We start from the raw sequence: 57,671 nt of genomic DNA on the forward strand, positions 1-57,671 counted from the left end.
CGGGTCAGCGAGACCTGGCACGCCCCGGTGGTCCGGCCGGCCGTGCCGGCGGGCGCCGGAGCGCCGGTGCCCACGCGCACCGGCGACAGCCTGAACCTGCCGGTGGCCGAGTTCGTCGACGCCGACGGCCACTACGCCGCGGCCGGCTGGGGCGAGGAGCAGGACACCGTCGAGCGCCGGCTGAGCCGGGACGGGCAGCAGATCGCCGACCTCTCCGGCGGCTGGGCGCCGGTGGCGACCACCCCGGGCGCGGCCCGGTACCGGTTGGACGTCACCACACGGCGCGCCTCGGACGAGTGGCGGTGGGCCACGCGTACCGAGACGGCCTGGCAGTTCACCTCGGCCCGTCCGGACGGCGACGCGGCCCGGCCGCTGTCGCTGCTGCAGGTCGACTATCAGGTCCCCGCGGACCTGCGGGGCGAGGTGCCCGGCGGCCGGCCGCACCAGGTGGGGCTGACGCTGCGCCAGCCGGTCGGCGTACCGGCGCCGAGCGGGGTCGGGGTGCGGGTGGAGGTGTCGTTCGACGGCGGAAGCACCTGGCGGAGCGTGCCGGTGCGCGGCTCGGGCGCGCGGTTCACCGCGACGGTGCCGGCCGGGCGCGGCACGGTGTCGCTGCGGGTGCACGCCGGTGACCGGGCCGGCAGCACCGTCGACCAGACCGTGCTCGACGCGTACGGCCTGCGCTGAGCCGACGTCCGCGCGGGACCGAGCCTCCTCGCCCGCGCGGACGTCAACCCCGTCCGTCCGGGGTGCCCGCCTTCTACGGCGGTGGGCGCCCCGGACGGCGCCGCGGCCGCCGCTGCCGCCGGCACCGCACTCGGGAAGCGGGGCCGGCGGCGGCGCGGCCGGTGGCGGGGGGTGTCGGGCGGGTCAGAGCCAGCCGCGGCGGGCGGCCTGGTAGGCCAGACCCGGCCGGGTGTCGACCCCGGCCACGGCCATCAGGTCGGCGAGACGTCGCTGCACCGTGCGGCGGCTCACGCCGAGCTGCGAGGCGATGGACTTGTCCGGCACCCCGGCCACGAAGAGCGACAGCAGCCGGACCTCCTCGGCGTCCGGCCGGTACCCCCCGCCCGCCCGGTCCTCGATCGGCGCGGCGGACGAGCTCACCGGCGTCGCCATCAGCCAGTGGCTCTCGAAGAGGGCGACCAGCGCGTCCAGCAGCTGGCTGCGGCCGATGACCGCGGCGGTCGGTTCACCGCTGCCCCGCTCGGGCACCAGCGGGCACACCGCCGTCCGGCCGTCCACGATGGCCAGCCGGACCGGCAGCCGGTCGAGGACGCGGGCCTGTTCGCCGGCACGTACGCCCTGCTCGACGTCCGCGAGCGCGCCCGGTTCGAGGAGCATCTCGCGCTCGTAGATGGCCCGGTAGCGGACCCCGCGGGCCAGCGCGTCGAACTCCTCGACGTTCTCCTGGCCGGCCATGGCCAGGGGATTCGCCCGGCAGAACCAGAGCACCTCGGCCCGGGCGCCGTTCTGCAGGTCGCGCAGCCGCTCGCGCAGCGCCCGGGCGCCCGTGACGACCTCGACGAGGTGCCCGGCGTCGTGCCGGCGCATCCCGGCCCGGTACTCCTCGGTGAGCTGGGTGACCGCCGCGCGGGCCGACTCGAGCGCCTCCTGGCGGCGCAGCAGCGCCTCGCCGAGCGGGACGTCGGGCGCCAGCGGCCGCAGCGGCGCGTCGGGCTCCGGTCCGGGCGGCAGCACGAGTCCCTTGCCGCGCAGGGCTTCGAGCTGGGCCAGCAGGTCCGCCCGGGGGAGGCCCAACCGCTCGGTCAGCTCCCCGACCGTCGCCGTCGTGAGCTGCACGAGGCAGCGGTAGAGCCGCTCCTCGTCCGGGGTCAGGCCGATCACGTCCAGCACGGGGCAGAACTGTACGACCCCGCCACCGGCCCCGCGCCGGCTGGTCAAGTGTCGGAGGACGCGTCTACTGTCGGGTGCTGTGCTGGAAGAGCTGCGCATCACCGGACTGGGCGTCATCGAGGACACCACGCTGCCGCTGACCGGCGGGATGAACGTCATCACCGGCGAGACCGGTGCGGGCAAGACCATGGTGGTGACCGGCCTCGGCCTGCTCTTCGGCGGCCGGGCCGATGCCGGCCGGGTGCGGGCCGAGCCGGGCCGCGCCGTGGTGGAGGGCCGGCTGCGCCTGGACGGCCGGGTGGCCGAGACGGTGCACGCCCGGATCACCGACGCGGGCGGCGAGCCCGACGAGGACGGCTCACTGCTGCTGAGCCGCACCGTCACCGTCGAGGGCCGGTCCCGCGCACACCTGGGCGGCCGCAGCATGCCGGTGTCGATGCTGGGCGAGGTCGGCGAGCAGGTGGTGGCCGTGCACGGCCAGTCCGACCAGCTCCGCCTGCTGCGGCCGGCCGAGCAGCGGGCCGCGCTCGACCGGTTCGCCGGCCCGGAGCACGAGAAGCTGCTCGACGCGCTGCGCGAGGCGTACACCCGGTGGCGGGCGGTGGTCGACGACCTGGCCGACCGGCGGCGCAACGCCCGTGAGCGCAACCAGGAGGCCGACCTGCTGCGGCTCGGCCTCGACGAGATCACCCGGGTCGACCCGCAGCCCGGCGAGGACGACGAGCTGAAGGCGGAGGCGCAGCGCCTGGAGCACGCCGAGGGGCTGCGCACCGCGGCCCAGGTGGCGCAGCAGTGCGTGGCCGGCGGCGTGGAGGCGGCCGACGACAGCCCCGACGCCACCGCGCTGCTGGGCACCGCCCGGCGCACGCTGGAGGCGCAGGCCGGCACCGATCCGGCCCTGGGCGAGCTGGCCGCCCGGCTGGAGGAGGCCGCCACCCTGGTCACCGACGTCTCCGCGGAGCTGTCGACCTACCTCGCCGCCCTCGACGCCGACCCGGCCCGCCTGCAGACCGTCTACGAGCGCCGGGCCGCGCTGCGCGGCCTCACCCGGAAGTACGCCGACGACGTCGACGGCGTGATCGCCTGGGCCGAGCGCGCCCGCACCCGGCTGTCCGACCTGGACACCTCCGACGAGCTGCTGGACGAGCTGGACAAGGAGGCGGCCCGGCTCGCCGGCGAGGTGGCCGACCTGGCCGCCCGGGTCTCCACCTCCCGGCAGGAGGCCGCGGTCCGCTTCGCGGAGCAGGTCACCGTCGAGCTGGCCGGGCTGGCCATGCCGCACGCCCGCATCGACGTGGCCGTGCTGCCCAGGCCGGCCGGGCGGGCCGAGCCGAGCCTGCCGGTCAACGGGGTCGAGGCCGGCGTGGGGCCGGACGGGGCCGACGAGGTGGAGCTGCGCCTGCTGGCCCACCCGGGCGCGCCCGCGCTGCCGCTGCAGCGAGGCGCCTCCGGCGGCGAGCTGTCCCGCGTGATGCTCGCCATCGAGGTGGTCTTCGCCGGCTCCGGCGGGCCGCCCACGCTGGTCTTCGACGAGGTCGACGCCGGCGTCGGCGGGCGGGCCGCCGTGGAGATCGGCCGGCGGCTGGCCCGGCTGGCCCGCAGCCACCAGGTGCTGGTGGTCACCCACCTGCCCCAGGTCGCGGCGTTCGCCGACCGGCACCTCGTGGTGGCGAAGGACACCGGGGGAGCGGTCACCACGAGCGGCGTGCGGGTGGTGGAGGACACCGAGCGGGCCCGGGAGCTGGCGCGGATGCTCGCCGGTTTGCCGGACTCGGATCTGGGTATCGCCCATGCCGAGGAACTCCTGGCCGTGGCGGCCAAGGAAAGGCGCCCGTGATGCCGGGATTGTGAGCGCAAGCACACCGGCGTGCGCTCCGGTGTGCTTCCCTGGGTAGGCGGCCCTGCTCAGGCATGTCGCGACAGCAATACCTGCCTCACATGCCAGGATGGTCACGATGCGTCTACCCACGTTGCGCCGGAGCCGGAGCGCGGAACCGGGCTCGGTCCTCGGCACCGCGCGCCTCGACCGCCGGACGAAACGGCTGGTCGGCCGGCTGCGCCCCGGTGACATCGCGGTCATCGACCACGTCGACCTGGACCGGGTGGCGGCCGACTCGCTGGTCGCCGTCGGTGTCGCCGCCGTGCTCAACGCCAAGCCGTCGGTCTCCGGGCGCTACCCGAACCTCGGCCCCGAGGTGCTGATCGCGGCCGGCATCCCGCTCCTGGACGACCTCGGCGAGAGCGTCTTCGAGCAGATCCGCGAGGGCGACGTGGTGCGCATCGAGGGCAACACGGTGTTCGTCGGCGAGGAGCCGGTCGCGCACGGTGCCCTCCAGGACGCGGAGACCGTGGCCAAGTCGATGGCCGACGCCCGGGAGGGTCTGTCGGTGCAGTTGGAGGCGTTCGCCGCCAACACGATGGACTACCTCAAGCAGGAGCGCGACCTGCTGCTCGACGGCGTGGGCGTGCCGGAGATCCAGACCCGGATCCAGGGCCGGCACTGCCTCATCGTGGTCCGCGGCTACGACTACAAGGCCGACCTGGACGTGCTGCGCCCCTACATCCGGGAGTTCAAGCCGGTGCTGATCGGCGTGGACGGCGGCGCCGACGCGCTGGTCGAGGCCGGCTACACCCCCGACATGATCATCGGCGACATGGACTCGGTCACCGACGACGTGCTGCGCTGCGGCGCCGAGGTGATCGTGCACGCCTACCCGGACGGCCGGGCGCCCGGCCTGCCCCGGGTCGAGGGCCTCGGCGTGCCGGCGATCACCTTCCCGGCCGCGGCCACCAGCGAGGACCTGGCCATGCTGCTGGCCGACGAGAAGGGCGCCTCGCTGCTGGTGGCCGTCGGCACCCACGCCACCCTGGTGGAGTTCCTCGACAAGGGCCGGGGCGGCATGGCCTCGACCTTCCTGACCCGGCTCAAGGTGGGCGGCAAGCTGGTCGACGCCAAGGGCGTGAGCCGGCTCTACCGGCAGAGCATCTCCGGTTCCTCGCTGCTGCTGCTCATCCTCTCGGCGGTGGCCGCGATGGCCTCCGCGGTGGCGGTCTCCACAGTCGGGAAGGCGTATTTGGGTGTGGTGTCGGAGTGGTGGGACAATTTCGTGTTCCAGCTCGGCCAGATCTTCTAGCTCCCCGACGATCAAGAGGCTGCAAGCGTGATCAACTTCCGCTACCACGTCGTGTCCCTGACCGCGGTCTTCCTGGCCCTGGCCATCGGCCTGGTGGTCGGCACGGCCGCCCTCAACGGTCCGGTGGCCGATTCGCTCAAGGAGCGGGTCAACGGGCTCAGCAAGGACAACTCGCTGATGCGCCAGTCGGTCAACAGCCTCCAGAAGGAACTGGACATGGAGGAGGACTTCGCCGCCGAGATGGCGCAGGTCATCCTCCCCGGCAAGCTGACCGGCCGGCGCGTGCTGGTGCTCAGCCTGCCCAGCGGGCGCGACCACACCGAGGGTGTCGTGAAGATGCTCCAGCTCGCCGGGGCCAACGTCACGGCCCGCATCGACGTCCAGGACAAGTTCCTCAACCCGGACAGCAACAACAACCTGCTGGAGCTGGCCGTCACCGCCGCACGCCCGAACAGCGTGCCCACCGCCGGCCTGCCCGGCAACGGGCACGGCGTGGAGACCTCCAGCGCCCTGCTGGCCAGCGTGCTGCTGGACCGGCCGCAGGGCAGCCCGCCGGTGAGCGACGCGGACCGCCGGGCGGTCGTGCAGCAGTACGCCACGGCCGGCTACCTCACCCCGGAGGACAAGATCGGCGGCGCCGCGGAGGCGGTCGTGGTGGTCAGCGGCCAGCCCTACGTCGACAAGTTCTCGGCGGAGAAGGACGAGTCGGTGGTGAAGATCGCCGAGCAGTTCGACCGTATCGGCGCGATCGTGGTCGGCGGCATGGGCTCGGCCGGCGGCAACGTGGTCGCCGTGGTCCGGGGTGACCCGGTGCTGTCCCAGACGATCTCGACCGTCGACAACGCCAACACCGTGCAGGGCCAGCTGGTCACCAGCCTCGCCCTCGTGCAGCAGCTGACCGAGAAGAAGGCCGGCCAGTACGGCGTCGGCGACAACGCCGGCGGCCTGCTGCCTAAACTGCCCCAGTGACCGGTCCGTGCCGCGTCGCGCTCAACATCCGGATCGGAGGGTTCGCGTGAGACTGGGTCGGCTGCTGGCCGTCGGCGCGGGGGCGCTCGCCGCCCGCTACGTGCTTCGGGAGGTGCGCACGTCGCCGGGCGCGCCGGCGCTGGAGCGCACCAACTTCCGGGGCCGCACCGTGACCCTGGCCGCCGGTCCCGCCCTCGCGGTCGGCGCGGCCGCCGGGGGCGCCCTCGGCGCGGGCAGCGCCCCGGCCGGCGCGGCCGCCCTGCTCGCCGGTGTGGGCGCGGGTTCCGTGGGGCTCTACGACGACATCGTGGGCGCGCGTCCCGACCAGAAGGCCGCGAAGGGCTTCGCGGGGCACCTCGCGGCGCTGCGCGAGGGGCGGGTCACCGCCGGGCTGGTCAAGATCGCCGGCGTGGGCGCGGCCGGGCTCGGCGCTGCGGCACTGCTGGCCGCCGACCCGCGGGTCGCCGCGCACCCCTGCCGGCAGCGGGCCGGCGCCCTGGGCCGCGGGCTGGACGTGCTGCTCGGTGCCGGCGTGGTGGCCGGCACCGCCAACCTCGTCAACCTGCTCGACCTGCGCCCCGGCCGGGCCCTCAAGTCCGGTCTGCTGCTCGGCGCCCCGCTCACCGCCGGCCCGTACGGGGGCATCGCGGCGGGCGCGGTCGGTGCGGCCGCCGGGCTGGTCCGGGAGGACCTCGACGAGCGGGTCATGCTCGGCGACAGCGGCGCCAACGCGCTCGGCGCGCTGCTCGGCGTGAGCCTGGCCGCGCGGACCGGGCCGCTGGGCCGCGCCGGCGTGCTGGCCGTGCTCGCCGCCCTCACCGCCGCCAGCGAGAAGGTGAGCTTCACCCAGGTGATCCAGCGGACCCCGGGGCTGCGGCACCTCGACGAGCTGGGCCGGCTCGCCGACTGACGTGACGAAACCGGCACTCCTCGCCGGCGCCGGCCGCGTGGCCGGAGCGGCCGCCCTCATCGCCGTCCTCACCGTGGTCAGCCGGCTCGCCGGCTTCGGCCGCACCGCCGTGTTCACCTGGACGCTCGCCCCCACCGACCTCGGTGGCGCGTACGTGGTGGCGAACAACCTGCCGAACTTCATCTTCGAGATCGTCGCCGGCGGCGCGCTGGCCAGCCTGGTCGTACCGCTGCTGGCCGGCGCCGTCGACGCGGGCGACCGGCGGGCCGTGGCCGCCACCACCGGGGCCCTGCTCACCTGGGTGCTGGCCCTGCTGGTGCCCCTCGCGGTGCTGGTCGCGCTGCTCGCCGACCCGCTGGTCGCGCTGCAGGGGTCCGGCCTGAGCGAGGTGCAGCAGGAGACCGGGGCGCGGATGCTGCGGCTGTTCGCCCCCCAGCTGCCGCTCTACGGCGTCGGCATCGTGCTGACCGGAGTGCTCCAGGCACACCGGCGCTTCGCCTGGCCGGTGATCGCCCCGCTGCTGTCCAGCGTCACCGTCATCGCCGTCTACCTCGGCTTCACCGCCGCGGAGGGGCGGCTGGCGACCGTCGGGCGGGTGAGTGGGGGAGGCGAGCTGCTGCTGGCGGGCGGCACCACCCTCGGCGTCGTGGTGCTCTCGCTCTCGCTGCTCGTCCCGCTACGCGGGCTGCGGCTACCGCTGCGCCCGGGCTTCCGGTTCCCCGCCGACGCCCGGGCCCGCGTCGGCGGGCTGGCCGTCGCCGGGGTGGTCACCGTCGGCGCCCAGCAGGTCGCCCTGATGGTCGTGCTCAACCAGGTCTCCTACGGGTCGGCGGCCGACCCGGGCATCTACAACATCGCCCAGACGATCTACTTCCTGCCCTGGTCGGTGCTGGCGGTGCCGCTCGCGGTGGCCGCGTACCCGACGCTGGCCGCGGCTCGAGCGGCCGGCGACGAGCGGACCTACCGCACGACGCTGGCCCCGGCCGTGCGCGGGGTGGTGCTGTTCAGCCTGCTCGGCGCCGCCGCCCTGGTCGGCACGGCGATCCCGGTCGGGCACTTCTTCTTCACCGGCGAGGCGGCGCGCACCGCGGCGGCCGGTATCGCCGGCTTCGCCCCCGGGCTGGTCGGCTACGGCCTCTTCGCCGTGCTCACCCGCGCGCTCTACGCCCGCGGCGAGGCCCGGGCGGCCACGGTCGCCACCGCGGTGGGCTGGCTGACCGTGCCCGTCCTGGCGGTCCTGCTCGGGCACGCCCTGCCCGTGCAGCACCGCGTGCCGGCCGTGACCCTGGCCACCTCCGGTGGCATGCTCGTGCTCGGCGCGCTGCTCATCGCCGCCGTGGTCCGCTCCGCGGGCCGGGACGCCCTGGCCGGTGTCGGCCGGGCCGGAGCCGCCGGCCTGCTCGCCGCCGCGGTCGCCGGCCTCGGCGGCGCGGCCACCGCGCGGGGACTCGCCGGGCTCACCGACGGCACCCCGACGACAGCGGAGGCCCTCGGTCAGGGCATGCTGTCCGGGGTCGTGGTCGGCGCCCTGTTCCTCGCCGTCGCCTGGTCGGCCGACGCCCGCGACGTCCGGCCGCTGCTCGCGGCGGTGACCCGCCGGCTCGGCCGGCGACGCCCTCCCGGCGGGGGCGACGGCACGCGGGAGGACCACCGCCCCGGCGAGCGGGGCGACGGAAAGGAGACCGTTTCCTCATGACGGACGCCTCGTCGGCGCGGCGGTGGCCCGGCTCGGTGGCCCTGGTGCTCGCCTCCAGCACCGGTGGTGTGGGGCAGCACGTCCGCTCGATCGCCCGGGGCCTGACCGAAGCGGGAGCGTCCGTGCTGGTCTGCGGCCCGGCCGCCACCCAGGACCAGTTCGACTTCACCGGGGCGGGCGCGCGGTTCGCGCCCGTGGAGATCCCGGCCAGCCCCACCCCGGCTGACGCGCGGGCCGTCGCCGCGTTGCGCCGGGCTCTCGCGGATCCGCCGGTCGACGTGGTGCACGCGCACGGGCTGCGCGCCGGCCTGGTCGCCGTGCTCGCCCGGCCGGCCGCCCCGCTCGTGGTCACCTGGCACAACGCCGTGCTGGCCGGCGGGCTGCGCGGCGGGCTGTCCCGGCTCGCCGAGCGGATCGTGGCCCGGAACGTGCGGGTCGCCCTGGGCGCCTCCGCCGACCTGGTCGACCGGGCCGCCGCGCTCGGCGCCGCCGACGCCCGCCTCGCCCCGGTCGCGGCGCCGGCGCTGCCGGCGCCGCGCCGCCGCCGCGCCGCCGTCCGCGCCGAGTTCGGGGTCACCGCCGACCGGCCGCTGATCGTCTCGGTGGGCCGGCTGCACCCGCAGAAGCGGTACGACATCCTCGTCGACGCGGCCGCCCGGTGGCGTACCCGGCGGCCTGCGCCGCTGGTCGTGATCGCCGGCAGCGGGCCCGCGTACCTGCAACTGGCCGCGCGCATCTCGGCCGCCCGGGCGCCGGTGACCCTGCTCGGGCACCGCACCGACGTGGCCGACCTGCTGGCCGCCGCCGACCTCGCCGTGGTGACCAGCGACTGGGAGGCCCGCCAGCTCTTCGCGCAGGAGGCGCTGGGTGCCGGCGTACCGCTGGTGGCGACCGCCGTCGGTGGCCTGCCGGACCTGGTCGGCGACGCGGCGGTGCTGGTACCGGCCGGCGACGTGGACGCCGTCGACGCGGCGGTGCGCGACCTGCTCGACGACGAGGCACGCCGGGCCGACCTGGCCCGCCGGGCCGCGGCCCGGGCCGCGACCTGGCCGACCGAGGCGGACACCACGGGCGCCCTGGTCGACCTCTACGCCGAACTGACGCCCGAGCACTCGACGGGGACCCGGTGATGCTGCGCAGACTGACCCCGGTGCTGCTGACCCTGGTCGTGGTGGCGCTCGGCATCACCGCGCTGGCCGCCCGCCCGGACAACGGCGGGCCGGAGCGCAGCGCCGACTTCGTGGTGCTGGCCGGGTCGGCCGGGCTGCGCTGGGACGACGTCGACCCGCAGACCACCCCCACGCTGTGGCGGATGGCCGAGCAGGGCTCGATCGGCTCGCTCTCGGTGCGCTCCGCGCACCGGCCCACCTGCCCGGTCGACGGCTGGCTCACCCTGGGCGCCGGCAACTTCGCCGCCTGGAACGGCAGCCGGGCGGGGGGCTGCCCGGCCACCGGGGTGAGCGTCGAGCAACCCGACGGCATCGGCGCGAACCTGCCGGACCAGGAGAGCGTGGTCGCGTACAACCAGGACCGCCTCTCCTGGGGCGCCACGCCGGGCGCGCTGTCCGAGTCGGTGCGGTGCACGGCCGCCGTCGGCCCGGGCGCCGCGGTGGCCGCCGCCCGCCCGTTCGGCCGGGTCGACCGGTACGCGCCCGTGCTCCCCGCCGACCCGGCGAAGCTGCTCGGCTCCTGCGTCCTGAGCATCGTCGACCTGGGCAGCGTCGACGGCGAGGACCCGGCCAACCGGGCCGCCCAGGCCCGCCAGGTGGACGCCCAGCTCGCCCGGGTACTCGCCGCGCGGCCGCCCCGCTCGCTGGTCCTGCTGGCCGGGGTCTCGGACACCGACGCCCGGTCCCGCCTGCACGTCGCGGTGGCCGACGGCCCCGGCTGGGACCGGGGCTGGCTGACCTCGCCGAGCACCGCCCGCGAGGGCTACCTGCAACTGGTCGACCTGGCGCCCACCGCGCTGGCCGCGCTGGGCCGCCCGATGCCCGAGCGGCTGTTCCTCGGCCGTCCCGCGGTGTCCGTCGACGGCCGCCCCGGCGACCTGCGCGCGGCGATCGACGCGCCCGCCGACGCGGATCGCGAGGCCGCCGCCCAGCGCCGGGTCGCCGGCTGGTTCTTCACCCTGCTCGCCGCCGCCCAGGTGGCGCTCGCCGTGGCGGTGCTGCCGCTGCTGCGCCGCGCCCGCCGGCACGCCGGCCCGCACGGGCCCGAGCCGGTCTCCCGGCGGGTGGTGGCGGTGGTGGAACTGCTGCTGATCGGCGCCGCGCTCGCCGTGCCGGCCGCCCTGCTCGCCGACGCCGTGCCCTGGTGGCGGGGGGAGCACGCGGGCTTCTGGTTCGCCACGGTGACCGCCCTGCTGACCGTCGGCGGCACCGCCGCGGTCCGGCTCACCCCCGGTCACGAACGCACCCTCGGGCCGCTCGGCGCGGTGGCCGCCCTGGCGACCCTGGTCGTCGGCGTGGACGTGCTCACCGGCTCCCGTCTGCAGCTCAACGGCGTGGTCGGCTACTCGGCCCTGGAGGGCGGCCGGTACGCGGGCCTGGGCACCGTGGGGCTGGGCGTGTTCATCGCCGGCTCCCTGCTCTGCGGCGGCTGGCTGGCCCAGCGGGTCCGCCGGTCCCTGCGGCCGATGGTGATGGTCGCGGTCGGCGGGGCGGCCGTCGTCATCGTGGGCAGCCCCTACCTGGGGGCCGACTCGATCGGCGCGATCGCGCTCACCGCCGGGGTGAGCGTCGCCGCCGCCATCTGCACCGGCGGCTGGCTGACCGTGAGCCGGCTGGCCTGGGCCACCATGGCCGGGCTGGCGGTCACCATCGGCTTCGCCGTGGTGGACGCGGGCCGGCCCGAGGCCGAGCGGGGCAGCCTGGGGCGGTTCCTCGCCGCGCTCGGCGACGGCACCGGCGGCCTGACCGTGCACCGGTCCAGCACGGCCAACTTCCAGACCCTCGTGAACAGCCCGCTCACCGTGCTGGCCCTGGCCGGCGCGGCGCTGGTCTGGTTCGCCCTGCTCCAGCCCTGGGGCGGCCTCATGCGGCTGTTCGGCATCTACCCGGCGATCCGGGCGGCGATGGCCGGCACCGGGGTCGCCGCCGGCCTGGGCGGCGTCCTGGGCGGCGCGGCGCTGGACGTGGCCGGGGCCGCGGGGGCGCTCGTGGTCCCCATGGCGGCCCTGGCGGCCCTGCGGGTGCTCGACCACTCCACCGACCGCACCCAGCCCGGCAGCGGCCGTCCCGGGGACGAGGGCGGGGCCGCCCCGCCCGGCGGGCCGCGGGGGCCCAGCGGCGGGCGCGCGGCCGAGGTCTCCGCCACCGGCGGCGCGGCCGGCCCGGACCCCGCCCCGGCCGTCGCCGCCGAGGGCGCCCCGGCCGAGCACGACCGGGGTACGCGGGCGCCGGACGCCGCCGCCGACCGGGCGCCCCGGGTGCCGGCCCAGCCCGGCCCGGCATCGACCGAGGTGCCCGCCGGCTGAGGCGAACCACGCGTCACGTGCGCCGACGGCGGGTGCGACGCCGCTGCGGGCCGGGGAGGTGTTACCGTGGAATCCCGTGGATCGCGTGATCACTTGGCTGATCGGCACGGCGGTTCGCACGACCGCTACGGACGACACGGGAGCAGGCCTTGGCCCCTTCAGCACGGACGACCAGGCACATTTTCGTCACCGGGGGCGTCGCCTCCTCGCTGGGTAAGGGCCTCACCGCCTCCAGCCTCGGCAACCTGCTCAGCGCGCGCGGGCTGCGCGTGGTGATGCAGAAGCTCGACCCGTACCTCAACGTCGACCCCGGGACGATGAACCCGTTCCAGCACGGCGAGGTCTTCGTCACCGAGGACGGCGCCGAGACCGACCTCGACGTCGGCCACTACGAGCGGTTCCTCGACCGGGACCTGTCCGGCAAGGCGAACGTCACCACCGGGCAGATCTACTCGGCGGTGATCGCCAAGGAGCGGCGCGGCGAATACCTGGGCGACACGGTCCAGGTCATCCCGCACATCACCAACGAGATCAAGGCGCGGATCCTCGGCATGGCCGACCCGGACGCCGACGGCCAGGTCCCCGACGTGGTGATCACCGAGGTCGGCGGCACGGTCGGCGACATCGAGTCGCTGCCCTTCCTGGAGGCGATCCGCCAGGTCCGCCACGACCTGGGCCGCGACAACTGCTTCTACCTGCACGTCTCGCTGGTGCCCTACCTGGCGCCGTCCGGCGAGCTGAAGACCAAGCCGACCCAGCACTCGGTGGCGCAGCTGCGCAGCATCGGCATCCAGCCCGACGCCCTCGTGCTGCGCTGCGACCGGGACATCCCGGACAAGGTCAAGGAGAAGCTCTCGCTGTACTGCGACGTCGACCGGGAGGCCGTCACGGCCGCCCCGGACGCGCCGAGCATCTACGACATCCCCAAGGTGCTGCACCGCGAGGGCCTCGACGCGTACGTGGTGCGCCGGCTCGGCCTCTCCTTCCGCGACGTGGACTGGACCCGCTGGGACGACCTGCTCGACCGGGTGCACCAGCCGCGCCACACCGTGACCGTGGCGCTGGTCGGCAAGTACGTCGACCTGCCCGACGCGTACCTGTCGGTGAGCGAGGCGATCCGGGCCGCCGGCTTCGGCCACCGGGCCCGCGTGCAGCTGCGCTGGGTGCCCAGCGACGACTGCGTCACCCCGGCCGGCGCGGCGGCGGCCCTGGCCGGCGTCGACGGCATCGTGATCCCCGGCGGCTTCGGCGTCCGCGGCATCGAGGGCAAGATCGGCACCGCCCGGTACGCCCGGGAGAACGGCATCCCGCTGCTCGGCCTCTGCCTCGGCCTCCAGTGCATGACCATCGAGGTCGCGCGCCACCTAGCGGGCCTCGACGGGGCGAACTCGCTGGAGTTCGACGAGGAGGCCACCCACCCGGTCATCGCCACCATGGCCGACCAGGAGGACATCGTCGCCGGCAAGGGCGACCTGGGCGGCACCATGCGGCTCGGCGCGTACCCGGCGAAGCTGGCCGAGGGCTCGCTGGTCGCCGAGGCGTACGGCAGCACCGAGGTCAGCGAGCGGCACCGCCACCGGTACGAGGTGAACAACGCCTACCGCGACCAGCTCACCAAGTCCGGCCTCACCATCTCCGGCACCTCGCCCGACGGCCGGCTGGTCGAGTTCGTCGAGCTGGAGCGGAACCTGCACCCGTTCTTCGTGGCCACCCAGGCGCACCCCGAGCTGAAGAGCCGGCCGACCCGGCCGCACCCGCTGTTCGCCGCGTTCGTGAAGGCCGCCGTGGCGTACTCCGAGTCCGACCAGCTCCCGGTCGACCTGGACGCCCCGGCGGAGGCCGCGGCGAAGAAGGCCGGCCGCAACGGCGGCGCCGCCACGTCGGCCAAGGCGGCGTCCGCGTCGTGAGCGAGCGGAGCGAGCGAACCATTCGGCTCAGCAGCGCGGCGCTTCGCGGCGCCGCCGAGCGAAGCGAGGGGGCGTCGTGAGCGCCGTGGAGCACCGGTACGAGGTGACGGAGCACCGGGAGATCTGGTCGGGCCGGATCTTCTCGGTGGTCAGCGACGACGTCACCATGCCCGGCGGGGGCACCGGCACCCGCGACTACGTGACGCACGTCGGCGCGGTGGCCGTGCTGGCCCTCGACGACGCCGGCCAGGTGGTGCTCATCCGGCAGTACCGGCACCCGGTGGGCCGGCACCTGTGGGAGCTGCCCGCCGGGCTCATGGATGTCCGGGGCGAGGACCTGGCCACCGCGGCGGCCCGTGAGCTGGCCGAGGAGGCCGACCTCACCGCCGGCCGCATCGACGTCCTGGTCGACCTGCACAGCTCGCCCGGCTTCAGCAACGAGGTGGTCCGGGTGTTCCTGGCCCGCGACCTCGCCGAGGTGCCCGCCGCGCAGCGTCACGAGCGGCGCGACGAGGAGGCCGACCTCCAGGTGGTCCGGGTGGACCTCGACGAGGCGGTCCGGATGGTGCTGGCCGGCGAGATCAGCAACGCCTCCTGCGTGGCCGGGCTGCTCGCCGCGGCCCGCGCCCGGGAGACCGGCTTCGCCGAGCTGCGCCGCCCGGAGGCGCCGCTGCCCCGCTGAGCAGGGTCGGACGACGAAGGGGCCGCGCGGTGCGAACACCGCGCGGCCCCTTTCGCTGTGTCTGCGCTCAGTCGCGCAGGGGACGTCCCTGGGCGTCGGTGCCACCGTTGACCAGGATCAGGATGCCGTCGATGAAGCCCCAGATGCCGCCGATGAAGCAGGTGAAGAGGCTGACGAGCAGCTGGGCCACCGCGATCTTGGTGTGGCCCGTGTAGAACCGGCCGGCGCCGAAGCTGCCGAGCAGAATGCCCAGGATGCCCGCGACGACCTTGCTCTTGTCCGAGACGCCCTGCGGGTACTGCTGGTAAGGAGGAGTGGTCATGAGCGGACACCATAGTGATCCACTGCCGTCCTGTCCGCACCGCCGCCCCGACGGTGGAAGGATATTTACCGAACATTGTCCTGACGGCTGAGGCGGTCTCCACCGCCCAGCCCGGTCCATGCCTGACACACCGTCAGCACGACCGGGCACCGGATGTCACTGTGTTGGCCTCCGTGGGGTTCCCACGCGCCTAGACTGCCGCCGGGCGGGACCGGTGGACCGCGTCGGCAAAGGGGCCGCCGCGGCGCCGAGCAGTCGGGGGTGAGCTTCCCCGGAGGAAGGTGTCTGCATCGTGAAGGTCGGAATCCCACGCGAGGTCAAGAACCACGAGTACCGCGTGGCGATCACGCCCGCGGGCGTCAACGAGTTCACCCGCCACGGCCACGAGGTCTTCGTCGAGTCCGGCGCGGGCGTCGGCTCCAGCATCACCGACGACGAGTTCGCCGCCGCCGGCGCCAAGATCCTGGCCACCGCCGACGAGGTCTGGGACACCGCCGAGCTGGTGCTCAAGGTGAAGGAGCCGATCGCCGAGGAGTACCACCGGATGCGCGAGGGGCAGGTGCTCTTCACCTACCTGCACCTGGCCGCCTCGAAGGAGTGCACCGACGCGCTGGTCGACCGGAAGGTCACCGGCATCGCCTACGAGACCGTCGAGCTGCCCGACCGCTCGCTGCCGCTGCTCGCCCCGATGTCCGAGGTGGCCGGCCGGCTCGCCCCGCAGGTCGGCGCCTTCTACATGATGCGCACCGGCGGGGGCCGGGGCGTGCTGCCCGGCGGCGTCTCCGGCGTGTACGCGGCCAAGACCGTCGTCATCGGCGCCGGTGTCTCCGGCCTGAACGCCGCCGCCATCGCGCTGGGCCTGCAGTCCGAGGTGCTGCTGCTGGACAAGAACGTCGCCCGGCTGCGCCAGGCCGACGCCATCTACCGGGGCCACCTGCAGACCGTCGCCTCCAACGCCTACGAGATCGAGCGGGCCGTGCTCGACGCCGACCTGGTCATCGGCGCGGTGCTGGTGCCCGGCGCGAAGGCCCCGAAGCTCATCTCCAACGAGCTGGTCTCCCGGATGAAGCCGGGCAGCGTGCTCGTCGACATCGCCATCGACCAGGGCGGCTGCTTCGAGGACTCGCGCCCCACCACGCACGCCGACCCGGTGTACAAGGTCCACGACTCGATCTTCTACTGCGTGGCGAACATGCCGGGCGCGGTGCCGAACACCAGCACCTACGCGCTGACCAACGTCACCCTGCCGTACGCCCTCGAACTGGCCAACCAGGGCTGGCAGCAGGCGCTGCGCAACGACCCAGCGCTCGCTCTCGGCCTGAACACCCACGCCGGCCAGGTCGTCTACGGCCCGGTCGCCGAGGCGCACGGCATGGACGTGCTGCCGCTGGCCGAGGTGCTGGGCTGAGGTACGACAGCCCGAGGGAGCACAGCCTGACGGCCTCTGCGGCCAGGGCCGGTGCGGGCGTCGAGCCCGCGCCGGCCCTGCGCCGTGCCGTCCGGGGCTACCTGGACCATCTCACCGTCGAGCGGGGACTGTCCGCGAACACCCTCGCCTCCTACCGCCGGGACCTGGACCGTTATCTGTCCACGCTGGCCGCCGCCGGGGTGACCGACCTGGCCGCCGTCGGCGCCGCCGGCATCGAGGCGCACCTGGCCCGGCTGCGCGGCGGCGACGCCGAGCACCCGCCGCTCGCCGTCTCGTCCGTCGCCCGCGCGGCCAGCGCCGTGCGCGGCCTGCACCGCTTCGCGCTGCGCGAGGGGATGACCGGCGCCGACCCCGGCCGCGACGTCCGCCCGCCCGCCCCGCCGCGCCGGCTGCCCCGGGCGCTGCCGGTCGACGCCGTGGTGCGGCTGCTGGAGACCGCCGGCCCGGTCACCGCCACGGGCGACGCCGCGCCCCGCGCGCTGCGCGACCGGGCGCTGCTGGAGTTCCTGTACGGCACCGGCGCGCGCATCTCCGAGGCGATCGGGTCCGCCGTGGACGACCTCGACCTCGACGCCGGAACCGTGCTGCTGCGCGGCAAGGGCGGCAAGACCCGGCTCGTGCCGGTCGGCGGGTACGCGGCCGAGGCGCTGCGCGCCTGGCTGGTGCGGGGCCGCCCGGCGCTGCTGGCCACCGGCCGGGGCACCCCGGCGCTCTTCGTGAACGCCCGCGGCGGCCCGCTCACCCGCCAGGGCGCCTGGACCGTGCTGCGCGCCGCGGCCGACCGGGCCGGCCTGCCGGTCGACGGGCCCGACGCCGTCTCCCCGCACACCCTGCGCCACTCGTACGCCACCCACCTGCTCGACGGCGGCGCCGACGTGCGGGTGGTGCAGGAACTGCTCGGCCACGCCTCGGTGACCACCACCCAGGTGTACACGTTGGTCACCGTGGAACGGCTCCGTGAGGTCTACGCGACCGCCCACCCGCGTGCTCACGGGTGAGCGCGAGGAGTGAGCCGGGGTTGCGAGCCCCGCAGTCGCGAACGAAACAGCGTCCCGGCCAGCACCGGCTCCGACACGCCGACCCGCTACCGAACGCGCTGCTGGCGCGTGGCGTACAGTCGGCTTCGGCGCGGGCCTTGCGGGGACGACGGACCCGGGGGGTGCGCAGCGGCGCCGCGAGGGACGTCGGACGGCTCCGACGCCGGGTGGTCGTCGGGAGGGGGCAACGAGGACATGGCAGGAAACGGTGACCGTGCCGAGACCTGGACGTCGGAGCTCCGTGAGCAGCAGGCGACGCTGGGCGCCGACCTCGGCCCCGCCGACCCGGCCGCGTACACCATGCGCAAGCCGATCCCGGAGCCGATGCCGACCGACCGGCACGGCCCCGCGCGGATCATCGCGATGGCCAACCAGAAGGGTGGCGTCGGCAAGACCACGACCACCATCAACCTGGGCGCCGCGCTCGCCGAGTACGGCCGCAAGGTGCTGCTGGTCGACTTCGACCCGCAGGGCGCCCTCTCCGTGGGCCTCGGCGTCAACCCGCACAACCTCGATCTGTCGGTCTACAACCTGCTCATGCAGGACGACGTCACCGCCGAGGACGTGCTGATCAAGACCGACGTGGCCGGGCTGCACCTGCTGCCCGCCAACATCGACCTCTCCGCCGCCGAGATCCAGCTGGTCAACGAGGTCGCGCGGGAGATGGCCCTGGCCCGGGTGCTCCGCACGATCCGCAAGGAGTACGACTTCATCCTGATCGACTGCCAGCCCTCGCTGGGCCTGCTGGCGATCAACGCGCTGACCGTGGCGCACGGCGTGCTCATCCCGCTGGAGTGCGAGTTCTTCAGCCTGCGCGGTGTCGCGCTGCTGCTGGACACCATCGACAAGGTGCGCGAGCGACTCAACTTCGACCTGGAGCTCGAAGGCATCCTCGCCACCATGTACGACAGCCGCACCACCCACTGCCGCCAGGTGCTCCAGCGGGTGGTCGAGGCGTTCGGCGACAAGGTCTACCAGACGGTCATCACCAAGACGGTCAAGTTCCCCGAGTCGACGGTGGCCGGCGCGCCGATCACCACCCTCGACCCGGCCTCCTCGGGCGCGCGCAACTACCGCCAGCTCGCCCGCGAGGTGATCGCCGCCCAGGCGGAGCGGTAGGCCGTACGCCGGGTGTCCGGGTCGTGGACTACGGTTTGCCGGTGACCGCACCGCCCCTCGACCCGCCGCACGGCGCCGCCGACCCGGTGGCCGCCGCCGAGCTGGCCGCCGAGGTCGACGGTGTGGTGCCGGCCGACCCGGCCACCGTCGAGGAGACCAGCGGCTTCACCGTCCGGCTGGACAACTTCACCGGCCCGTTCGACCTGCTGCTCCAGCTCATCAGCAAGCACAAGCTCGACGTCACCGAGGTGGCCCTGCACAAGGTCACCGACGAGTTCATCGCCTACCTGCGCGCCATGGGCGACCAGTGGGACCTGGACGAGACGAGCGAGTTCCTGCTGGTCGCGGCCACGCTGCTCGACCTGAAGGCGGCCCGGCTGCTGCCCGCCGCCGAGGTGGAGGACGAGGAGGACCTGGCCCTCCTGGAGGCCCGGGACCTGCTGTTCGCCCGGCTGTTGCAGTACAAGGCGTACAAGGAGGCGGCGGCGCACATCGCCGAGCTGGAGTCGGTGGGCGGGCGGCGCTATCCGCGGGCGGTCACGCTCGAACCCCGGTACGCCGAGGCGCTGCCCGACCTGGTGCTCGGCATCGGCCCGGAACGGCTGCTCAAGCTGGCGCTCAGGGCCATGACCCCGAAGCCGGTGCCGGAGGTGTCCATCGCGCACGTGCACATGGTCCGGGTCAGCGTCCGGGAGCACGCCGAGATCATCTCCGAGCGGCTGCGCCGCGCCGGCACCGCCAGCTTCTCGCTGCTCTGCGCCGACTGTGAGATGACCCTCGAGGTGGTGGCCCGGTTCCTGGCGCTGCTGGAGCTCTACCGGCAGGGCCTCGTCGCCTTCGTCCAGGAGCAGGCGCTGGAGGAGCTGACGGTCCGCTGGACCGGCTCCGCCGACGCCGGCGCCGAGCTGACCATCGACGAGTACGCCGGCTCCCCGGAGCCCGCCGCCCCGCCGGCGGACGCCCCCTCCGCCCCGGCGGACGACGCCGCGCCGACACAGTCCGCGGCGGCGGACGACGCCGCGCCGACACAGGAGTGACCCGATGAGCGACGAGGAACGCCGCGACTCGCTGGCCGACCAGGCAGCAGCCTGGGTCCCCCCGTGGGAGCGGCCGACCCCGCCGAAGCCCGCCACGAGCGGGACGCTCGGCGAGCCCGAGCCGCCCGCGACACCGGCTGAGCCGGCTACTTCGGCGTCCGCCGAGCCGGAGCCGTCGGCCGAGCCGGAGCTGTCGGCCGAGCCGGAGCTGTCGGCCGAGCCGGAGCCCGTACCCGCGCCTCGGACGCCCGTGCCGCCGCCCGCCGGCGCCGCGGTCGAGATCTTGGACACCTACCGTTCGCCTCGAACGGAAACTGTCCAAGATCCGGCGGGGGAGAGCGCGTCGGAGCCGGAGGCGGCGTCGGGAGCGGGCGAGTCGGCCCCGGGCGCCGAGGACAGGATTCACCCCGACGGGCGCACCGGCCCCGACGCCGGACCCGGCGAGCCTGCGGGGGAGGGCGGCGTACCCGGGAAGCGGGGACGGCGGCGACCGGCGCCGGAGCCGGAGCCCGCGCCCGTGCTGGACGACGCCGAGCTGCGCGGCGCGCTGGAGGCCATCCTGCTGGTGGTGGACCAGCCGGTCAGCGAGCTGACCCTGGCCCAGGTGCTCGAGCAGTCCCCGGAGCGGATCGGCCCGATGCTCGACGAGATCGCGGCCGGCTACACGGCCGCGGGGCACGGCTTCGAGCTGCGCCGGGCCGCGGGTGGCTGGCGTCTCTACACCCGCCCGGAATACGCGACCTACGTCGAGCGGTTCGTACTGGAGGGCCAGAGCGTCCGGCTGACCCAGGCCGCGCTGGAGACCCTCGCGGTGATCGCCTACAAGCAGCCGGTGACCCGGTCGCGGATCTCCGCCATCCGGGGCGTCAACTGCGACGGGGTGATCCGTACGCTGGTGTCCCGGGGCCTGGTCGAGGAGTGCGGCACCGAAGCGGACAGCGGTGCGTTCCTCTACCGGACCACCACGATGTTCCTGGAGAAGCTGGGGTTGAACTCGGTGGACGACCTGCCGCCCCTGGCCCCCTTCCTCCCCGACGACGTAGAAGAGCTTGCCGATGCGACGCGATGACCGTGCCCCGAAGCCCGACGCCCCCGTGTACGAGGGTGCCGAGCGCCTCCAGAAGGTGCTCGCCGCCGCGGGGGTGGGATCGCGGCGCGCCTGTGAGGACCTGATCTTCCGGCGCCGGGTCACCGTCAACGGCCGCGTGGCCCAGCTCGGCGACAAGGCGGACCCGGCGCGCGACGTGATCCACGTGGACGGGGAGCGGCTCCAGGCCGACGTCCGCCTGGTCTACGTGGCGATGAACAAGCCGCGCGGGGTGGTCACCACCATGGCCGACGAGAAGGGCCGCACCGAGCTCGCCGACTTCATCGGCGCGCGGCTGGAGCAGCGGGTCTACCACGTCGGGCGGCTCGACGCCGACAGCGAGGGCCTGCTCCTGCTCACCAACGACGGCACCCTCGCCCACAAGCTCATGCACCCGTCGTACGAGGTGCTCAAGACCTACCTCGCCGAGGTGGCCGGGCCGATCCCGCGCAACCTGGGCAAGCGGCTGACGGCCGGCGTCGAGCTGGAGGACGGGCCGGTGAAGGTCGACTCCTTCAAGGTGGTGGGCACCCTGGGCAAGACCGCCCAGGTGGAGCTGACCCTGCACGAGGGGCGCAAGCACATCGTCCGGCGCCTGATGGCCGAGATGGGACACCCGGTGTCCCGGCTGGTGCGTACCTCGATCGGTCCGATCAAGCTCGGCGACCTGCGCACCGGGCGGCTGCGCCGGCTGACCAACGCGGAGGTCGCCGCCCTGTTCAAGGCCGTGGGTGACTGACCCCGACGATCGGGGTACGGCTCCCGGTAGGCTTCGACGCGGCCCGCGGCCGCCTTCGGCGGCACGACGCGCGGCCGACCCGCGCGGCGCGGGATGATTGACGAGGAAACACAACCGCTCAACGGCGCCGAAAGATCACGGCGACCCGCGAGGTACGGGCTGAGGAGGACAACGGTGGAGCAAAACGTACGGGCCGGGCGCTGCGTGGTCGCTGTGGACGGGCCGTCCGGTTCGGGCAAGTCCACCGTGTCGCGGCGGCTCGCGGTCAGCATCGGCGCCCGCTACCTCGACACCGGCGCCATGTACCGGGCGCTCACCTGGGCGGTCCTGCGCTCGGGCGTCGACCTGACCGACACCGAGTCGGTGGCCAAGGTCGCCGGCGAGGTCGACCTGCGCATCGGCACCGACCCCGAGGGGTACGGCGTGACCGCCGACGGCGTCGACGTGGCCAAGGAGATCCGCGGCCCCGAGGTGACCGGGGCGGTGTCCGCCGTGGCCGCCGTGGGCGCCGTCCGCGAACTGCTGGTCACCCGGCAGCGCCAGGTGATCGCCGAGGCCGGCCGGATCGTGGTCGAGGGCCGCGACATCGGCTCGGTGGTGGCGCCCGACGCCGACCTGAAGGTCTACCTGACCGCCTCCGAGGCGGCCCGCGCCCAGCGGCGCAGCGCCGAGGACGCCGCCGACGTCGCGGCGACCGCCGCCGACCTGGCCCGCCGGGACAAGCTGGACTCGACCCGCAAGGTCAACCCGCTCCAGCAGGCCGCCGACGCGGTCGTGCTGGACACCACCGAGCTCGGCATCGACGAGGTCGTCGCCCGCCTGCGCGCGCTGCTCAGCGAGCGGGGTGTGGCATGAGCGAGGATTTCGGGGGCTGGGTCGAGCTGCGCGAGCCGGAGGCCGAGCCCGGTGAGCCGACCGGCCCGCAGCCGGTGGTGGCCGTGGTCGGCCGCCCCAATGTGGGTAAGTCGACGCTGGTCAACCGCATCATCGGCCGCCGGCAGGCGGTCGTCGAGGACATCCCCGGGGTGACCCGGGACCGGGTGCCGTACGACGCGCAGTGGAACGGCCGGGAGTTCACCGTGGTGGACACCGGCGGCTGGGAGCCGGACGCCAAGGACCGGGCCGCGGCCATCGCCGCCCAGGCCGAGACGGCCGTCGTCACGGCCGACGTGGTGCTCTTCGTGGTCGACGCCATGGTCGGCTCGACCGATGTGGACGAGGCCGCGGTGAAGATGCTGCGGCGCAGCGCCAAGCCGGTGATCCTGGTGGCCAACAAGGCCGACAACACCGCCATCGAGATGGAGTCGACCGCGCTGTGGTCGCTGGGCCTCGGCGAGCCGTTCCCGGTCTCCGCGCTGCACGGCCGCGGCTCCGGCGACCTGCTCGACGCCATCATGGCGGCGCTGCCCGAGGCGCCGAAGATCGTGGAGAACCGTCCGCGCGGCCCGCGCCGCGTCGCCCTGGTCGGTCGCCCCAACGTCGGCAAGTCCAGCCTGCTGAACCGCTTCTCCGGTGAGGAGCGGGCGGTGGTCGACGCGGTCGCCGGCACCACCGTCGACCCGGTGGACAGCCTCGTCGAGATCGGTGGGGAGACCTGGCAGCTGGTCGACACCGCGGGCCTGCGCAAGCGGGTGGGCAAGGCCAGCGGCACCGAGTACTACGCGAGCCTGCGTACCGCCTCGGCCATCGAGGCGGCCGAGGTGGCCGTGGTGCTGCTCGACTCCAGCGAGGTCATCAGCGAGCAGGACCAGCGCGTCCTCACCATGGTGGTGGAGGCCGGCCGAGCCCTGGTCATCGCGTTCAACAAGTGGGACCTGGTCGACGCCGACCGCCGCTACTACCTGGACAAGGAGATCGACCGGGAGCTGCGCCGCATCCCCTGGGCGATCCGGCTGAACCTGTCCGCGAAGACCGGCCGGGCCGTCGACAAGCTGGCCCCGGCACTGCGCAAGGCCCTGGCGAGCTGGGAGACCCGCATCCCGACCGCCCAGCTCAACCAGTGGCTCACGGCGCTGGTCCAGGCCACCCCGCACCCGGTACGCGGCGGCCGCGCCCCGCGCGTCCTGTTCGCCACCCAGGCCGGCGTGGCACCGCCGCGCTTCGTGCTCTTCACCACGGGCCCGCTCGATGCCGGCTACCAGCGGTTCGTGGAGCGCAAGCTCCGCGAGGAGTTCGGCTTCGAGGGCACCCCGATCGACATCTCGGTCCGGCCGCGCAAGAAGCTCGGGCCGGGCGGCCGGGGCAAGGCCCACGGCTGACCCATGTCGCCGAGAAGCCGCCGGGGAGTCTCCTCCCCGGCGGCTTCTTTCCTAGGACGCTCTAGGGGGAGTGGCGGGCGGCACCGGGTGGGGCCTGTGCGTGGGTGAGAGGATCTTGCGCTAAGCTGTACCGGCTGCCGCGGGGAACACCGCGCGGGGGCATCGGGACGTGGCGCAGTTTGGTAGCGCACTTGACTGGGGGTCAAGGGGTCGTCGGTTCGAATCCGGCCGTCCCGACGCAGGTCAAAGGCCATCTGGAATCTTCCAGGTGGCCTTTTCTGATCTTGTACAGCAGCGAAGTACAGCAACGGCTCATTGATCGAGGCTCTGACCGAGCTTCCGCAGGGACTCTCGCGTCGCCTTCGATGAGACCTGACTGTAGATCTCCATCGTGATCGAGAAGTCGGCGTGTCTCAGGATCGCCATGGCGACCCGGGGGTGCACGTCCAGGTCGACCAGCAGGGAACCGCAGGTGCGCCGCGCGTCGTGGACGGTGATCTTCGGGACGGCGGCGCGGGCGATGCGGCTGTCGTAGGAGCGGTTGAAGTTCCGCGGCTCGACCGGCAGTCCGTAGCGGGTCGTGAAGATCATGCCGGTGTCGTGCCACGCCTCGCCCGCCTTCTCTCTGGCGGCCTCCTGTTGCCGGTAGCGGTGCCACAGCGCGGTGACGCAGATGGCCGGCAGCGGTAGGGGAGCGTCCGACTCCTCGGTCCTGGTGGCCCGGTGCAGGAGCTGCCCCCGTACTCGTTGGAGCTGCTTGTCGATGACGAGGCTGATGTAGGGAAGCGGCGAAGGTCGGGCTCGTATGAGTTCAGGATCCGTTCCGCTTCGTCGACCAAGCCTGGCGATTCAGGGTCAGCCTCGTACTCGTTAAGCAGTTCGGTTAGCCAGGTAGTCGGGGTTGCGCACCCAGAAGTCCAACTTCTGCAGCCGCACCTGTGTGCGGACGAGCCGACGGCACCGGGCGGGGCATCAGAGTCGCCGTCGAGGGGTTCCGCCGAGGCGTCGAGCAGGAAGAGCAGGCGCGGCATCCTGCCAAAGACTCGCCCGCCGGACCGTCAACCCATCCACAGTGTAAGCCAACCCGATCAAGCCCGCCTGTGTCTAGATCGCGACGTGATGTGAGCGGCGATTCGGCTCTGGCGGTGGTCTAGGGATGAGAGGTGGCAGGATTCCCCGACCAGGCGGTCTCGGGAGTGAGGCCAGATGATCGAGCGGCTCACTGCGCATGCCTAACGGATGCGCGGACCGATCAGTCGCCCCAGCTATGGGCGTAGCTGTGGGCGCTTGCCTCGTCCCACCATAGGCTTGACGAATCCGTCCCAGGTGATGCTTGACGCTTGGTTCAGAGGTTGCCGTTCGGCTGATTCCCGCCGTGTCGACCGGGCAACTCGGCCAGGAGGCGTTGGTACTCCGCGTGGCTGCCGATGGCGGCCCGGTGATCGGGGTGGCGGACGTAGTGATGGATCGCGGCGGCGAGAAACCGGGGATCGACGTTGTCGGTACGCAGCGCGTGGCGGCGCCAGGGAATGCCGCGCCGTCGTACCAACTGGGGTTCGGCGTAGGCCAGCCACAGTGCCGCGGCCCGTTCGGCAGGCAGGGTCGTCTGGGCGACCGGTAGTGCCTCCCACGGCACAGTGAGCGAGCCGAGAATCCAGCTCTGTTGTACGCCGTGAGGACGCAGCTGTACCCCGTAGCCTCGCCAAGCCTCAGCAAGCAGCAGGGCGATGAGCAGCGGCCAGGAGATGTCGAGGATCGAGTCGGGTGTCCACGGATTGTCTTGCTTGCTGGAGGGAATCAGTGCGCCGACCTCAGCCGAGGCGGGCAGGAGGAAGCACGCGGCCAGGCATGCCCTCCATGCGGGAGCGGGCGTGCCGAAGGCTGGTATCTGGGGTTGCACCTCGAAGTAGGCCGGACGGTTCTGCAAGCTGAGGAGCCCCAGGACCAGGAGCACCAGGGCAAGGACGACCAGCGGAAGGAACAGGAGCTGTGCCAGGGAGGGGGCGAACGCGGTGGCCGCCGCATTCCCGACCGCCAGGAGCACGCTGAGTATCAAGACGCCGTGCTGGTGGCGCACCGTTGCAGCGCTAACCTTGCCGATCATTCTCGTGACCTTACGGGCAGATATCAAACAACCCGTTGGCCGATCGGCCGACACTGAACAACTGAACCGCTGATCATGTCAAGCATCTGGTGGGACGCGAGTGTCAAGGATGTCCTGTGACACGACACGCAGCTATGGGCGTTGTGCCTGGTCTCGCATGATGGTTGACGCGGCGGGTTCACCTGATGGTTGACATGATCACGACGATCCGACCAGCAGCGGCGCATCCTGGGGTAGCTGGGGACGCGTCCGCTCGTAGCTGCTACGCGGGTGTTGTCAGTCTCCGCCCTAGCGACTAGACCAACTCCAGGATGACACCGTCTTTGGACTGGTGACCGCCTGGGCCGTGGTCGCGGATGATCTCAACGATCTCGTCGAACAGGGGCTGGCCCTCGCCGCGGCGCGCCCTGCCGAGCCTGAGCTCGATGTATGCGCGGTTCGAGGGATGGCAGGTGAGGAGAAGCTGCTCCAGCCGTTGGGCTGTCGCCTGATAGCCGAGCGCAGCCCGAGACGATTCAGAGTTAAGCCACCGGAGCACCCAGCCGTTCTCGGGCGTTCCGAACCCCCCTCGGAGTATGTCGTTGAAGGCATCCAGGTTTCCCCGCCAGGTGTAGTTGCAGAGCAGCCGCGAGAACTCGCGGCCAAAGCCATCGAAGTCAGAGAAGGTCGCTCCGTCGATGATCAGCACGGGAAGCTCATCGCTCTTGTTGGTCATGGTCGAAGTATGGGCGAGCTACGCAGCTATCGCGATCATGTAAAGCCTCATCCGAGGCCGCCGTGTCAACCATCAACCAGAGTCGGACACAGCTATGGGCGCTGGCGTGTGAGGACTTTCTGTACGAGATCAAGGCGGCCGGCTTCGCAGGCCGCGCGCGCCGCCGAACCTGGGCCGGGCCTTCGGCCCGCCGCGTTGCCTCTGGCCTTCGGCCGCCGGCACGCGGTGATAGCCCGCCGGCGGCGCGACATACGAAGAAGCCCCGGGCCGGCATGATCGATGGCAGTTCCGGGACTTCGGTTTGGTCGAGACACAGGCAGTGCCTCCGGCGGGGAGCTCGGGCGCTCTGGGATGGTGACGCCACCCCGACAACCTTCATCCGGGGCAGGCCCCACCTGATCCACAGTGTGCGGACGAAGGCCGACGGGATGGCTTGGGGCGCAGCCGGGGGAGGAGCAAGGCGGGGCCGCGTGGGTGACTAACCGGGTGACGACCGCGACGGACGGCAGCGGACAGAGCCGAACGACGGTGGACGATGTAGCGAGGTCAGGCCGGGAACCGCCCAGGTGAAGCGAGCCTGATCATTCCTTCACACCGAAGGCGTCCAGTGGCTCCACCTCGGTCCCGACCGACGGTCGGATGGACTGGCTTATCTCGGCATCATCATGCCACCGAAGACCTTCACGACCGTCATGCCGTCAGCAGAGCCGAAAGTCGGTGTGTCCTCGATCGGGACGTACGCGGCGGCCCCAGGCTTCAGGTCCTGCCGTCCGTTCTCCTCGCTGTCCACCCAGCCGGAACCTGAGAGAACGGTGAAGCTCTGGTCGTCGTAGGAGGGCCCAAGTGTGACCTGCGAACCGGGTGCGAATGTCCACACCGAAACGCTCACACCAATGGGAAGATCTGCGACTTCGGTAACGATCACCTCGCCGGTTGCACGATGGTGCGCGCGCGATTGCTGTCCGCCATACCAGACCCGAGCCACGCGGCCATCCTATCCAGCGATGCACAGATGTCGGTCGGCGCTGCTGCCAGGTTCGCTGCACGGCGCCCTCGGGCTATAGGTGGGGAAGATCATCCGGCCCAACTGCAGCCCAATCGAGAGCCACCAGGGGCGACAGGCGTTGGCAGACGTTGGCAACGCCCGCCCTGGTCACGGTCTCGATCCGTCCGTTTGGTGGTGACCTCTCGTTGCGGCGGGTCTATGGGGTTCAAATCGCCTCAGCTCCACCAGTAACGCCGTTGGTCAGTGCAAGCGCCGGCGCGCGAGGTGAAGCAGTTGAACCGTGCCATGCTTGCTGGCCCGGGGGTTTAGGTGGTCTGAGGTGTGATGGCTGGCGTTCGCGTCGGCCACTTTGGGGCAATGATTACCCGCCCTTGATTGGGTATCGTGCTCGAATGATCTTTGAGCGGGGGCAGACGATCGTCCGTCGGCACCTGTACCCGGACGGCCGGGTCGGCTCGGTGCTGTGCGGGCGGGTGGTCAGCGACGACGACCGCGGGCTGGCGCTGTGGGTCGACGTGGGCTCACAGGCCATGCGCCGGGTTGACGCCGCCGGCCGGCCGACCCGGCAACTGTCACTGCTCACCGAGCTGCAGATGACCACGGTGCACAGCCTGAGCACGTGGCAGCCCTTCCGGACGCTGATGCTGATGCCGCCCGGTGCGGCCCATTCGATCTGGTGGAGCTGGCGGACCGACGGCGACTTCGACGGCTGGTATGTCAACCTGGAGCGCCCGATCACCCGGTGGGCCGGCGGGGTCGACGTCTACGACCAGGAGCTCGACCTGCTCGTCTATCCGGATGGTAGGTGGTCGTGGAAGGACGAGGACGCGTTCGCCGAGTACACCGGCCACCCGGCGTTCTGGGATGAGGCCGAGGCCGCCGGAGTCCGGGCCGAGGGCGAACGGTTGCTTGCCTTGGCCCGTGCGGCGGCCGCACCCTTCGACGGCCGGTGGATGGACTTCCAGCCGGATCCGGCGTGGCGGCCGACGGTGATGCCGCACTGGTGGGAGTTGCCGGCGGACGCGACCTGCTGGGGTCCCGAGTACTTCCAGCCCTGAAAGCTGCGATTCTCGAAGATCAACTAGTGCAACGCCAGTACAACTTGAGTGCCGCAGGAGCTGTGGAACGTCGAGACGCGGTGACGGGTCCGGCGGAGGTCGGAGCGCCGACGGATCCTGCATAACACCGCGATCAACCAATGGCTCTGACCGCCCACGAACACAGCCTCATGGTCCGTGCTCCGCTATTCGGAGTCCGAGCGGCGCAGCGTCAGCGACTGGAACCGGTGGCCGCGGCCGGTGTCGACGGAGTGGAAGTCCACGACGTCGAACCATGTGGTGGCGAAGCCGAGCAACTGCTCGTCAGTGCGCCATGAGAAGAAGCGAGGGGGCACGTGATCGTCATCGTCCATGGGGCCTTCGGCGCTCTCGTTACCGCCGTACACGCCGAGGAAGAAGAGCCCGCCGGGGCGTAGGACCGCCCGGATCGCCGCCAGGACTGCGGGCAGGTCGTGGTTGGGCACGTGCAGCAGGCAGTTCATCGCGAACACCGCGTCGAACGAGCTGGCCGGGAAGTTCAGGTGCAGGAAGTCCATGACGTGGGCCTCGATGCCCTTGGCCCGGCAGTGCTCGACCATCACCGGCGAGAGGTCAGCCGCGACGACGGCGAAGTCGTCCTGCTGGAAGTAGGCGCTGTCCTGCCCGGTGCCGGCTCCGATCTCCAGCAGCCGCGCGCCCGGCGACAGTCGGTCACGGAACGCCCGCCGTTCCGCCAGCTTCCACGGCTCCTTGATGAGCCCGTCACGCAAGCCCGCCTCCGCGTCGTACGCCTCACGCAGCGGACCGAGCACCTCGTCGTATCGCACGGTCATGTCGATCATTATCAACGGGCCGGACCGGTCGCGTGCCCCGCCGCGATCGCCCCCGGCGCTTCTTTCGCAGGACTCGCCTCGACAAGTCCTATGAAACGCGCCCTAGGGGCTCAAATCCCTTCAGCTCCACCAGTAACGCGGTCGAGCAACTGGAGCGCCGCCGACGGGCGGGCGAGGCGTGGGTACAGCAGCGATGTACAGCAACCGATGACACCAAGCCGAACCCCGGTGACCACCATCAGACCGTCGACCAGCGGTGCGAACCGAACGGGAACCTACTGCCGATCTCTGGGGGTTAAGGTGTCGTCGGTTCGAATCCGGCCGTCCCGACGCAGGTCAGAGGCCATTCGGGATTTCCCGGATGGCCCTTTCTGATTGGGCACGGCGAGTGACGAAGTACGGCGCGGTGAGGTCCGGGGCTGCTCCGCTCGCCGTCGGATGGCAAGCTCGTACGTCATGATCGCTGATGTCGCTGAGGACCACCTGCACGCCCTGCGAAATCCGGATCGCGTGGAGGTTCGCCCGTGAGGGCGGTCATCGTCGCGGCGGCGGTCGCGTTCGTCATCTCCCTGCTCGGCACGCCGGTGGCGATTCGCGTCTTCACCGCGCTCAAGGCCGGCCAGCCGATCCGATCCCTCGGGCTCGCCAGCAACCAGGGCAAGAAGGGCACGCCCGCGATGGGCGGCGTCGTCTTCATCGTGGCGACCGTCCTCGCCTACGTCGCCGGGCATCTCGCCCTGCCCACGCTGCCCGACCGGCAGATCGCGCAGGAGGGGCCCACCATGACGGCCCTGGTGCTGCTCGGGCTGTTCGTCTTCTGCGGCGCGGTCGGCTTCTTCGACGACTTCCTCAAGGTGCGCCGGCGCAACTCCGACGGACTGTCCGCCAAGGGCAAGCTGCTCGGCCAGGCGATCGTCGGCGTCGGGTTCGGCATCGCCGCGCTCTACGAGCCGAGCACCAACGGCCAGACCGTGGCCAGCGAGCACATCTCGCTCATCCGCGACATCAGCTGGCTGGACGTCGGCAAGGTCGGCGCGGTGATGGTCTTCGTCTTCGTGATCATGGCGATGTCGAACGGCGTGAACCTCACCGACGGCCTCGACGGCCTGGCCACCGGCGCGTCCATCCTGGTGCTCGGCGCGTACGCGCTGATCGGCTTCTGGCAGTACCGGCACTGGTGCGCCGACGACGCGTACGCCCGCGCGAACGACTACTGCTACCAGGTCCGGGATCCCCTGGAGATCGCCATGATCGCGGCGGCGGCGGCCGCCGCCTGCGTGGGCTTCCTGTGGTGGAACACGTCCCCGGCGCGGATCTTCATGGGCGACGTGGGTTCGCTCGGGCTCGGCGGCCTGATCGGCGGGCTGGCGGTGGCAACCCGCACCACGCTGCTGTCGGTCGTGATCGGCGGCCTCTTCGTCCTCATCACGACGACCTGGGTGATCCAGATCGTCTCGTTCCGGACCACCGGCAGACGGGTCTTCCGGATGGTGCCGTTGCACCACCACTTCGAGTTGGCCGGATGGAGCGAGGTCAACATCGTGGTCCGGTTCTGGATCGTGGCCGGCGTCTGCGTGGCGATCGGACTGGGCGTGTTCTACTCGGATTTCCTGGCGGTCGTCGGATAGCGCCGGCCGCGGCCGAGCGGACGGCACCGGCCGATCCTCAGATCATCCTCAAGAATTCCCGCTCCGCCGGCCACTGGCGGCACGGCTGGCGTGTGCTGTCGCCACCGTGTCATCCCCCCTGTTCTGGAGCTTCTATGAGAGACAGACGGACGACGACCCTCTCCGTCCTGCTCGCCGCGACCCTCACGGCGACCGTTGCGCCCGCACCCCACGCGTCCGCGGCCGGCCCCGGCGCCGAGCGCTTCCAGCCGGGCGTCACCTACGACCTGTCGGTGACCGACGCCGAGCGCGACGCGATCCACGCGGAAGTCGAGGCGTTGGCCGGACGCGTCGGCAGCGCGCGGGCGGGTGACGGCACCTACGACCCGCTCACCCTGGTCGGGGCGATGCTGGACGGGTCGAGCTACGACTCCATCTCCCGGGGCGGCACGGCCGCGACGGCGTACCCCTTCCCGGTCAGCAACACCGAAGCCAACCAGCACGAGTACGACCGCAAGGTCGCCAAGCTCGCCTGGGTGGTCAAGCTGGCCACCGACCTGGGTTTCCCGGTGGTCGTCCAGCGCCAGCCCGACAAGTACGTCTACGCGGAGATCGGTGACCCGGACGCCCCGGAGATGGTCATGGCGTTGAGTCACCTCGACTCGCCGACGGCCTCCGTCTCGCCGGCCCAGCTCGCGCGCTGGCGGGACGCCGACGGCAACCTCGGCACTCCTGGCGCGTACCACTCGCCGTACGTCAAGGACGGCTGGGTCTACGGGGCGGGCATCCAGGACGACAGCGGCCCGACGCTGGCGACGCTGCTCGCGGCCAAGGCGCTGCTTCAGGCGGGGTTGCCCCTCGACCGGCGTATCCGCATCGTCATGGGCATCTACGAGGACGGCGGTCCCGGCACGCCCTCGACGACGAACACCGCCACCTTCCAGTCCATCCCGTACAACTCGAACCCGAGCTTCTACGACAACTGGGCCTACAAGAACCTTAACCGCGAGGAAATCCCGATCGCGGCCTACACCTCCGACTCGCGGTTCCCGGTCATCGTCGGCAACTCGGGATCGGTGACCCCGTCGGTGTCCATGAGCCTGTCCGCGGACAGCGCCAAAGCCTTCCGGCTGACCGCTGCCACCGCCGGTGTCACCCTGCGCGAAGGCGACCCGACGCTCAAGGACATCGCCTACGGCAGCACCACCCAGATCGCCTCGCGGGCCATCTTCACCCTCGACGTGGCGGGCGCCGGCTCCGCCGATCGCGACCGATTCGTGTCGGCGATCACCGCTGCCGCGACCACGAAGGGCTGGCTCCCGGCCGCTCCCCGCACCACGCCCAAGGTGCAGACCACGATCACCGGCGACTCGCTGACGCTGGAGATCAACACCGACGTGGCGATGGAGATGCCGACCCCGCAGTACGGCAGGAATGCCGTCGTGTGGGGTATGTTCCTGCTCTCCCAGGGACTCGGCGCCCTGGGCGGCACGGCCGCCGACATGCAGTTGAAGAAGGCCGCCGACGGCATCGCCGACCTGTTCTTCCGCGACGGTGTCGAGGGCGAGGCCTACATCGGCAAGTACATGGGCATCCCGGCGAACCTGCTGCGCAACCCGAGCAACGGCACGCCGAACCTGACCTTCGCCCTCATGGGCGGCATCAATTCGGAGACGCCGACGAGCTTCTACACGGACGCCTCCGGCAGCCTCAGCATGCCGATGTACGTGCGCAGCATGCACGTGACCGCGGCCGACTCCGGCCAGGCGACAGCGGCGGTCACGGCCGCCTTCCAGGCGAAGGGCTTCACCATCGGCAACCTCGGCTCGCCGGTCGGGGCCGGGTTGTACGTCACGCACGACAACCCGCTGACGGCTCTCCAGTTCGGGAGCTACCAGGCCTCGATCAACCGCAACCCGGAGGAGTTCGCGGACCCGTATGCCCTCCGGGACATCGTCTACCCGCAGGGCACGACCGGTGGCACGCTGGCCAGCAGCTTCCGCAACAAGATGACCGCCTTCGGCGCCGTCATCCCGGGTAACGAGCGCTGGTGGCACACGGCCAACGAGCGGATGAAGGTCGACTCGGCGGTGCAGATGACCAAGATCATGGCCGATGGCATGCTGGAGATGGCCCGGTACTCCGGGCCGGCCGGTGCGAAGTTCATGTGGGCGGACATGCCGGGGCTGAACGCCGACCGGGCGGACCTCGACCTGCTCGACGTCACGATCGGGACCTACAAGGACGCGTCGGCCGCGGTCGGCACGAGCCAGTTGGGCAACCAGGCCCTGCTCGGCGCCACCTCCTTCAACATCCCGATGTGGAACGGGCGCGGCAACTCGACCCCGACGGCGTCGGCCTTCGAACTGGGTCACGCCCCGGGAGGGGTCTACCTGCCCCTGACCGACCCCGAGTACCAGACCAGCACGTACGTGGCGCCGATGCGCCTCGAGTTCAAGGTGGAGCGCCCCGGCCACATGTCGGACGCGGCCTGGGCGACGTTCGTCGCCGGGGGCTACGGCGCCTTCCAGTTCAACATCCTCGTCGGCGACAAGGTCGTGCCGCTGGCCGTTCCGGCGGGGCAGAGTACGGACAAGTACTTCTCCTCGCGCATGTCGGCCAACAACCCCGACGCCATCTACCTGTCGGTCAACCTCGCGATCACCGACGCGCCGTACACCGGGGTGCAGGCCAGGCTCGCGGATTCCAAGACGGACCTGTACAAGGTCAACCCGGCGTACCTGGCCTCGAACCCGGATCCGTTCCCCGGGCGCGGGGCCGTCGAACAGCGGGGCTTCTTCGTCTTCGGTGACGGTCAGAAGGACGCGGAGTTCTCCTCGCCGGACGCGGTCTACGTGACGGTCGACAACGCGGTCGTCGACGCGAAGCCGTCGGCCGTGGTGAAGAAGCTGAAGGGCGACACGAACGAGCTGACCATCACGGTCCAGCAGACCCGTGTCGACGGCAGCGAGGCTCCGGTGACGGCCACGTTCACCATCGACAACAACGCGGCCGGCACCTACACCGTCGGCGACTACAAGGTGTACGTCGACACCAAGGGCAACACCCAGGTGCGGTCGATCTCCATCGTGTGACGCACATCGACACGGAGTGGGGCCACTGCCATCGGCAGTGGCCCCACTCCGTTGTATGCGAGTCAGGCTGGGGTCAGCCGTCGGACTCCGCCGGCGGGATGAAGGCGCCGGGGACGTTCTCCGGCGCGAAGATCTGGTCCTCGCCGGGGTACGGCTTCTTCCAGTCGTGCGCCTGGTACCAGGTGAAGTGGTTCATCTGCGCGGGATTGGCGTAGTCGGGTTTGGCGTCCGGGCCGGTCAGCCGCTGGTGCGACTTCCACTCGTCCCACTGCGCCGCCAGTTGCTGCTTGTCCGCCGGCACCGTCGCCGCCGGTGCGGCCGCGGCGAGGGGATTCTGCGGCGCGGGGGTGTCCAGACCGCAGGCCGGCGGGGTGGCCAGCCCCGCGGTCAGCGAGGTCCGGTTGGGCACCGCGGTGAACGGCGTGAGGTCCGGCTTCCCGGTGAAGGCCTGGCGCATCGGGCTGGCCGCGCTGTCCTTCTGGTTCATCGGGCGGATCCCGAGGATCTGCTCGATGGTCCGGATCATCGTGATCTGGGAGTAGTAGTGGTTGTCCACGACGCCGTGCCGGGCCCAGGGGCTGATGATCTGGATCGGGGCGCGGTGGCCGTCGACGTGGTCCAGGCCGGCCTGGGAGTCGTCCTCGACCACGAAGATCGCGGAGTCCTTCCAGTAGCGGCTGTGCGAGATCGTGTCGACGATCCTGCCGACGGCCAGGTCGTTGTCCGCGACCTGGGCGGCCGCGTTCGGCGGGCCACCGGTGTGGTCGCTGGAGAGCCAGAACATGTTCAAGTTCGCCGGCCCGTTCTTCTGGAAGTCACGGTTCCAGATCTCGTACCGGTAGATGTCCGGCACGCCCAGGTCGTACTTCGGGAAGCCGGGCACGGACACGCTGTTGAGGGACGGGATCGGGGAGGACGAGGCCAGGCGGTAGGCGGTGTCCTGCCCCGTCGCCGCCATGTTCCTGCTGTCGCAGTAGAGGTTCTGCCAGGTGGCGTCGGCCGGCTTGGTCAGGAACTGGTGGAACTCGCCGAAGTTCCGGACGGTCCTGCCGGCCGCCTGCGCGCCGGTCCAGATGAAGCCGGTCCGCTGGTGGCCGAGGGCGTCGTCCTCGGTGTCGTAGCTGCGGATGTACTCACCGGCCGTGGACTCGGTGTACTCCGGGTTGTCGGCCTGCATCAGCCAGTTGTGACCCTCGGCCGAGTTCGTACCGATGTCGTAGGTGTTGTCGTAGAGCCCGAACTGCTTCGCCAGCGCGTGCTGGTTCGGCGTCACGTTCTCGCCGAACTGTGCCAACGACGGGTCGCCGTTGCCCCGCGGGTCGTCACCGAAGACCTGGTCGTAGGTCCGGTTCTCCTTAACGATCAGGAAGACGTGCTTGATCGTCGAGGGGTCGCCGAGCCGCTGCGGCACGGGCACCGGCTTCGCCCTGTTGCCCTGCGCCAGCTTGACCGAGCCACCGGTCCAGCCGTTCTGGCTGAAGACCTTGCCGGTCTCGGACCTGATGACCTTGTCGTCGGGCAGTGCGAACCGCTGCAGGCTCGACGTGGTGTCGTGGGTGCCGTGCCCGGCGCTGGTGGTCGGGCGGCGGGCGTCGATGCCGCGGGTGTTGGCGATCAGCACGTCGTTGCCGACGCTGGTGATCTCCGCGGGGAAGTAGTCCGTCGGGAGCAGGCCGACGTAGCTGACCGGCTCCAGCGGGGTCGTGTACCGGTAGACGGCGACGGCGTTGGCCCGACCGAGCGTCACCAGCAGGTGGCCGTCGTCGGTGAGCGTCACGGCGTTGGGCTGGTAGCCCACGGTCGCCTCCGGCCACGGCCGGGTGGCGATGGTCTGGACGACCCTGTCGCGCGCGGTGTCGATGACCGACACGTCGTCGCTGTTGGTGTTGGTGACGAACACCGCGCCGTTCCTGGCGTACAGGGCGGTCGGGTGCAGGCCGACGTCGATGCTCGCGACGGCCGCGGCCGGGTTCGCCAGGTCGATGACGCTGACCGTGCCGGTGGTGGTGGAAGCGGTCACCTGGTCGGCCGGCACCTGCGTGTTGTACGAGTTGATGGTGGGCTCACCGGGCTTCGCCGGACGCCCGCCCTCGTTGCTGACGTAGAGCTTGCCGCCGACCAGGACCAGGTCGCGCGGGGCGTTGCCCACGGCCCAGCTCTGCCTGACGGCCCCGGTCGCCGTGTCGATGGCGACCACCCGGTTCTGGCCGTTGACCGCCGAGTACACGGTGGAGCCGTCGGGCGAGAACACCGCCTCACTCGCCAGCGCCCGCCGGGGCCCGTCCTGGGGGATCCGGATGAACGCCGGGTTGGCGAGGGTGCCGTCCGGGTTCACCGTGAAGGTGCGGTAGCCGTCGGCCTGGCCCAGCCACAGCCGGGTGCCGTCGGGAGAGTACGTGGGGCCTTCCTGGCCCACGTCGTTGCCGCTGATACGCAGGTCCGCCGCCGCGTTGTTGCCGACGAGCTGCTGCACGCGGTGGTTCTTCAGGTCCACGACGGCGAGAGCCATGCCACCGTCGGTGACCGAGGCCGCCAGGTGCGTGCCGTCCGGGCTGACCGAGGACGACATGATCTTGCCGTTGTTGAGGACCAGGCGCTCGCCGATGGGGCTGAGATACTGGTCGTCGGAGATGACCAGGCCCTTGTCGGTCAGCTGGCCGACCTGGTCGGTGCCGAACTGGTGGGTCTGGGCGAAACTGATGCCGGTGCCGGCGGCGACGACGACGGCGGTGGTCCCGGCCGTCACGAGGGGGAGCCGGCGGCCGATGCGTCGACGGAGAAGGCCGGACACGCCCTTCTCGACACGCCGACGGCGGCGTGTTACCTGCATGAAGTCATCCCTTCGTGGTGTGGAGCAGTTCGACGGTGCCGTCGAACTGCCAGAGCGGGTTCGGTGCGTCCCCGGTGGGGGTGCGTACCAGGAAGTAGCCGTTCACTTCCTTCGGTCCGTCGCCGTCGGCCACGAACCGCCCGTCGGGGGTGACGTCGAGCTGGTAGATGGCCGTTCCCGCGGCCTCGACGTCGGGGAGATGCCAGGAGACGACGCAGCGCCAGTCGTTGCCCGGTCCTTCGGCGGTGAGCTTGCCGCCGCCCTTGTTGCACGTCGCCGTGGCCTTGAGCTGCGCTTCGGTGACGTCGGGGCGGTTGAGCTGCTCGGTCTGCATGCGGTAAAGGTGCGCGAACGCCGTGGCGACCGCGCGCTCCACCCTGTCCTGCTCGATACCGGAGCCGCTGGCCGGCGTCACCACGGCGACGACCCCCACGGTGGCGGCGAGCAACCCCGCCAGCGGCAGGACCCCGACGGAGAAGGCCCGGCGTCCGGAGCCGTCGGAGGTCAGGTTGGTGAAGTCGCGCCGCAGGAACAGCAGGTAGGCCAGCGCCGTCGCGGTCACGGCCCACAGCAGGCTGACCACGACGCCGACCAGAAGCGGACCGAGCTGCGCCGGACCGGTGAACAGTCCGTTCCAGGCGATGAAGCCGTAGCCGGGCAGGGCGAGGCGTACGGCCACCGGCAGCGGCAGCATCTGGGCCAGCTGCATGGCGAGCGCGACGAGCGCCGGCAGCAGCAGCCCCATCGGGGACCGCCCCAGCGCCACGGACCCGAGCAGCCCGACAGCGGCCAGCGCCAGGGTCGGGGCGAGTACGCAGATCCAGGCGAGCAGGACCTTCGCGGCGGCATCGCCCGGCGTGAGCAGGTGGCCGTCGAGGCCGACCAGCGGCTGGTTGCCGACCGCCAGGACGCCGCCCACCGCGCTGGAGCAGGCCAGCCCGGCCACGAGCAGCAGGATGACGGTGAGGCTGGACAGTGCCTTCGCGGCGAAGATCCGGCGCGGCGACCGGACGGCCACCAGCAGGTGCCGCCAGGTGCCGAGCCGGTCCTCGGAGGCGAACACGTCGCCGGCCACCACCGACGTCAGCAGCGGGAGCGCCCAGGTGCCCGCGAAACCGAGCGTCACCAACGGTCCGGCCCACCCGGTGGCGTGCATCCAGCGACCGAAGAGGGTGTCGACCGGCAGGGAGCTCTGCTGGCTCACCGCGGCGACGAACAGCGCCGGCGCGATCCAGCAGGCGAGGACCAGCAGCCGGATCCGCCACTGCGACACCAGCTTGACGAGCTCGAAGCGGTAGCCGCGCGCCACGGAGACGCGGCGGGCGCCGACGGTGGCGCGGTCGGCGACGGTCGCCGTCATCGGTCGGTCTCCTGCGGTTCGATGAGGGCGAGGAACGCGGCCTCGAGCGGCGACACGACGGGCGCCAGCTCGCGTACCGCGATGCCGGCGTTGATCAGCCGCGCCACCAGTTCGTCGAGGGCCGGCACCAGCGCGCGGACGACGAGCACCTGGGCGTCCCGCGCTCCGGCGTCGTCGTCGACGTGGATCCCGGCCGTGTCGGTGGCCAGCCGGCAGGCGGCCTGCGGGTCGGAGGTGCGCAGCCGGTAGTCCAGTTCACGGTTCTCGGCGGCCAGCTTGCCGAGCGGGCCGGAGAAGACGACCCGCCCGGTGGCGAGGATCGTGACCTCGGAGCACAGTGCCTCGAGGTCGTCCATGCGGTGGCTCGACAGCACCACGCTGGTGCCCTCCGCGGCGAGCCGGGTGAGGACACGGTGCACGTGCCTGGTGCCGGCCGGATCGAGCCCGTTGGCGGGTTCGTCGAGCACGAGCAGCCGGGGCCTGGCGAGCAGGGCCGCGGCGAGTCCGAGCCGCTGGCGCATGCCGAGCGAGAAGCCGTTCGCCCGGTCGTCGGCGACGTCGGTGAGCCCGACCTGGTCGAGTGCGTCGTCGATCCCCGAGGTCCGCGCGTCGTCGCCGTGGAGAGCGGCCAGCGCGGCGAGGTTCTGCCGGGCGGTGAGCGAGGGGTAGAGGCCGGGCCCGTCCACGAAGCCGGCGACACCCTCGGGTGCGGCGAGTGCGCGGGCGACCGGCGTACCCAGGATCTCGAGGCGGCCGCTGTCGGCTGCGGCGAGGCCCAGCAGGAGGCCCAGCAGGGTGGTCTTACCGGCGCCGTTGGGCCCGACCAGGCCGTGGATCTGTCCCTGCGGCACATCCAGGTGGATGCCGTCGAGTGCCACGACGTTGCCGAAACACTTGGTGAGCCCGGCGGCCCGGATTGCGAGAGGTGCGTCCATGAGCCCCTTCCTTCGTTGCCTCAAGCAACGTAGGGGCGGCAGCCGACGCAGGCAGGGACAGCCGGCTGAACGTTCATGGAACAGGAGGCGGCCGGCATCGATGCCCCGCCTCAGTACAACGACGGGCCTTTATGGATGATCACCCAGAGGTCGCCGGGCGGTGCCGGACGAAGACCACCGTCGGGATCACCATGGCGAGCAGGACGACACCGCCGACGAGCCAGCCGAGGTGGAGGGCGTCGGTGAAGGCCCGGGGTACGGCCAGGGTGAGCGTGTGCGCCAGCGGGGCCGGGAGCTGACCTGTGCCGCCGCCGTGCGTGGCTCCCGCGACGACCGTCTGGGCCGTGTCGGACGGCACTCCGGCTGTCGCGAGCTGCTCGTGCAGGTACGCCGGGAAGCGGGTCGTCGCGAGGGTGCCGAGGACGCTCGGGCCGAGCACGCTGCCCAGCTGGCGGAACATGTTGACCGAGCCGGCGGCCATGCCGGCCTGCCGCGGTGGCACGCTGTTGACGGCGGCGGCGGTCGACGGCGCCACCAGCAGCGCCGAGCCGACGCCGGCGACGAACAGCCCTGGCCACATCGCCCCGTACCCGCTGGACGGGCCCACCATCAGCAGCGCGAGGGCCCCGGTGCCCATGAGGACGAGCCCCGCGGTGAGCACGGGGGCGATGCCCAACCGGCGGGCCAGGCGCCCGGCGAAGGCGGTGACGACGATGTACGGAATGAACATGGGCAGCAGCTTCACCCCGGTCTCCAGAGCGCTGGCGTGGGCGATCCGTTCCAGGTAGAGGACGCTGAGCAGCGAGATGCCGACGAAGCCGAACATGGTGACGGCGCCGACGGTCATGACGGTGGCGAACGAGGCGCTCTTGAACAGCCGCAGTTCCAGCATGGGGTCGTGGTGGCGGAGTTCGAGCCGGATGAACGCCACCAGTGAGACGGCGAAGACCACGTAGGCCACGATGATCGGAGGCCGGGCGTAGCCGCCGGCGCCGCCCTGGATGATCGCGTAGGTCGCCGACGCGGTCGCGATGGTGCCCAGCAGCACGCCGACGGGGTCGAGTCGCCGGGTCGGGTGCCTGCTCTCCGCCACGAACAGCGGGGCGAGCACGAGAGCGAGCGCCCCGAGGACGAGGTTGGTGAGATAGACCGCGTGCCAGGACGTCTGGTCGAGGAGCGCGCCCGCCACCAGCGGTCCGATCGCCAGCCCGAGGCCGGCGCAGCTGGCCCAGACGCTGATGGCGCCGGCCCGCTCGTGGTGGTCGGTGAAGGCGTGACTCACGATCGACAGGCTCGACGGCAACACGGCCGCGGCGCCGACGCCCATCACGGCCTGGGCCGCGATGAGCGAACCCTCGTTGGCCGCGGCGAAGGCCAGCGCGCTGCCGAGCGTGAAGAGGGCGACGCCGTAGCAGAAGATCCGCCGCCGCCCGAGCAGGTCGCTCAGCGTGCCGGCGGCGAGGACCAGGCTCACCACGGCGAGGCTGAAGGCGCTGCTCACCCAGACCAGGGTGCTGGCGGACATGTGCAGGTCGTCCTGGATCGGCGGGAGCGCCGAGATGGTCGACGACACGTTGACGAAGGTCATCATCACGCCCAGGCAGACGACGAGGAGGGCGAACCATCGTCGCCTCGCCCCGGTCGCGGGCGCCCGGTGTGGCCCTGTCGCGGTGCTAGGCTGGCTAGTGGAAGGCATAGTCAGGACGGTAGCACCCCTGGCTATGCGATTGCCTAGCCAGATGGGTGTGGTAGCCATGACACAGGCAGCCGGGCCGGCCGGGTCGGACACCGACGCCGTCATCAGCCTGACCGGCCGCTTCGCCGATCGGGACGCGTGGCAGGCCGAAGGCTGGTGCCGCATCGAGCACGCGCTGGAGCTGATCGGGACCCGGTCGGCGATGATCCTCATGCGCGAGATCTACTACGGCGGCCGACGCTTCGACGACCTGGCCCGGCGTACCGGCCTGACCGAGGCGGTGGCGGCCAAGCGGCTCAAGCAACTGGTCGCCGACGGTCTGCTGCAGCGGCGGCCGTACCAGGACCCGGGTAAGCGGACCAGATACGAGTACGTCCTCACCGATCTGGGCCGGGACCTCTTTCCCGTGCTCGTCGCCCTCATCCAGTGGGGGGAGCGGCTCGGCCGGCCGGGCGGCGTCGAACTCGTGCACGTCGGGTGCGGAAGCCCGCTCGGTGTCGTGGTGAGCTGTGCGAAAGGGCACGAGGTGGCACTACCCGACACGGCCGCCCGGTTGGTGGCGGACGGAGACGGCGCCTCCGCTAGTTGATCAGTCTTCGAAGCCCTTCTCGCTCAGGATCCTGTTGATGCGGGCGCGAGGCCGGTCCCGAGCTCAGCGACCATCGTGTCCGCGTCCTCGAACGACTCGACCGTGCGGAACCCTTCGGCGGCGTACAGCCGCGCGGCGAAGTTCGCCCGCTCCACGCTCAGCGACACCGTCGGGACGCCATGTTCCCGCGCGGCGTCCAGCGCAGCGCGCAGGAGCGCCCGGCCCACACCGCGGCCTCGCCACGTCTCCACCACGCCGATGGTCAGCTCCGGCACGTCGTCGCTCACGTACCCGTAACCCGGATCAGCGGCGGTCAGGTAGCGGCACCAGGCCGCGCCGACCGGCCGGTCGGCCGCGTCCACCGCGACCAGGCCGAAGTCGTCCGGCCGCGGCCAGCCGGTGACATAGTGAGCCAGCTCGGGGTTCGCCAGGATCTGCTCGCGCGACCAGTTGCGCTCGGGCAGCCAGTTCACCGCCTCCACGAGCATGTCAGCCAGGAAATCGGAATCAGCCGAGGTGGCTGCGCGGATGCCGAAGTCGGTCACCGCCGAAGCCTCGCACAGAGGCCGGCGCCGGCGCGGACCTGACGTACCGTCGCCGTCGCCATCGCGCCGGCCCTCCACGTCCGGTGGAGCCGGTCCGGTGTGGCCCGGCTCCGTGCCGATCAGTACGGGCGGAGCGACGTGAAGAATTGCGTCAGTTCGCCGGCGAGCAGTTCCGGTTCCTCCAGCGGCATGAAGTGCCCGCCCCTACCCGGTTCGCTCCAGTGCCGGATGTCGGTGCAGGCGCGTTCGGCGATCTCGCGGGGGAAGTTGGCACAGGAGGGTTCGGTGCTCACCGTGAACGCCGCGGGCACGGTGATGTCCGGTCGTGGGCTGTTGTGGTCGAAGTCGACGTACTGGCGGAACGAGGAACCGATGGCGCCGCTGGTCCAGTACAGGGTGATGATCGTCAGCAGCGTGTCCCGGTCGAACCGGCTCTCCAGGTCCCCGTGGTTGTCGCTCCAGTCCCGGTACTTGTCGACGAGCCAGGCGGCCAGCCCGGCCGGCGAGTCGGCCAGCGCCGCGGCGATGGTGTCCGGCCGGGTCCCCATGATGGCGCTGTAACCGCCGTCGGTCTCGTCGTACGCTGCCTCGGCATCGAGATACGCCTGCTCGGCCGGCGACAGCGGACGGGAGTCGAAGCTGGCCGGGAACGGCGGATGGATCATGTGGATGCCCGCCACCTGATCGGGATACAGCGCGCCGAGCCAACCGGTGACCACACCGCCGACATCGCCGCCGAAGGCCCCGTAACGCCGGTAGCCGAGGACGTCGGTCATCAACGCGTGCAGCGTCTGTGCCATCGCGGCGCGGGTGAGCGGACCCTTCGGCAGCTCCGAGTAGAGGAAGCCGGGCAGCGAGGGCACCACCACGTCGAAGGCATCGGCGGGCTCGCCCCCGTACTTCGTGGGGTCGGTCAGACGGTCGACCAGCGGCAGCATCTCCACGAAGCTGCTGGGCCAGCCGTGACTCAGAATCAGCGGCAGCGGTGCGGGCGCGCCTTCCGGACGCACCCCGGGCACGCGAAGGAAGTGCACGCGGCGGCCGCCGATCCGGGCCTGGTAGTGCGGCAGCGCGTTGAGTTCGGCCTCGCGGGCACGCCAGTCGAACGTGTCGGCCCAGTAGGACACCAGATGCCGCAGGTAGTCGGGGTCGGTGCCGGTCCGCCACGGCTGATCGCCGCTGCGGTCCGTGAAACGGGTACGGGCCAGGCGGGCCCGCAGGTCGTCGAGTACCTCGTCGGATACGTCGATGCGGAACGGGGAGAAGAGCATTGTTCCTCCGGTCAGGAGGGCGCTCCCCGGCGCGAGGTCAGCGGACAGGGATGGCGGGGTGGAGCGCCCGGATGTGACATTGGGTGTACATCGGGCTCACCTCCCCTCGTCGCTGACGCGGCTGATCGTACACGGGTGTGCTTCCTGCTCCTCGTCCTCCAGGCTGCCACAGGGCGCGACGACCGGGCATCGTCGGGCGAGATCATCTTGCCGTCGACCGGCGTGGTCGAGTGGCGACGTGGTACGAGTGCTCGGTGGGTTCTCCTGGTCGCCGTCCGCTGGGCCTCGGCGCGTCCCGGCGTGACCGTCATCGCGGGCAGGTGAAGGTGGTCGCCGGCAAACTCTGGCGGCGAGGATCCGGGGCGGGTCGCCTGCGGCTGCGGCAACTGGAGGCCGCTTCGGTGATCTCGGTGCAGGCGGGTCTTGCCGCCGCGCTGGCCTGGCGGATCGGACACGACGTGCTGGGCAACCCGGCACCCGTCTTCGCTCCGTCCGCCGCGGTCGGCACGATCGTCGCCGCGCTCGGCCAGCGCGCCCACCGGACGATCGAACTGCTGCTCGGGGTCGGTCTCGGCATCGCCATCACCGATTTCCTGCTGGGTGTGCTCGGCACCGGTTTCTGGCAGACCGGAATCGTCGTCGGCGGCGCCATCCTCACGACCCTCGTGCTGTTCGGACGCGGCGGAGCGGCCGTCGGGCAGGCCGGCGGCACCGCCGTGCTGCTGGCCACCCTGGCGCCGGCGCAGAAGGACCTCGAATGGCCGCGGATCGTCGAGGCCACCGTCGGTGGCGTGGTGGGCCTTCTGGTGGTGGCACTGCTGCTGCCGCTGAACCCGATGCGGATCCTCGACCGTGACGCCGCTCCGATCTTCGCCGGTCTCGCCCGCGAGCTCCGGGAGGTGGCCGCAGCGCTGACCGACCGCGACCGGGAGCGGGCCGTGCACGCCCTGACCGCACTCCGCAGCATGGGGCCGGACCTGGAGCGGTTGCACGAGGCGCTCAGCGGCGCCGAGGAGGTGGTCGGTCTGGCCCCGGCGCGATGGCTGCGCAGGAAGGACGTGGAGCGCTTCGCGGGAGCCACGCGACTCCTGGAACGCATCATCGAACACAGCCGCGGCGTCGCCCGCCGGTCGGCGATGGTGCTGCAGTACCAGGAGCCGGTCCCGACGGAACTGGCGACCAGTGTCGGACGGCTCGCCGACGCGGTCGAACTGCTGCGCGGCGAACATCGCGCCGGGCGCCCCACCGAGAAGACCCGACGCGCGGTGTACGACGCGGTGCACGAGGCCGGACGAGCCCGCGGGCGTGGCGTCGGCGAGTTCGGGGAGGCGGTGGTCACCCAGCTACGCACCGCCGCGAGCGATCTCCTGCGCGCCACCGGCTGCGACGCCACCTCAGCGAACGACCAGGTACGACAGGCGGCACAACTGGGCGCGAAATCGGTTCAGGCACGGGACGAGCCGCGGTGATCGGGGACCGGGGCGATCGGGTCGGCTACGGCCTGGCCCGCCGCTCGTGCCGCCCGTCGGCGCCAGGGCGCGGCCAGGAGCAGGACGGCCAGGGCGCCGACGGCGCCGGGACCGAGGATGGCCACCCACGACACCGACCGCGCTGGTGCGGCGTGCTCGTGCTGCCCGGCCTTGACCTGGGCCACGGGACGGTCGGTCTTCTTCTTCTCGTCGGGGGTGACCAGGCGGCCGACCGACGCGCCGGGGGAGAGGGCGAACCCCCAGTTCAGCAGCGCCGCGGCCTCGCCCAGGCTGCCCAGTGGCGCGGTCTCCGCGCCGAGCAGGGTCACGGCGAGCCGCCGGCCGTCCCGCTCGGCCACCCCCACGTACGTCTGGCGGGCCAGGTCGGTGAAGCCCGTCTTCCCACCCAGCGTGCCGGGATAGTGGTCCAGCAGCGTGTTGTCGTGGGTGATGGAGAAGCCCGGCCGTCCCGGCTCCGCCGGAATGTCCGCCACCCGGGTGGCCACGTACCGCCGGAAGTCCGGGCGGGCGTAGGTGGCCCGCGCGATGAGCGCCAGGTCGTACGCGCTGGTGTACTGGCCGGGTCCGTCCAGGCCGGACGGTGTCGCCGCATGGGTCTGGTTCGCGCCCAGCCGGTGCGCCTCGTCGTTCATCGCCTGCACGCCGCCCGGCCGGCCGGCGGTGCCGCCGCCGACGCGGGCCAGCACGTTGGCCGCGTCGTTGCCCGACCTGAGGAGGAGCCCCAGCCAGAGGCTCTCGATCGAGTACCTGCCGCCCGGCACCAGCCCCATCACCGAACTGGCCGGATCGAGATCCTGCAGGTCCGCGCGGGTCACCTCGACCACCTGGGCCGGGTCGAGGCGGGGCATCAGGGCCGCGGCCAGCAGCATCTTCTGCACGCTGGCCGGTGTGCGGCGTTCGTGCGGTCCGCAGCCACCCAGCACCGCGCCGCTGTCGAGGTCCGCCACGAGCCACGAGGTGGCGGTCACCGCCGGTGCCGCCGGCGCACCGGCCGGGATGGACAGCCCCGGCGTCGCCAGCGACTCGCCGCCGACGGCCAGGTCGGCGGGACCGACCGGCGGCGGGGACGGCACGGGCGGTGGGGCGACCGGCGGCTTCACGGCCGGGCAGGGGACGTACGGCGCGGCGGCCCGCGCCGGTGCGGCGGGCACCAGGGCCGGCGTCGTCATGAGGGCGCTGAGCGCCACTGCGGCGATACGAAAGATGGCCACGTCAAAGGACCGTAATCGCCCGCCGTGCGGGTACGGCCCGGTTGTAAAAAGTGGTCCGGGGAGGGCCGGAAATTCCGGCCTCGGCCTCGCCGGTGCTTTCCTGCTGGCCTCGTGCCGTTTCGTGCGGCTCGGCCCGTCCGGTAAGCGCCGCCGGGGCGGTTGGCGTTCGTCTCCCATTTCCGTCGAAACGGTTCCGAAGAGTTCTCGCCCGCCGGTTCGTGCCGTCCGGGGCCACAGAGCCGGTGGTGCAGCCTTTCGGCCCGGTCAGGCGGATCCCGCCAGACCGTGCACGCCGACGAGGCCGGGCACCGCGACGCGGCCGAGTTCCCGGCCGGTGACGGGATCGTGCCAGCTCACCGAGTCCCGCTGGCCCACGTAGAGGCGGTCGCCGTCGCGCCCGGCCACGAGGCCGGAGACCGGCTCGCGTACCGGAAAGTCGAGCGTGCCGGTCAGGCGGGTGAGGTCCAGCGTCCGGACCGTCGTGCCGGCGGCGAGGAAGAGGCGGTCGGGGCCGGCGGCGGCGTGAGCGGCGCCCGCGCCGCGGGCCAGCGGGACCGTCCGGCGGACGGCCAGTTCCTCGGTGGAGATGTCCGCGACGGTGCCGGACGCCACGTCGGCGACGAGGAGGCGGCCTCCGTCGGGGCTGATCGCCATGGCGTGGCCCGGTGCGGCCGCCTCACCGAACGGATGCGGCAGGTCGACGCAGTACGCCCAGCGCTCCAACAGGTTCAAGGTGTGCACGAACGCGTGCGCGTTGCCGGGCCGGCCGCTGACGAGGTCCCGGGTGTGCCGGTGGCCGGGCTGGTGGGTGTAGAGCGTGTAGAGCACGGTGCGGTTCGGGGCGAGCACCGCCTGGCGCCCGTCGCCGCGCATCTCCTCCTCGGCGCCGGGCGGGACGGGCGACTTGTCGCGGGTGGACAGTGGGCCGGGCCGTCCGGTGGCGAGGTCGACGACCCGCACGCGGTAGCGGTCCGGCGCGGCCGCCGGAAGCCACTCGAGGACGAACAGTCCGGTGCGGTCCGCGGTGAACGCCTCCGGGACGACGTTGCCCGGCAGGTCCAGCCGCTGGCGCAGCCCACCGACGTCGGCGACCAGCACGGGTGTCCGCGTCCGCCCGGGTGGCCGCCCGCCGTTCGCGGTCGCTCCGGTCGTGGTGAGCGCCACCCCGGTGCCCTCGGCGGAGACCACCTGGGGCACCCAGCGTCCGGGCAGCACCGTCTTCGCCGAGGTGTCCCCGGTGGTGGTGTCGATCCGCCAGCAGGTGGTGTCGGGGCCCTCGGGGGCGGTCGCGAAGATCCACGCGCCGTCGGAGCTGGCGACCGCCCGGGGGATCGTCCGCCGGTCGGTCCCGCGCAGCAGGGCCGGTCCCGCGTCGACCTGGACGAGCAACGGATCGGGTACGCCGGCGGCCGGGGCCGAGGCCCGGCCGCGGGCCGGCTCGCAGCCGGCCAGTGCGGCGGCGCCGGCACCGGCGAGCAGGGTCAGGACGGTACGGCGGGAGATGGTGGCGGTCATGCCGAGGTGACACCCTCGAAGCCGCCGAGGTTCCGTGCCGCGACGGTGGAACCCGCGCGCCGCGGCCGGTGTCATGAGGGTGATCGAAGCGGAGGTCTCCACTGGACGACGACGAGCTTGTCACCCGCGCCCGGGCCGGTGACCTGGAGGGGTACGAACTCCTGGTCGCCCGGCACACCGCGTCCGCGTACCGGACGGCGGTGCTGCTGGGCGCCGGGTCGGACGCGGAGGACGTCGTCCAGGAGGCGTTCGTGAAGGGGTTCCGCAACCTGGCCCGCTACCGCGGCGAGTCGTCCTTCCGGTCGTGGCTGCTGGCGATCGTCGCCAACGAGACCCGCAACCTGCACCGGTCCCGCAGCCGCCGGGACGGGCTGGTCCTGCGGGCCACGGCGGCGGACCCCGGTGCGGCGGTCGGCGAGGACGTCGCGGTCGGCGGGGTGCTCGCCGCGGAACGCCGGGCCGCGCTGGTGGCGGCGCTGCGCCGGCTTCCGGTGAAGGACCGCGAGGTGATCGTGTGCCGGTTCCTTCTCGACCTGACCGAGGAGGAGACGGTGACGACGCTCGGCTGGCCCCGGGGCACGGTGAAGTCACGGACGTACCGGGCCCTGGCCAAGCTGCGCGGGCTGCTCGACCGCGAGGAGGTGCGCCGTGGCTGACCTCGAGAGCGAGTTGCGGGACCTCGCGGCCTGGCTGGAGACGCCCGAGGCCCCCGACGTGACCGCCCGGGTGCGCGCCCGGCTCGCCACCCCGGTACGGCGGCGGCGCCGCTGGCGCTGGTGGCTCGCCGCGGCCCTGGCCGCCCTGCTCGTCGCCCTGCTGCCGCCGGGGCGCGCCGCCATCGCCGACGCCGTGACGGGACTGCTGCGCTTCTCCGGGATCGTCATCGACACCGGCTCGGCGCCACCGGCGCCCACCGGGGTGCCGTCACCGCTGCCGGCGCAGCGGCCCGCCACCCTCGCCGAGGCGCAGCGGCATCTGCGCTTCCCCATCCGGGTGCCGGTCGAGCTCGGCGACCCGGAGCAGGTGCTGGTCGCCGACCCGGACGGCGCCGGCGCGTACCGGGTGGTGACGCTGCTCTACCGCGGTGGCGCGCTGCGCCTCGACGCCTTCGACGGGCATCTCGATCCGGTGTTCCACAAGCAGATCGGTGGGCCGGGTGTCGAGTGGGTGGAGGTCGACGGCGACTTCGCGGTCTGGATCGGCGGCCCGCACGAGCTGGCGTACGTCGACCGCACCGGCACGGTGCGCGTCGAGACCGCGCGCCTCGCCGCGGCCACCCTGATCTGGGAGGACGCCGGCGTCAGCTACCGGCTGGAGGGCGATCTCACCCGGGACGAGGCGATCCGGACGGCCGCCTCCCTCGACTAGGGGCCCCCGGGGAACGGCGGTCATCCGAGGGAACCCGCGCCGCCCAGCCGGTGTCGTGAGGACAGGGGTGCCGCCCACCGGCACCGACGACGTCCGGAGGTGCGGGATGGGTTCCTGGGGCAGACCCCTGTTGGCGGCGGTGGTCCTGCTGGCCGGCTGCACCACCGCGGGCCGGTCCGCCACGCCCGCCACCCCGGCGGCGAGCGCACCCACCGCCTGCGCGGCCCGGGTCGAGGAGGGCCGGCTGCCGGACTGGGCCGACGCCGGGTTCAGCGGGGACGCCCGCGCGCCGCACGTGTTCGGTGCGAAGGGCGAGATCGTCGCCGTGCTGTTCGGCCAGCCGCTGACGGTCGGGCGGGGGGAGGGACCGGCCAACAAGATTCTCTGGGTCGCCCGGCCGGCGGCGACGCCGTCGCCCGACCCGGCCGCGCCGGCCACCCTCGTCATCACGGCGACGCTGGCCGGCACCACGACCCGCGCCACCCGCAAGGTCGCCGGGGGACCGGGCCCGTCGATCGTGGACCTGCCGCAGGCCGGCTGCTGGCACCTCGACCTCCGCTGGTCCGGGCGCACCGACACCATGGACCTCGTCTACCTCCCCGCCTGACAGCCGGCAGATCCTCCGGACACCGCTCACCATGGCCGGGTGAACGGATGGCGCGGCCGCACCCGCTCGGCATCGCCGCCGCCTCCGCATCGTGCATGTCCGGCACGATCGCCGGGTAATCGGTCGTGGTGACCACACCTGAGCAGAGCCGGCAGCAGGAGGACGCGCTGGAGACCGGCGCCGTGTACCAGGACGCCGAAGGGCGTCGGACCAGGGACGCGGGCGCGGGCGCCGCGAACGCCGACAGCGAGGCCGACCGAAACGCCGAGCACCTGAGGCGCGGCGAGGTCGGTCCGGGCATCCCGGAGGAGTAGCCCTCCCTCGCACCGAGCCCGGGCCGCTCAGTCCGCCGTCTCCGGCGGCGTCGGGGGGACGGCCAGGGCGATGGTGAGGGCGAGCACCGTGGCCGGTTCGTGGAGCCGGTCGCCGTACAGCTCGCGGAGCTTGCCCATCCGGTAGCGCACGGTCTGCGGGTGCACGAACAGGTCGGCCGCCACGTCGTCCCGGCGGCCCTGGTGCAGCAGCCAGGAGCGCAGCGTCTCGGCGAGCCGGTGCGCGGTGGCCGGGGGCAGGTCGGCCAGCGGTGCGAGGGCCTGGGCACGCAGGTCGGCCAGGGCCTCCGGGTCCATGCTGAGCAGCAGCTCGGCGAGGTGGTGCTCGGTGTCGACCGGCCCGGCGTCCCGTTCGCCGAGGCCGAGGGCGAGCGCCCGGGTGGCCCGCTGGTAGGAGGCGGCGACCCGGTGCCACGGACGGGCCGGCCCGAGCACCGCCCGGTGGCCGTGCAGCAGCCGGGTGAGCTGGCGCCGCCGGGCGCCGTGCGTGTCCGGCACCAGCAGAACCGCCAGCTCCTCGGCGGGGTCCATGCCGGGCAGGTCCTCGCCGCTCTCCAGGGTGTGCGGGCCGAGCAGCGCGAGCACGGCCCGCAGGTTCCGGCGGGGGAGCAGGACGACGGTGAGCGTCTGGGGCAGCGGCCAGTCGGCGCGTTCGGCGCTGCGCCGCAGGGCCTCCTCGGGCTCACCGGCGAGCAGTTGCCGCGCGAGCCGCTCCAGGTTGCGGCGGCTGGCCCGGCCGACGCTGGCCAGCTCGTCGGCGTGCCCGGCCACGCTGGCCGCGGACAGCTCGTCGATGTACGCGAACATCAGCTCGGCGAACTCGGCGACCGTCTCGGCGGCCAGCCCGCTGCGGACGGTGGTGGCGGAGACCTCCCGCCAGGCGACTCGCGCCCCCACCCGGTACGCGGCGAGCAATGCGTCCATGCTGCGCCCCGAGCGGGCCTCGCCGCTGCCCAGCGCGTACGCGGCCTCCAGGGCCGGGGCGAGGGGGGTGCTCGGATCGGCCAGCTGTGCCCCGTCGATGAGCTGGAGGAAGGTGCCCAGCGCGATGCGTACGGCGTTCTCGATCTTTTCCCGCATCGTGCCGGTGAGCGCGCCGGAGTAGTCGGGCACCTCGACGGTGATCGCGCTGACGGTACGCTCGGCGACGACGGGGAGCCGGTCGCGGAGGCGGGCCGACACCCGCGCGTCGAGTTCGAGATGGGCCGCGCGAGAGTTCGCGTGGTCGTCCGACATGTTGTTCTCCCCGAACAAAAACCTGTGGCCATTTCACCTTTGCCGGTCAAGATGTTATGCGATCACGCAGTCACCCTGGTGATATGACCACAACTGCCCCCCGCCGCCCCCAGAAGGTCACCTTCCGGGACAGACTGTCGCGGCTGGCCGGCGCGGTCACCACCCCGCTGCTGCCCGGGGACTATCTCGACCTCGTCGCGCCGCTGCGCGCCGGCGCCCCGCTGCGGGGCCGGATCGTCGCCGTCCGTCCGGAGACCCGGGACGCCGCGACCGTGGTCATCCGGCCGGGCCGCAGCTGGCAGGGACACCTGCCCGGACAGTACGTGCGCCTCGGCGTGGACGTCGACGGGGTACGCCAGTGGCGCGCGTACTCGGTCACCTCGGTGCCGGGCGCCGCGGACGGTCTGATCTCCGTCACCGTGAAGGCGATCCCCGACGGCAAGGTCAGCAACCACCTGGTCCGCCGGGTCCGGCCCGGCACGATCGTGCAGCTCGACCAGGCGCAGGGCGACTTCGTCGTGCCCGAGGCGACCCCCGGACCGGTCCTGTTCCTCACCGCCGGCAGCGGCATCACCCCGGTCATGGGGATGCTCCGCGCCGGCCTGCACGACCGCGCCGACGTGGTGCTGGTGCACTCGGCGCCGGCCCGGGACGACGTCGTCTTCGGCCCCGAGCTGCGGGCGCTCGCCGAGGCCGGCGCGCTGCGGCTGATCGAGCGGCACACCGACACGGGCGGCCTGCTCGGCGTCGACGAACTGGCCGGCCTGGTGCCCGACCACCTCGACCGGGAGGCCTGGGCCTGCGGCCCGATCGGCATGCTCGACGCCGTCGAGGGGTACTGGGCGTCTCACGGGCTCGCCGACCGGCTGCACACCGAGCGGTTCCGGCCCACCGTGATCTCGCCGGGGGAGGGCGGCACCGTGACGTTCACCGGCAGCGGCGTGACCGTCGAGGCCGACGGGGCCACCCCGATCCTCGACGCCGGCGAGCGGGCCGGGGTGCTGATGCCGTCCGGCTGCAGGATGGGCATCTGCTTCGGCTGCGTCGTCCCGCTACGGGAGGGCGCGGTGCGCGACCTGCGCAACGGCGACGTCACCACCGCCGTACCCGGAGACGGCGTGCTCGTGCAGACCTGCGTGTCGGCGGCCGCCGGTACCTGCGACATCGAACTCTGACAGGAGGCCCTCCGACGTGACAGTGATCCAGAAGAAGGCGGACAACCCGATCGCCCACCTCAGCGCCGAGGACGTCGAGATCATCGGCAAGGAGCTGGACGCGATCCGGGACCGGGTGATCGCCGACCGGGGTGAGCGGGACGCCCGCTACATCCGCAAGGTGATCAAGACCCAGCGAACGCTGGAGCTGAGCAGCCGCGCCGTGCTGCTGTTCTCGCTGTTCCCGCCGGCCTGGATCGTCGGCACGGCCGGCCTCGCGGTGGCCAAGATCCTGGACAACATGGAGATCGGGCACAACGTCCTGCACGGGCAGTGGGACTGGATGCGCGACCCGAAGATCCACTCCACCACCTGGGACTGGGACCACGTCTCCCCGCCCGAGCAGTGGAAGCACTCGCACAACGAGCTGCACCACCGCTACACCAACGTGCTCGGCAAGGACAACGACCTCGGCTACGGCATCATGCGGGTCGACGAGGACCAGCCGTGGCACCCGGCGTACCTGGGCCAGCCGTTCTACAACTTCGTGAACGCCTGCTTCTTCGAGTACGGCATCGCCGCGTACGACCTGGAGCTGGGGGAGAACCTCAAGAACGGCCGGCACAAGGACCCGGCGTTCCGGGCCCGCGCCAAGGCGGTCGGCCGCAAGATCCGCCGCCAGGTGCTCAAGGACTACGTGCTGCACCCGCTGCTGTCCGGCCCGTCGTTCCTGTCCACGCTCGCCGCCACGTTCACCGCGAACCTGATCCGCAACCTGTGGAGCCACTCGGTGATCATGTGCGGGCACTTCCCGAACGGCGTGGAGACCTTCGAGAAGACCTCCATCGAGGGCGAGACGCGCGGCGAGTGGTACCTGCGGCAGATGCTCGGCTCGGCCAACATCAGCGGCAGCCGGCTGCTGCACATCATGACCGGCAACCTGTCGTACCAGATCGAGCACCACCTCTTCCCCGACCTGCCGAGCAACCGCTACCAGGAGATCGCCCCGCAGGTCCGGGCCCTGTTCGACCGGCACGGGCTGAAGTACACCACCGGCCCACTGCCCAAGCAGGTCGCCTCCGCCTGGTGGAAGGTGATCCGGCTGTCGCTGCCCAACCGGCGCGCCGACCGCCGCCAGCCGGTGGCCCCGGCCCCACTGGTCTCCTCCGGCACGGCCTGACCGCTCCGCCGCCCACCGGCCGCTATTCCGGTGGGCGGCGCCCCATCAGATCGGCTACCGTCATGGGCATGGACCTCAGGCGCAGCACCACCGCCGCAGCCGCGCGAGCTTCCCGCTCGCCGGTTGCCGCCGCCTGACCTGCCCCATTCCCGCCGGCGACCGGAAACGGTCCGCGGCGTCGTCGTCTCACGCCACCGCCCGTGCGGCGGACCGTCCGGTCGTCCCCACCGGAAGGCCCGTGCCATGACACCCGACCAGATCGTCCACACCTTCGTCGACCACTACCACCGCCGGGGCCACCGGGACGCGCCGGAGAGCTCGCTCGTCCCGCCGCCCGGCGACCCGGTGCTCTTCACCACCTCCGGCATGCACCCGCTCACCCCGTACCTGTTGGGGCGCCCGCACCCCGGCGGCCGGCGGCTCGTCAACGTGCAGCGCTGCCTGCGCACCACCGACCTCGACGAGGTCGGTGACCGCACGCACCTGACCGTCTTCGACATGCTCGGCTCCTGGTCGCTCGGCGACTACGACATCGCGACCAGCCTGCGCTGGGGGTTCGAGCTGCTCACCGACGGCTTCGGCATCGACCCGGGCCGGCTGCACGCCACCGTCTTCGGCGGCAACGACCAGGTCGGCCCGGACGAGACGGCGCTCGGCACCTGGACCGGGCTGGGCGTGCCGGTCGAGACGAACGGCACCGAGAACTGGTGGTCCAACGGCCCGACCGGCCCGTGCGGGCCCGACTCGGAGATCTTCGTGTGGACCGGGGACGGGCCGCCGGTCGGTACCCCCGGCACCGACGAGCGTTGGATGGAGGTCTGGAACCACGTCCAGATGCGCCACCACCGGCACCCCGACGGCCGGCTGACGCCGCTGCCGACGTCCAGCATCGACACGGGCATGGGCCTGGAACGGCTGGAGATGGTGCTGCGCGGCGGCCGGTCGGTCTTCGAGGGCGCGGGCCTGAGCCCGTGGGTGGGCCCGGTCCGCGACCGGTGGAACCTGCGCGGCCCGGACCTGCGCGTGGTCACCGACCACCTGCGCTCCGCGGTGGTCGTGCTCGGTGACGGGGTACGCCCCGGCAACACCGGCCGTGGCTACGTGCTGCGCCGGCTGGTCCGGCGGGCGCTCACCGTGCTCTGGCGCGACGACTCGTCGCGGAGCCTGACCGAGCTGCCCGACGAGCCGTTCCGCGACTCCGGCCAACGGTTCCGACAGGATCCCGACATTCCGCGGCTGCGCGCGGTCCTGGCCGACGAGGAACGGCGCTTCCGGGGGCTGCTGCTCCGGGGCCGCCCGTTGGTCGACCGGGTGCGGGCGCGCGGACCCCTGACCGAGCGGGACTACCACTGGCTGCACGACACCCACGGGCTGCCCCGCGACCTGGTCGACGGCCTGCTCGCCGGGGTTGAACCCGGCTCGCGGCGTTAGCCGTGGCAGGCCGTCGCACCTGGTCGGCGTGCCCCGTCGGGCGGGGCTCGATCCGCGGGCCCCGCCCGACAACGACGCATCAGCCCTACGACCGCTACGGGCGGCGGGTCAGGCGCCACCACAGGGAGGGCGCCGCGGCGCCCGTATCGGTACGGAGATCGACGCGCCTGCCCGCAGCCTCGACCGAACCGACCGTCTGGCCGGCCGTGACCTCGGCGCCGGGCGTGACCGTCACGACCCGGACCGGGACGGCCGACCCCGGCCACCCGATGACTTTCAGCGGTGCGCCAGGGCTCACCGCGGCGGTGGCGCCCCACGCGGTCCGCACCTCACCAGCCCGGCCCGTGGCCAGCAGGGTGTATTCCTTGACGTTGCGCCGCACCGCCGCGAGGAGTCGGCGGACCACCCCGTTGACAGCGACGAGCTGCTCGGGCGTGTTGGCCCCGGGCTGGTTGAACACCGCGCCGACCACGACCAACGTATTCGTGCCCACCTTGATCCGGGCGGCGAAGACGAGGTTGCCACCCGCCTCGTCCGTCGAGCCGGTCTTGATGCCGAAGACGCCTTCGACGCCGAGCAGGTCGTTGTAGTTCCGGATTCGCCCGGCGACGGGGATGGTGGCCTCGCGCAGCTCGACGATGGTCGCGAAGACCGGCATCTTGAGCGCGGCTCGCGCGAGGGTGACCTGGTCGGGCGCGGTGCTGACGGTGCTCGGCAGGAAGCCGCTCGGGTCGGTGTAGCGGGTGTGCCGGAGGCCCAGCTCGTCCGCCGCGGCGTTCATCTTGTCGACGAAGGCCGCTTCGCTGCCCGCGTCCCAGACCGCGAGCTGGTGCGCGATGTTGTTCGCCGAGGGAAGCATGAGGGCTTCCAGGGCGTCCCGCTCGGTGAGCCGTTCCCCGGCGACGACCGGCACCAGTGACTGGCCGCTGGGGATCCGCGCGTGGTAGTCGGCCACGTCCGCGGCCGTCACCGTCAGGGTCGGACCCTGCTCATTCCCGCTCAGCGGGTGGTCCCTGAGGATGACGTACGCGGTCATCACCTTGGCCACGCTGCCGATGGGCTTGGCCGCGCCGCCGCCCGAGCCACCGAGCCGGCCCAGTCCCTCGATCATCAGCTCCGCCGAGCCTCGCTGCGGCCAGGGCAGGACCGGCTTCGCGCCCGGAACACGCAGCGTGGCGGCGATCGACGTGCTGACGGTCGCGGCGGGGAGCTCCCGGGTGAGCTGAACCGCCACACCCGTGCCGAGCAGCGCGGCCAGGACGAGAACCATCACGACGGGGAGCACCCGACGGCGACGCTTCGCCGGGCCCGGAGCGGGCCGGTGCCCGGCGGCACCCGCCGGGGTCGCGCGCCCCGCCGCCCGAGGGTGGGCGGCACCGCCGGTCGTCGCGGACGGGGGCACCGCCGGATGGCCGTCCGCGCGACGGCCGTAGACGGCACCGGCGGATCGCCGCGTAACGGGCATCTCCCGATGGCCGGTGTCGCCGTACGTCGGCCGGTAGGGCCTGCCGCCGTCTGCCGGTCCGCCAACCTGTGGCATCCGCGTCCTTCCCCCGACCACTACGAACACGCCGGGAAGAACCTAGCAACCGCCCCTCCGCCGAGGCTGCCGGCAGCCGACATCTGCCACGACCCGGTCGACGGCCGGTGGGCCGAGCACGGTCGGGCGGTGCGGTGGCAGCGGCGGTGGTCCGGTGTCAGACTCGGCAGCGGGGACCGCCGCAGCGAGGGACGTGGACGCATGGGGTATGAGGTCAGGCCGGACGAGGAGACCTGGACACCGCTCGGCGCCCGGGTCACCGTCGTCGACGCCGCCGCGCTGCTCACCGCCGCCGCCGCCGGCCCGGTCGAGCTGCTGGCCGGCACCGACTTCCCGGCCCCGGTCCGCGAGGTCCGCAGCAGCGTCCGGGCCCACGACGGCGTGCACCGCTTCGAGGCGTACCTGCGAGTCGACGGGCCCGGCTCGACCGTCGGGCTGCTCGCCCTCGGTATCGCCGGCCCGGTCGGGCTCCTGCTCGCCCAGCGGCTCGCCGCGGGTACCGGGGACGGGCTGGCCGCCGGCGTCGGCCGGGTGGCCGCCGAGGCCGGCCGGCGGCTCGGGCTGCGCCCCGCCGACACCGCGCTCGCCGAAACACCTCGCGACCGGGCCGGTCAGGACGTGCTGCGCACCGCCGAGGAGCTGGGGCTGCGCCCGCGGGTCAGCCAGGACGGCGGAGCGCTGACCGTCCGCGCCTCGGTGCCCAGCGCCGAGGTGACCCCGGCGCACCTGCGCGCCATGGTCGAGCTGGTGCTCCAGACCGTACGCGAGCTGGCCGGCGACACCCCGGAGCCGACGGTGCTGCGCGGCCGGACGTACACCGTGGGCCGGCGCGAGGCCATCACGACGCCGGCCGGCAGCGCGACGGTGACCCTCGACCAGGTCGGCGGACTGGCCGAGGTCGTCGGCCGGTTCCGCGAGGTCGCGGTGTCGTTCCGGCACCCGCAGGCCATGGCCCGCTGGGGCGCGCGGCGACCGCAGGGCATCCTGCTGTACGGGCCGCCGGGCACCGGCAAGACCATGCTGGCCCGGGCCCTCGCGAACGAGATCGGCGCGGACTTCGTGGAGATCCGCACCCCGGAGATCCTGGACAAGTTCCTCGGCGGCTCCGAACGCAACATCAAGCGGATCTTCCGGGAGGCGCGCCGCTACCGGCGGCCCACCGTCATGCTCTTCGACGAGTTCGACAGCATCATCAGCTACGCCGGCTCCGGCGGCGACGCGGCCAGCCAGGCGGTCAACGCGGTGGCCGGCATCTTCAAGCAGGAGATGAACACGCTGTTCGAGGAGAACCCGGACGTCATCGTGGTGGCCACCACCAACTTCCCG

Annotated in this window: 47 protein-coding genes, 1 tRNA gene and 1 pseudogene (2 of these 49 only partly in view); 32 read left to right on the plus strand and 17 right to left on the minus strand. The window is 72.6% G+C overall.

Annotation, left to right across the window (positions count from 1 at the left end; all coding sequences use genetic code 11):
* Positions 1-687, plus strand: the 3' end of a protein-coding gene (locus tag GCE86_RS05645) for a S8 family serine peptidase (RefSeq protein ID WP_154225938.1). 3,045 nt of this gene lie to the left of the window's left edge; the window shows 687 of its 3,732 coding nt (coding positions 3,046-3,732); its start codon lies beyond the left edge, outside the window; it ends in the stop codon at positions 685-687.
* A 183-nt stretch (positions 688-870) separates the two neighbouring features.
* On the opposite strand, the gene GCE86_RS05650 is transcribed toward GCE86_RS05645, so the two are convergent.
* Positions 871-1,857, minus strand: a complete 987-nt coding sequence (locus GCE86_RS05650; protein WP_154225939.1) for a helix-turn-helix domain-containing protein — start codon at positions 1,855-1,857, stop codon at positions 871-873.
* A gap of 79 nt (positions 1,858-1,936) precedes the next feature.
* Between GCE86_RS05650 and recN the strand changes: the two genes are divergently transcribed.
* From recN to GCE86_RS05695, 9 genes are all read left to right on the plus strand, one after another.
* Positions 1,937-3,694: a DNA repair protein RecN gene (recN, locus tag GCE86_RS05655; protein WP_154225940.1), complete on the plus strand. Its 1,758-nt coding sequence runs from the start codon at positions 1,937-1,939 to the stop codon at positions 3,692-3,694.
* A 118-nt stretch (positions 3,695-3,812) separates the two neighbouring features.
* Entirely contained in the window at positions 3,813-4,991 is a 1,179-nt protein-coding gene (steA, locus tag GCE86_RS05660) for a putative cytokinetic ring protein SteA (RefSeq protein WP_154225941.1), read from the plus strand.
* A 27-nt stretch (positions 4,992-5,018) separates the two neighbouring features.
* Entirely contained in the window at positions 5,019-5,960 is a 942-nt protein-coding gene (locus tag GCE86_RS05665; RefSeq protein ID WP_154225942.1) for a copper transporter, read from the plus strand.
* 46 nt (positions 5,961-6,006) lie between these two features.
* Positions 6,007-6,870, plus strand: a complete 864-nt coding sequence (locus tag GCE86_RS05670) for a hypothetical protein (RefSeq protein WP_154225943.1) — start codon at positions 6,007-6,009, stop codon at positions 6,868-6,870.
* A gap of 1 nt (position 6,871) precedes the next feature.
* Positions 6,872-8,566: a murein biosynthesis integral membrane protein MurJ gene (gene murJ / locus GCE86_RS05675; protein WP_154225944.1), complete on the plus strand. Its 1,695-nt coding sequence runs from the start codon at positions 6,872-6,874 to the stop codon at positions 8,564-8,566.
* Positions 8,563-9,696, plus strand: coding sequence for a glycosyltransferase family 4 protein (locus tag GCE86_RS05680; protein WP_154225945.1), 1,134 nt, complete (start codon positions 8,563-8,565; stop codon positions 9,694-9,696). The genes murJ and GCE86_RS05680 overlap by 4 nt, the downstream gene beginning before the upstream one ends.
* Positions 9,696-12,041 (plus strand): hypothetical protein, encoded by a 2,346-nt coding sequence (locus GCE86_RS05685; protein ID WP_154225946.1) that lies wholly within the window; start codon positions 9,696-9,698, stop codon positions 12,039-12,041. Before GCE86_RS05680 ends, GCE86_RS05685 begins: the two co-directional genes overlap by 1 nt.
* Positions 12,042-12,190: 149 nt before the next feature.
* The gene (locus GCE86_RS05690) at positions 12,191-13,948 is read left to right on the plus strand and encodes a CTP synthase (protein ID WP_154225947.1); all 1,758 of its coding nucleotides are present in this window, start codon (positions 12,191-12,193) and stop codon (positions 13,946-13,948) included.
* Positions 13,949-14,024: 76 nt separating this feature from the next.
* Positions 14,025-14,630, plus strand: coding sequence for an NUDIX domain-containing protein (locus tag GCE86_RS05695; protein ID WP_154225948.1), 606 nt, complete (start codon positions 14,025-14,027; stop codon positions 14,628-14,630).
* Between the two features lie 67 nt (positions 14,631-14,697).
* Here GCE86_RS05695 and GCE86_RS05700 read toward each other — a convergent pair whose 3' ends face one another.
* Positions 14,698-14,952: a TM2 domain-containing protein gene (locus tag GCE86_RS05700; protein WP_204343140.1), complete on the minus strand. Its 255-nt coding sequence runs from the start codon at positions 14,950-14,952 to the stop codon at positions 14,698-14,700.
* Positions 14,953-15,244: 292 nt separating this feature from the next.
* On the opposite strand from GCE86_RS05700, the gene ald reads away from it, so the two are divergent.
* The 9 genes from ald to GCE86_RS05745 all read left to right on the plus strand — a co-directional run bounded on the left by ald (position 15,245) and on the right by GCE86_RS05745 (position 23,895).
* Positions 15,245-16,360: an alanine dehydrogenase gene (gene ald / locus GCE86_RS05705; RefSeq protein WP_154225950.1), complete on the plus strand. Its 1,116-nt coding sequence runs from the start codon at positions 15,245-15,247 to the stop codon at positions 16,358-16,360.
* Between the two features lie 26 nt (positions 16,361-16,386).
* Positions 16,387-17,379, plus strand: a complete 993-nt coding sequence (locus GCE86_RS05710; RefSeq protein WP_154230349.1) for a site-specific tyrosine recombinase XerD — start codon at positions 16,387-16,389, stop codon at positions 17,377-17,379.
* Between the two features lie 234 nt (positions 17,380-17,613).
* Complete coding sequence (locus tag GCE86_RS05715) at positions 17,614-18,537, plus strand: ParA family protein (protein WP_091266519.1); 924 nt, start codon at positions 17,614-17,616, stop codon at positions 18,535-18,537.
* A 41-nt stretch (positions 18,538-18,578) separates the two neighbouring features.
* A complete protein-coding gene (locus GCE86_RS05720) occupies positions 18,579-19,574 on the plus strand; it encodes a segregation and condensation protein A (protein WP_154225951.1) in 996 nt (331 codons plus the stop codon).
* Positions 19,575-19,578: 4 nt separating this feature from the next.
* On the plus strand, positions 19,579-20,643 hold the full coding sequence (gene scpB, locus GCE86_RS05725) for an SMC-Scp complex subunit ScpB (protein WP_154225952.1): 1,065 nt from the start codon (positions 19,579-19,581) through the stop codon (positions 20,641-20,643).
* Positions 20,630-21,400, plus strand: a complete 771-nt coding sequence (locus GCE86_RS05730) for a pseudouridine synthase (RefSeq protein WP_154225953.1) — start codon at positions 20,630-20,632, stop codon at positions 21,398-21,400. The genes scpB and GCE86_RS05730 overlap by 14 nt, the downstream gene beginning before the upstream one ends.
* 174 nt (positions 21,401-21,574) lie before the next feature.
* On the plus strand, positions 21,575-22,255 hold the full coding sequence (gene cmk / locus GCE86_RS05735; RefSeq protein ID WP_154225954.1) for a (d)CMP kinase: 681 nt from the start codon (positions 21,575-21,577) through the stop codon (positions 22,253-22,255).
* Positions 22,252-23,658: a ribosome biogenesis GTPase Der gene (der, locus tag GCE86_RS05740; RefSeq protein WP_154225955.1), complete on the plus strand. Its 1,407-nt coding sequence runs from the start codon at positions 22,252-22,254 to the stop codon at positions 23,656-23,658. The genes cmk and der overlap by 4 nt, the downstream gene beginning before the upstream one ends.
* 163 nt (positions 23,659-23,821) lie before the next feature.
* Positions 23,822-23,895, plus strand: a tRNA-Pro gene (locus tag GCE86_RS05745).
* Between the two features lie 75 nt (positions 23,896-23,970).
* Here GCE86_RS05745 and GCE86_RS32305 read toward each other — a convergent pair.
* From GCE86_RS32305 to GCE86_RS05765, 4 genes and pseudogenes are all read right to left on the minus strand, one after another.
* Positions 23,971-24,435 (minus strand): annotated as a pseudogene (locus tag GCE86_RS32305) (tyrosine-type recombinase/integrase); the annotation flags it as partial.
* Between the two features lie 568 nt (positions 24,436-25,003).
* Positions 25,004-25,762: a hypothetical protein gene (locus GCE86_RS05755; protein ID WP_154225957.1), complete on the minus strand. Its 759-nt coding sequence runs from the start codon at positions 25,760-25,762 to the stop codon at positions 25,004-25,006.
* A 295-nt stretch (positions 25,763-26,057) separates the two neighbouring features.
* Positions 26,058-26,477 carry a barstar family protein gene (locus tag GCE86_RS05760; RefSeq protein ID WP_154225958.1) on the minus strand — a complete coding sequence of 140 codons (420 nt, stop codon included), beginning with the start codon at positions 26,475-26,477 and terminating at the stop codon, positions 26,058-26,060.
* A 649-nt stretch (positions 26,478-27,126) separates the two neighbouring features.
* Entirely contained in the window at positions 27,127-27,462 is a 336-nt protein-coding gene (locus GCE86_RS05765) for a hypothetical protein (RefSeq protein WP_154225959.1), read from the minus strand.
* Between the two features lie 413 nt (positions 27,463-27,875).
* Here GCE86_RS05765 and GCE86_RS05770 point away from each other — a divergent pair, with 413 nt between their 5' ends.
* Positions 27,876-28,541, plus strand: coding sequence for a ribonuclease FAU-1 family protein (locus GCE86_RS05770; protein WP_154225960.1), 666 nt, complete (start codon positions 27,876-27,878; stop codon positions 28,539-28,541).
* 185 nt (positions 28,542-28,726) lie between these two features.
* On the opposite strand, the gene GCE86_RS05775 is transcribed toward GCE86_RS05770, so the two are convergent.
* Positions 28,727-29,362, minus strand: coding sequence for a class I SAM-dependent methyltransferase (locus GCE86_RS05775; protein WP_154225961.1), 636 nt, complete (start codon positions 29,360-29,362; stop codon positions 28,727-28,729).
* 515 nt (positions 29,363-29,877) lie between these two features.
* Here GCE86_RS05775 and mraY point away from each other — a divergent pair.
* Both mraY and GCE86_RS05785 read left to right on the plus strand, forming a co-directional pair.
* Entirely contained in the window at positions 29,878-30,981 is a 1,104-nt protein-coding gene (gene mraY, locus GCE86_RS05780; RefSeq protein WP_154225962.1) for a phospho-N-acetylmuramoyl-pentapeptide-transferase, read from the plus strand.
* A gap of 134 nt (positions 30,982-31,115) precedes the next feature.
* Positions 31,116-34,055, plus strand: a complete 2,940-nt coding sequence (locus GCE86_RS05785) for a M20/M25/M40 family metallo-hydrolase (protein WP_163636942.1) — start codon at positions 31,116-31,118, stop codon at positions 34,053-34,055.
* A gap of 73 nt (positions 34,056-34,128) precedes the next feature.
* On the opposite strand, the gene GCE86_RS05790 is transcribed toward GCE86_RS05785, so the two are convergent.
* The 4 genes from GCE86_RS05790 to GCE86_RS05805 all read right to left on the minus strand — a co-directional run bounded on the left by GCE86_RS05790 (position 34,129) and on the right by GCE86_RS05805 (position 40,771).
* The gene (locus GCE86_RS05790) at positions 34,129-36,801 is read right to left on the minus strand and encodes a bifunctional YncE/alkaline phosphatase family protein (RefSeq protein WP_244317198.1); all 2,673 of its coding nucleotides are present in this window, start codon (positions 36,799-36,801) and stop codon (positions 34,129-34,131) included.
* A gap of 88 nt (positions 36,802-36,889) precedes the next feature.
* A complete protein-coding gene (locus GCE86_RS05795) occupies positions 36,890-38,245 on the minus strand; it encodes an ABC transporter permease (RefSeq protein WP_154225965.1) in 1,356 nt (451 codons plus the stop codon).
* Complete coding sequence (locus tag GCE86_RS05800) at positions 38,242-39,180, minus strand: ABC transporter ATP-binding protein (RefSeq protein ID WP_154225966.1); 939 nt, start codon at positions 39,178-39,180, stop codon at positions 38,242-38,244. The genes GCE86_RS05795 and GCE86_RS05800 overlap by 4 nt, the downstream gene beginning before the upstream one ends.
* Before the next feature lie 139 nt (positions 39,181-39,319).
* Positions 39,320-40,771: an MFS transporter gene (locus tag GCE86_RS05805; protein WP_204343142.1), complete on the minus strand. Its 1,452-nt coding sequence runs from the start codon at positions 40,769-40,771 to the stop codon at positions 39,320-39,322.
* Between the two features lie 163 nt (positions 40,772-40,934).
* On the opposite strand from GCE86_RS05805, the gene GCE86_RS05810 reads away from it, so the two are divergent.
* Complete coding sequence (locus GCE86_RS05810; protein WP_154225968.1) at positions 40,935-41,465, plus strand: winged helix-turn-helix transcriptional regulator; 531 nt, start codon at positions 40,935-40,937, stop codon at positions 41,463-41,465.
* Positions 41,466-41,488: 23 nt separating this feature from the next.
* Here GCE86_RS05810 and GCE86_RS05815 read toward each other — a convergent pair whose 3' ends face one another.
* Together GCE86_RS05815 and GCE86_RS05820 are read right to left on the minus strand one after the other, a co-directional pair.
* Positions 41,489-42,010, minus strand: a complete 522-nt coding sequence (locus tag GCE86_RS05815) for a GNAT family N-acetyltransferase (RefSeq protein ID WP_208818074.1) — start codon at positions 42,008-42,010, stop codon at positions 41,489-41,491.
* Positions 42,011-42,129: 119 nt separating this feature from the next.
* Positions 42,130-43,281: an epoxide hydrolase family protein gene (locus GCE86_RS05820; protein WP_154225969.1), complete on the minus strand. Its 1,152-nt coding sequence runs from the start codon at positions 43,279-43,281 to the stop codon at positions 42,130-42,132.
* Positions 43,282-43,535: 254 nt separating this feature from the next.
* On the opposite strand from GCE86_RS05820, the gene GCE86_RS05825 reads away from it, so the two are divergent.
* On the plus strand, positions 43,536-44,750 hold the full coding sequence (locus GCE86_RS05825) for an FUSC family protein (protein ID WP_244317200.1): 1,215 nt from the start codon (positions 43,536-43,538) through the stop codon (positions 44,748-44,750).
* Here GCE86_RS05825 and GCE86_RS05830 read toward each other — a convergent pair.
* The gene (locus GCE86_RS05830; protein WP_420846501.1) at positions 44,726-45,982 is read right to left on the minus strand and encodes a D-alanyl-D-alanine carboxypeptidase family protein; all 1,257 of its coding nucleotides are present in this window, start codon (positions 45,980-45,982) and stop codon (positions 44,726-44,728) included. The genes GCE86_RS05825 and GCE86_RS05830 overlap by 25 nt on opposite strands.
* A gap of 264 nt (positions 45,983-46,246) precedes the next feature.
* Positions 46,247-47,497: a YncE family protein gene (locus tag GCE86_RS05835; RefSeq protein ID WP_239543333.1), complete on the minus strand. Its 1,251-nt coding sequence runs from the start codon at positions 47,495-47,497 to the stop codon at positions 46,247-46,249.
* 200 nt (positions 47,498-47,697) lie between these two features.
* Between GCE86_RS05835 and GCE86_RS05840 the strand changes: the two genes are divergently transcribed.
* From GCE86_RS05840 to GCE86_RS05855, 4 genes are all read left to right on the plus strand, one after another.
* Positions 47,698-48,153 (plus strand): RNA polymerase sigma factor, encoded by a 456-nt coding sequence (locus GCE86_RS05840; protein ID WP_244317202.1) that lies wholly within the window; start codon positions 47,698-47,700, stop codon positions 48,151-48,153.
* Positions 48,146-48,865: a hypothetical protein gene (locus tag GCE86_RS05845; RefSeq protein WP_154225972.1), complete on the plus strand. Its 720-nt coding sequence runs from the start codon at positions 48,146-48,148 to the stop codon at positions 48,863-48,865. The genes GCE86_RS05840 and GCE86_RS05845 overlap by 8 nt, the downstream gene beginning before the upstream one ends.
* Before the next feature lie 106 nt (positions 48,866-48,971).
* Complete coding sequence (locus tag GCE86_RS05850) at positions 48,972-49,472, plus strand: hypothetical protein (RefSeq protein ID WP_154225973.1); 501 nt, start codon at positions 48,972-48,974, stop codon at positions 49,470-49,472.
* 128 nt (positions 49,473-49,600) lie between these two features.
* A complete protein-coding gene (locus GCE86_RS05855) occupies positions 49,601-49,786 on the plus strand; it encodes a ribonuclease (RefSeq protein ID WP_154225974.1) in 186 nt (61 codons plus the stop codon).
* 27 nt (positions 49,787-49,813) lie between these two features.
* On the opposite strand, the gene GCE86_RS05860 is transcribed toward GCE86_RS05855, so the two are convergent.
* The gene (locus GCE86_RS05860; protein WP_154225975.1) at positions 49,814-51,040 is read right to left on the minus strand and encodes a PucR family transcriptional regulator; all 1,227 of its coding nucleotides are present in this window, start codon (positions 51,038-51,040) and stop codon (positions 49,814-49,816) included.
* An 83-nt stretch (positions 51,041-51,123) separates the two neighbouring features.
* Between GCE86_RS05860 and GCE86_RS05865 the strand changes: the two genes are divergently transcribed.
* The 3 genes from GCE86_RS05865 to GCE86_RS05875 all read left to right on the plus strand — a co-directional run bounded on the left by GCE86_RS05865 (position 51,124) and on the right by GCE86_RS05875 (position 54,805).
* On the plus strand, positions 51,124-52,215 hold the full coding sequence (locus GCE86_RS05865; protein WP_154225976.1) for a ferredoxin reductase: 1,092 nt from the start codon (positions 51,124-51,126) through the stop codon (positions 52,213-52,215).
* A 16-nt stretch (positions 52,216-52,231) separates the two neighbouring features.
* Positions 52,232-53,374, plus strand: a complete 1,143-nt coding sequence (locus tag GCE86_RS05870; protein WP_154225977.1) for a fatty acid desaturase family protein — start codon at positions 52,232-52,234, stop codon at positions 53,372-53,374.
* 243 nt (positions 53,375-53,617) lie between these two features.
* Complete coding sequence (locus GCE86_RS05875) at positions 53,618-54,805, plus strand: alanine--tRNA ligase-related protein (RefSeq protein WP_154225978.1); 1,188 nt, start codon at positions 53,618-53,620, stop codon at positions 54,803-54,805.
* A gap of 94 nt (positions 54,806-54,899) precedes the next feature.
* Here the strand turns inward: GCE86_RS05875 and GCE86_RS05880 are convergent, their stop codons facing one another.
* The gene (locus tag GCE86_RS05880; protein ID WP_154230353.1) at positions 54,900-56,075 is read right to left on the minus strand and encodes a D-alanyl-D-alanine carboxypeptidase family protein; all 1,176 of its coding nucleotides are present in this window, start codon (positions 56,073-56,075) and stop codon (positions 54,900-54,902) included.
* A 471-nt stretch (positions 56,076-56,546) separates the two neighbouring features.
* Here GCE86_RS05880 and GCE86_RS05885 point away from each other — a divergent pair, with 471 nt between their 5' ends.
* Positions 56,547-57,671 carry the 5' portion of an ATP-binding protein gene (locus GCE86_RS05885; protein WP_154225979.1) on the plus strand. Its footprint extends 336 nt past the window's final position, so the window shows 1,125 of its 1,461 coding nt (coding positions 1-1,125); its start codon is at positions 56,547-56,549; the stop codon falls past the right edge of the window.

The sequence above is a fragment of the Micromonospora terminaliae genome (genome assembly GCF_009671205.1).
GTDB lineage: Bacteria > Actinomycetota > Actinomycetes > Mycobacteriales > Micromonosporaceae > Micromonospora > Micromonospora terminaliae.

Bases quoted from the DNA above. Each gene is read 5' to 3' on its own strand.
- steA (WP_154225941.1), top strand. From the start codon at position 3,813: ATGCGTCTACCCACGTTGCGCCGGAGCCGGAGCGCGGAACCGGGCTCG.
- GCE86_RS05680 (WP_154225945.1), top strand. From the start codon at position 8,563: ATGACGGACGCCTCGTCGGCGCGGCGGTGGCCCGGCTCGGTGGCCCTG.
- GCE86_RS05685 (WP_154225946.1), top strand. From the start codon at position 9,696: ATGCTGCGCAGACTGACCCCGGTGCTGCTGACCCTGGTCGTGGTGGCG.
- GCE86_RS05700 (WP_204343140.1), bottom strand. From the start codon at position 14,952: ATGACCACTCCTCCTTACCAGCAGTACCCGCAGGGCGTCTCGGACAAG.
- GCE86_RS05715 (WP_091266519.1), top strand. From the start codon at position 17,614: ATGGCAGGAAACGGTGACCGTGCCGAGACCTGGACGTCGGAGCTCCGT.
- scpB (WP_154225952.1), top strand. From the start codon at position 19,579: ATGAGCGACGAGGAACGCCGCGACTCGCTGGCCGACCAGGCAGCAGCC.
- GCE86_RS05730 (WP_154225953.1), top strand. From the start codon at position 20,630: ATGCGACGCGATGACCGTGCCCCGAAGCCCGACGCCCCCGTGTACGAG.
- der (WP_154225955.1), top strand. From the start codon at position 22,252: ATGAGCGAGGATTTCGGGGGCTGGGTCGAGCTGCGCGAGCCGGAGGCC.
- GCE86_RS05755 (WP_154225957.1), bottom strand. From the start codon at position 25,762: ATGATCGGCAAGGTTAGCGCTGCAACGGTGCGCCACCAGCACGGCGTC.
- GCE86_RS05760 (WP_154225958.1), bottom strand. From the start codon at position 26,477: ATGACCAACAAGAGCGATGAGCTTCCCGTGCTGATCATCGACGGAGCG.
- GCE86_RS05770 (WP_154225960.1), top strand. From the start codon at position 27,876: ATGATCTTTGAGCGGGGGCAGACGATCGTCCGTCGGCACCTGTACCCG.
- GCE86_RS05775 (WP_154225961.1), bottom strand. From the start codon at position 29,362: ATGATCGACATGACCGTGCGATACGACGAGGTGCTCGGTCCGCTGCGT.
- GCE86_RS05785 (WP_163636942.1), top strand. From the start codon at position 31,116: ATGAGAGACAGACGGACGACGACCCTCTCCGTCCTGCTCGCCGCGACC.
- GCE86_RS05795 (WP_154225965.1), bottom strand. From the start codon at position 38,245: ATGACGGCGACCGTCGCCGACCGCGCCACCGTCGGCGCCCGCCGCGTC.
- GCE86_RS05800 (WP_154225966.1), bottom strand. From the start codon at position 39,180: ATGGACGCACCTCTCGCAATCCGGGCCGCCGGGCTCACCAAGTGTTTC.
- GCE86_RS05805 (WP_204343142.1), bottom strand. From the start codon at position 40,771: ATGATGACCTTCGTCAACGTGTCGTCGACCATCTCGGCGCTCCCGCCG.
- GCE86_RS05810 (WP_154225968.1), top strand. From the start codon at position 40,935: ATGACACAGGCAGCCGGGCCGGCCGGGTCGGACACCGACGCCGTCATC.
- GCE86_RS05820 (WP_154225969.1), bottom strand. From the start codon at position 43,281: ATGCTCTTCTCCCCGTTCCGCATCGACGTATCCGACGAGGTACTCGAC.
- GCE86_RS05835 (WP_239543333.1), bottom strand. From the start codon at position 47,497: ATGACCGCCACCATCTCCCGCCGTACCGTCCTGACCCTGCTCGCCGGT.
- GCE86_RS05850 (WP_154225973.1), top strand. From the start codon at position 48,972: ATGGGTTCCTGGGGCAGACCCCTGTTGGCGGCGGTGGTCCTGCTGGCC.
- GCE86_RS05860 (WP_154225975.1), bottom strand. From the start codon at position 51,040: ATGTCGGACGACCACGCGAACTCTCGCGCGGCCCATCTCGAACTCGAC.
- GCE86_RS05865 (WP_154225976.1), top strand. From the start codon at position 51,124: ATGACCACAACTGCCCCCCGCCGCCCCCAGAAGGTCACCTTCCGGGAC.
- GCE86_RS05875 (WP_154225978.1), top strand. From the start codon at position 53,618: ATGACACCCGACCAGATCGTCCACACCTTCGTCGACCACTACCACCGC.
- GCE86_RS05880 (WP_154230353.1), bottom strand. From the start codon at position 56,075: ATGGTTCTCGTCCTGGCCGCGCTGCTCGGCACGGGTGTGGCGGTTCAG.